54 protein-coding genes, 2 tRNA genes and 1 other RNA gene (1 of these 57 running past the window's edge) are annotated in these 55,472 nt (G+C 68.0%); 39 read left to right on the top strand and 18 right to left on the bottom strand.

What is annotated here, in order from left to right; genetic code table 11:
- A protein-coding gene (locus ATE62_RS16015) for a PilZ domain-containing protein (RefSeq protein ID WP_058810356.1) crosses the window boundary here: on the bottom strand, positions 1-78 show its 5' portion. Its footprint begins 540 nt before the window's first position; 78 of the gene's 618 nt are visible here — the first part of the coding sequence; the start codon lies at positions 76-78; its stop codon lies beyond the left edge, outside the window.
- Between the two features lie 319 nt (positions 79-397).
- Between ATE62_RS16015 and ATE62_RS16010 the strand changes: the two genes are divergently transcribed.
- On the top strand, positions 398-697 hold the full coding sequence (locus tag ATE62_RS16010) for a hypothetical protein (RefSeq protein ID WP_058810355.1): 300 nt from the start codon (positions 398-400) through the stop codon (positions 695-697).
- 228 nt (positions 698-925) lie between these two features.
- A complete protein-coding gene (locus tag ATE62_RS16005) occupies positions 926-1,303 on the top strand; it encodes a hypothetical protein (protein WP_058810354.1) in 378 nt (125 codons plus the stop codon).
- A 116-nt stretch (positions 1,304-1,419) separates the two neighbouring features.
- On the opposite strand, the gene ATE62_RS16000 is transcribed toward ATE62_RS16005, so the two are convergent.
- Positions 1,420-1,504, bottom strand: a tRNA-Leu gene (locus ATE62_RS16000).
- A gap of 102 nt (positions 1,505-1,606) precedes the next feature.
- Here ATE62_RS16000 and ATE62_RS15995 point away from each other — a divergent pair.
- On the top strand, positions 1,607-2,704 hold the full coding sequence (locus ATE62_RS15995; protein ID WP_058810353.1) for an AI-2E family transporter: 1,098 nt from the start codon (positions 1,607-1,609) through the stop codon (positions 2,702-2,704).
- Positions 2,705-2,710: 6 nt separating this feature from the next.
- On the opposite strand, the gene ATE62_RS15990 is transcribed toward ATE62_RS15995, so the two are convergent.
- The 3 genes from ATE62_RS15990 to ATE62_RS15980 all read right to left on the bottom strand — a co-directional run bounded on the left by ATE62_RS15990 (position 2,711) and on the right by ATE62_RS15980 (position 5,581).
- Positions 2,711-3,379, bottom strand: a complete 669-nt coding sequence (locus ATE62_RS15990; protein WP_058810352.1) for a class I SAM-dependent methyltransferase — start codon at positions 3,377-3,379, stop codon at positions 2,711-2,713.
- Positions 3,380-3,443: 64 nt separating this feature from the next.
- The gene (locus ATE62_RS15985) at positions 3,444-4,121 is read right to left on the bottom strand and encodes a helix-turn-helix domain-containing protein (protein WP_058810351.1); all 678 of its coding nucleotides are present in this window, start codon (positions 4,119-4,121) and stop codon (positions 3,444-3,446) included.
- Between the two features lie 5 nt (positions 4,122-4,126).
- The gene (locus ATE62_RS15980) at positions 4,127-5,581 is read right to left on the bottom strand and encodes a coniferyl aldehyde dehydrogenase (protein ID WP_058810350.1); all 1,455 of its coding nucleotides are present in this window, start codon (positions 5,579-5,581) and stop codon (positions 4,127-4,129) included.
- Positions 5,582-5,998: 417 nt separating this feature from the next.
- Here ATE62_RS15980 and ATE62_RS15975 point away from each other — a divergent pair, with 417 nt between their 5' ends.
- The 4 genes from ATE62_RS15975 to ATE62_RS15960 are packed head-to-tail and all read left to right on the top strand — an operon-like array spanning position 5,999 to position 9,246.
- Positions 5,999-6,379 (top strand): hypothetical protein, encoded by a 381-nt coding sequence (locus tag ATE62_RS15975; protein WP_058810349.1) that lies wholly within the window; start codon positions 5,999-6,001, stop codon positions 6,377-6,379.
- 44 nt (positions 6,380-6,423) lie between these two features.
- Entirely contained in the window at positions 6,424-8,010 is a 1,587-nt protein-coding gene (locus ATE62_RS15970; protein WP_058810348.1) for a phage tail sheath family protein, read from the top strand.
- A gap of 18 nt (positions 8,011-8,028) precedes the next feature.
- Entirely contained in the window at positions 8,029-8,562 is a 534-nt protein-coding gene (locus ATE62_RS15965) for a phage tail protein (protein WP_058810347.1), read from the top strand.
- A 9-nt stretch (positions 8,563-8,571) separates the two neighbouring features.
- Positions 8,572-9,246, top strand: coding sequence for a hypothetical protein (locus tag ATE62_RS15960; RefSeq protein WP_058810346.1), 675 nt, complete (start codon positions 8,572-8,574; stop codon positions 9,244-9,246).
- Between the two features lie 715 nt (positions 9,247-9,961).
- Here ATE62_RS15960 and ATE62_RS23375 read toward each other — a convergent pair.
- On the bottom strand, positions 9,962-10,129 hold the full coding sequence (locus ATE62_RS23375) for a hypothetical protein (protein ID WP_156422290.1): 168 nt from the start codon (positions 10,127-10,129) through the stop codon (positions 9,962-9,964).
- Between the two features lie 78 nt (positions 10,130-10,207).
- Between ATE62_RS23375 and ATE62_RS15955 the strand changes: the two genes are divergently transcribed.
- Genes ATE62_RS15955 through ATE62_RS15880 form a run of 16 tightly spaced genes read left to right on the top strand, consistent with a single transcriptional unit; the run spans position 10,208 to position 32,206 of the window.
- Positions 10,208-11,485 (top strand): DUF4255 domain-containing protein, encoded by a 1,278-nt coding sequence (locus ATE62_RS15955; protein ID WP_058809747.1) that lies wholly within the window; start codon positions 10,208-10,210, stop codon positions 11,483-11,485.
- A complete protein-coding gene (locus ATE62_RS15950; RefSeq protein ID WP_058809746.1) occupies positions 11,482-13,377 on the top strand; it encodes an ATP-binding protein in 1,896 nt (631 codons plus the stop codon). The genes ATE62_RS15955 and ATE62_RS15950 overlap by 4 nt, the downstream gene beginning before the upstream one ends.
- Complete coding sequence (locus ATE62_RS15945) at positions 13,374-13,628, top strand: hypothetical protein (protein WP_058809745.1); 255 nt, start codon at positions 13,374-13,376, stop codon at positions 13,626-13,628. The genes ATE62_RS15950 and ATE62_RS15945 overlap by 4 nt, the downstream gene beginning before the upstream one ends.
- The gene (locus ATE62_RS15940; protein ID WP_058809744.1) at positions 13,625-15,154 is read left to right on the top strand and encodes an eCIS core domain-containing protein; all 1,530 of its coding nucleotides are present in this window, start codon (positions 13,625-13,627) and stop codon (positions 15,152-15,154) included. The genes ATE62_RS15945 and ATE62_RS15940 overlap by 4 nt, the downstream gene beginning before the upstream one ends.
- Positions 15,154-15,747: a hypothetical protein gene (locus ATE62_RS15935; protein ID WP_058818558.1), complete on the top strand. Its 594-nt coding sequence runs from the start codon at positions 15,154-15,156 to the stop codon at positions 15,745-15,747. Before ATE62_RS15940 ends, ATE62_RS15935 begins: the two co-directional genes overlap by 1 nt.
- Positions 15,744-17,315: an eCIS core domain-containing protein gene (locus tag ATE62_RS15930; protein WP_058809742.1), complete on the top strand. Its 1,572-nt coding sequence runs from the start codon at positions 15,744-15,746 to the stop codon at positions 17,313-17,315. Before ATE62_RS15935 ends, ATE62_RS15930 begins: the two co-directional genes overlap by 4 nt.
- Entirely contained in the window at positions 17,312-17,965 is a 654-nt protein-coding gene (locus ATE62_RS15925; protein ID WP_058809741.1) for a hypothetical protein, read from the top strand. Before ATE62_RS15930 ends, ATE62_RS15925 begins: the two co-directional genes overlap by 4 nt.
- Positions 17,966-17,980: 15 nt before the next feature.
- Complete coding sequence (locus tag ATE62_RS15920; RefSeq protein ID WP_058809740.1) at positions 17,981-18,286, top strand: hypothetical protein; 306 nt, start codon at positions 17,981-17,983, stop codon at positions 18,284-18,286.
- On the top strand, positions 18,283-19,440 hold the full coding sequence (locus ATE62_RS15915; protein WP_058809739.1) for a hypothetical protein: 1,158 nt from the start codon (positions 18,283-18,285) through the stop codon (positions 19,438-19,440). Before ATE62_RS15920 ends, ATE62_RS15915 begins: the two co-directional genes overlap by 4 nt.
- Positions 19,437-19,958, top strand: coding sequence for a phage baseplate assembly protein V (locus ATE62_RS15910; protein WP_058809738.1), 522 nt, complete (start codon positions 19,437-19,439; stop codon positions 19,956-19,958). Before ATE62_RS15915 ends, ATE62_RS15910 begins: the two co-directional genes overlap by 4 nt.
- Positions 19,955-20,290: a hypothetical protein gene (locus ATE62_RS15905; protein ID WP_058809737.1), complete on the top strand. Its 336-nt coding sequence runs from the start codon at positions 19,955-19,957 to the stop codon at positions 20,288-20,290. The genes ATE62_RS15910 and ATE62_RS15905 overlap by 4 nt, the downstream gene beginning before the upstream one ends.
- Positions 20,287-20,646, top strand: coding sequence for a GPW/gp25 family protein (locus tag ATE62_RS15900; RefSeq protein WP_058809736.1), 360 nt, complete (start codon positions 20,287-20,289; stop codon positions 20,644-20,646). The genes ATE62_RS15905 and ATE62_RS15900 overlap by 4 nt, the downstream gene beginning before the upstream one ends.
- On the top strand, positions 20,643-23,165 hold the full coding sequence (locus ATE62_RS15895) for a baseplate J/gp47 family protein (protein WP_058809735.1): 2,523 nt from the start codon (positions 20,643-20,645) through the stop codon (positions 23,163-23,165). The genes ATE62_RS15900 and ATE62_RS15895 overlap by 4 nt, the downstream gene beginning before the upstream one ends.
- Before the next feature lie 2 nt (positions 23,166-23,167).
- Positions 23,168-26,212, top strand: coding sequence for a putative baseplate assembly protein (locus ATE62_RS15890; RefSeq protein ID WP_058809734.1), 3,045 nt, complete (start codon positions 23,168-23,170; stop codon positions 26,210-26,212).
- The gene (locus ATE62_RS15885; RefSeq protein WP_058809733.1) at positions 26,205-28,484 is read left to right on the top strand and encodes a hypothetical protein; all 2,280 of its coding nucleotides are present in this window, start codon (positions 26,205-26,207) and stop codon (positions 28,482-28,484) included. The genes ATE62_RS15890 and ATE62_RS15885 overlap by 8 nt, the downstream gene beginning before the upstream one ends.
- An 11-nt stretch (positions 28,485-28,495) precedes the next feature.
- Positions 28,496-32,206 carry a DUF6519 domain-containing protein gene (locus tag ATE62_RS15880; RefSeq protein ID WP_058809732.1) on the top strand — a complete coding sequence of 1,237 codons (3,711 nt, stop codon included), beginning with the start codon at positions 28,496-28,498 and terminating at the stop codon, positions 32,204-32,206.
- Between the two features lie 191 nt (positions 32,207-32,397).
- Here the strand turns inward: ATE62_RS15880 and ATE62_RS15875 are convergent, their stop codons facing one another.
- From ATE62_RS15875 to ATE62_RS15860, 4 genes are all read right to left on the bottom strand, one after another.
- Positions 32,398-33,057, bottom strand: a complete 660-nt coding sequence (locus tag ATE62_RS15875) for an FABP family protein (RefSeq protein ID WP_058809731.1) — start codon at positions 33,055-33,057, stop codon at positions 32,398-32,400.
- Positions 33,058-33,086: 29 nt separating this feature from the next.
- Positions 33,087-33,938, bottom strand: a complete 852-nt coding sequence (gene aguB / locus ATE62_RS15870) for an N-carbamoylputrescine amidase (RefSeq protein WP_058809730.1) — start codon at positions 33,936-33,938, stop codon at positions 33,087-33,089.
- Positions 33,939-33,994: 56 nt separating this feature from the next.
- Positions 33,995-34,978 (bottom strand): agmatine deiminase family protein, encoded by a 984-nt coding sequence (locus tag ATE62_RS15865; RefSeq protein WP_058809729.1) that lies wholly within the window; start codon positions 34,976-34,978, stop codon positions 33,995-33,997.
- Between the two features lie 136 nt (positions 34,979-35,114).
- Complete coding sequence (locus ATE62_RS15860; protein ID WP_197411739.1) at positions 35,115-36,800, bottom strand: M28 family metallopeptidase; 1,686 nt, start codon at positions 36,798-36,800, stop codon at positions 35,115-35,117.
- 237 nt (positions 36,801-37,037) lie between these two features.
- On the opposite strand from ATE62_RS15860, the gene ATE62_RS15855 reads away from it, so the two are divergent.
- Entirely contained in the window at positions 37,038-37,868 is an 831-nt protein-coding gene (locus tag ATE62_RS15855) for a 23S rRNA (adenine(2030)-N(6))-methyltransferase RlmJ (RefSeq protein WP_058810111.1), read from the top strand.
- Between the two features lie 135 nt (positions 37,869-38,003).
- On the opposite strand, the gene rpsD is transcribed toward ATE62_RS15855, so the two are convergent.
- Positions 38,004-38,615, bottom strand: a complete 612-nt coding sequence (gene rpsD / locus ATE62_RS15850) for a 30S ribosomal protein S4 (protein ID WP_058810110.1) — start codon at positions 38,613-38,615, stop codon at positions 38,004-38,006.
- Positions 38,616-38,827: 212 nt separating this feature from the next.
- On the opposite strand from rpsD, the gene ATE62_RS15845 reads away from it, so the two are divergent.
- The gene (locus ATE62_RS15845) at positions 38,828-39,145 is read left to right on the top strand and encodes a chorismate mutase (RefSeq protein ID WP_058810109.1); all 318 of its coding nucleotides are present in this window, start codon (positions 38,828-38,830) and stop codon (positions 39,143-39,145) included.
- A gap of 105 nt (positions 39,146-39,250) precedes the next feature.
- On the opposite strand, the gene ATE62_RS15840 is transcribed toward ATE62_RS15845, so the two are convergent.
- Genes ATE62_RS15840 through rpiB form a run of 6 tightly spaced genes read right to left on the bottom strand, consistent with a single transcriptional unit; the run spans position 39,251 to position 42,748 of the window.
- A complete protein-coding gene (locus ATE62_RS15840) occupies positions 39,251-39,526 on the bottom strand; it encodes a hypothetical protein (RefSeq protein WP_058810108.1) in 276 nt (91 codons plus the stop codon).
- Between the two features lie 34 nt (positions 39,527-39,560).
- Positions 39,561-40,304, bottom strand: a complete 744-nt coding sequence (locus tag ATE62_RS15835) for an RNA methyltransferase (RefSeq protein WP_058810107.1) — start codon at positions 40,302-40,304, stop codon at positions 39,561-39,563.
- The gene (gene nrdR / locus ATE62_RS15830; RefSeq protein ID WP_058810106.1) at positions 40,301-40,765 is read right to left on the bottom strand and encodes a transcriptional regulator NrdR; all 465 of its coding nucleotides are present in this window, start codon (positions 40,763-40,765) and stop codon (positions 40,301-40,303) included. The genes ATE62_RS15835 and nrdR overlap by 4 nt, the downstream gene beginning before the upstream one ends.
- 3 nt (positions 40,766-40,768) lie before the next feature.
- Complete coding sequence (locus tag ATE62_RS15825) at positions 40,769-40,987, bottom strand: hypothetical protein (protein WP_058810105.1); 219 nt, start codon at positions 40,985-40,987, stop codon at positions 40,769-40,771.
- A 4-nt stretch (positions 40,988-40,991) separates the two neighbouring features.
- Positions 40,992-42,299, bottom strand: a complete 1,308-nt coding sequence (gene glyA / locus ATE62_RS15820; protein ID WP_058810104.1) for a serine hydroxymethyltransferase — start codon at positions 42,297-42,299, stop codon at positions 40,992-40,994.
- A complete protein-coding gene (rpiB, locus tag ATE62_RS15815) occupies positions 42,296-42,748 on the bottom strand; it encodes a ribose 5-phosphate isomerase B (RefSeq protein ID WP_058810103.1) in 453 nt (150 codons plus the stop codon). Before rpiB ends, glyA begins: the two co-directional genes overlap by 4 nt.
- A 112-nt stretch (positions 42,749-42,860) precedes the next feature.
- Here rpiB and ATE62_RS15810 point away from each other — a divergent pair, with 112 nt between their 5' ends.
- On the top strand, positions 42,861-43,052 hold the full coding sequence (locus ATE62_RS15810; RefSeq protein WP_058810102.1) for a hypothetical protein: 192 nt from the start codon (positions 42,861-42,863) through the stop codon (positions 43,050-43,052).
- The gene (locus tag ATE62_RS15805; RefSeq protein ID WP_058810101.1) at positions 43,049-43,750 is read left to right on the top strand and encodes a DUF3667 domain-containing protein; all 702 of its coding nucleotides are present in this window, start codon (positions 43,049-43,051) and stop codon (positions 43,748-43,750) included. The genes ATE62_RS15810 and ATE62_RS15805 overlap by 4 nt, the downstream gene beginning before the upstream one ends.
- On the opposite strand, the gene ATE62_RS15800 is transcribed toward ATE62_RS15805, so the two are convergent.
- The gene (locus tag ATE62_RS15800; RefSeq protein WP_037510410.1) at positions 43,747-44,403 is read right to left on the bottom strand and encodes an alpha/beta hydrolase; all 657 of its coding nucleotides are present in this window, start codon (positions 44,401-44,403) and stop codon (positions 43,747-43,749) included. The two genes, ATE62_RS15805 and ATE62_RS15800, sit on opposite strands and share 4 nt — an antisense overlap.
- Before the next feature lie 253 nt (positions 44,404-44,656).
- Between ATE62_RS15800 and ATE62_RS15795 the strand changes: the two genes are divergently transcribed.
- The 12 genes from ATE62_RS15795 to ATE62_RS15745 all read left to right on the top strand — a co-directional run bounded on the left by ATE62_RS15795 (position 44,657) and on the right by ATE62_RS15745 (position 55,412).
- Positions 44,657-45,748, top strand: coding sequence for a cysteine desulfurase family protein (locus tag ATE62_RS15795; protein WP_058810100.1), 1,092 nt, complete (start codon positions 44,657-44,659; stop codon positions 45,746-45,748).
- Positions 45,745-46,083, top strand: coding sequence for a 2Fe-2S iron-sulfur cluster-binding protein (locus tag ATE62_RS15790; RefSeq protein WP_156420666.1), 339 nt, complete (start codon positions 45,745-45,747; stop codon positions 46,081-46,083). Before ATE62_RS15795 ends, ATE62_RS15790 begins: the two co-directional genes overlap by 4 nt.
- A complete protein-coding gene (bla, locus tag ATE62_RS15785; protein WP_058810098.1) occupies positions 46,083-46,973 on the top strand; it encodes a class A beta-lactamase in 891 nt (296 codons plus the stop codon). Before ATE62_RS15790 ends, bla begins: the two co-directional genes overlap by 1 nt.
- A gap of 38 nt (positions 46,974-47,011) precedes the next feature.
- An RNA gene (ffs, locus tag ATE62_RS22960) (signal recognition particle sRNA small type) lies at positions 47,012-47,109 on the top strand.
- Between the two features lie 163 nt (positions 47,110-47,272).
- Positions 47,273-48,976: a DNA polymerase III subunit gamma/tau gene (locus ATE62_RS15780; protein WP_082662853.1), complete on the top strand. Its 1,704-nt coding sequence runs from the start codon at positions 47,273-47,275 to the stop codon at positions 48,974-48,976.
- Entirely contained in the window at positions 48,973-49,308 is a 336-nt protein-coding gene (locus ATE62_RS15775; RefSeq protein ID WP_058810097.1) for a YbaB/EbfC family nucleoid-associated protein, read from the top strand. The genes ATE62_RS15780 and ATE62_RS15775 overlap by 4 nt, the downstream gene beginning before the upstream one ends.
- Positions 49,309-49,533: 225 nt before the next feature.
- On the top strand, positions 49,534-51,930 hold the full coding sequence (lon, locus tag ATE62_RS15770) for an endopeptidase La (protein ID WP_058810096.1): 2,397 nt from the start codon (positions 49,534-49,536) through the stop codon (positions 51,928-51,930).
- Between the two features lie 158 nt (positions 51,931-52,088).
- Positions 52,089-52,361, top strand: coding sequence for an HU family DNA-binding protein (locus tag ATE62_RS15765; RefSeq protein ID WP_058810095.1), 273 nt, complete (start codon positions 52,089-52,091; stop codon positions 52,359-52,361).
- A 162-nt stretch (positions 52,362-52,523) separates the two neighbouring features.
- Positions 52,524-52,598: transfer RNA gene (locus ATE62_RS15760), tRNA-Val, on the top strand.
- Positions 52,599-52,672: 74 nt separating this feature from the next.
- Positions 52,673-52,981, top strand: coding sequence for a hypothetical protein (locus ATE62_RS15755; protein ID WP_058810094.1), 309 nt, complete (start codon positions 52,673-52,675; stop codon positions 52,979-52,981).
- Positions 52,982-53,071: 90 nt separating this feature from the next.
- Positions 53,072-53,737, top strand: a complete 666-nt coding sequence (locus ATE62_RS15750; protein WP_058810093.1) for a response regulator transcription factor — start codon at positions 53,072-53,074, stop codon at positions 53,735-53,737.
- A 370-nt stretch (positions 53,738-54,107) separates the two neighbouring features.
- A complete protein-coding gene (locus ATE62_RS15745; protein WP_058810112.1) occupies positions 54,108-55,412 on the top strand; it encodes a sensor histidine kinase in 1,305 nt (434 codons plus the stop codon).
- Positions 55,413-55,472: the final 60 nt, after the last annotated feature.

Raw genomic sequence — 55,472 nt, 5'->3', positions numbered from 1 at the left:
GCGATATCGATCGCCGCCGCGGCGATCGCCTTCCACATCCTGTTCGTCTCCTGGGGGAGAGAAGCGGGGTTCGATCATGCCTTCCTCCTGATTCCAACAGCGCCCAGAAGAGACATAAAGCTGCTAAAATTCATCCACTTGGCTTCTACCCCACCTCCGTCCCGACAACCGCCGTCCTTCCCCGATCCTCTGGCTGGTCCACCGGAATCGTTAAGGAAAAGACAAGGCGCCCGTCAGGGCTTCAGCGCAGAATGCCTTTAGAATATGAATAAACTTCTCACTAAATCGAATTTAATACGGCCAAGTCTGCAGCAAGATCGAAACATTCGGGCGCACATCCTACGCCCGGCCCGCCCGATGCAAACGTGCAACCGCATTTCATCGAAAGGGCAATTATATGGTCGAACCGGTTTCAACATTCTTCGCGCTCAAGGCAGGCCTGGGTCTCGCCGGAAAAATCGCGCTCAAATATCATTATGTCGCAAAGATGGCGGGGCTGAAGGCCTGGCTGGCCCAATATGTCGGCGCGCAGGCGGCCGGCGTATCGGTAGCGGTGCTCGCAAGCGCCTGCACCGCCATCTATTGGGAAAAGTCGGTCAAGGGGAACAGCGACGACGACGCCATCGCCGCCGCGGTCGGAAAGGGCGTGAGCTGGGATATCGCGCGTGCCATCTTCAAATGGCTTTATGCGCCATGACCGCACCTCGCCCGGTGGGCAAGGATCCGCCGGTCATCGCAACATGACCGGAACAGCCCGGGGCGAACATTGCGCGCCGGGCTGTTTCGCCCGCACGCGGCCTCGCGCCAGCATCATTCGCGAGCAACCGGCGCGAGGTCGCAAAAAAAATCGCACGATCGCGCACACCCCCCGATTCACCCACCCGATGAACGGGTGAGGCATCCTGCCTCGTACGGGGAGACAGTCATGAAGATTTTTCGCAAAACCGTGGCCGCGATGGCCTTGGTTGCCATGATCGGGTCGGCGTCGGCGGCTCAGGCTGAGGATTGTTATTCGCTTCGGGCCGAGCGCAGCTTCGCCGACGGGCGTGGCAGCTATCTCGCGGGTCAGAATCCGGGCACGGCATTGGTGGCCGCGGGGTGTATGGTCGCCGCCGCCGACGAATATGACCGGACGGGATACGCCCGCGATGCGGCAGGGACCTTTGCGGTCTGCGGCGCGCTGGGCTGCGCCTTTACCGACGACTATACCAATTGCCTGACGAAGGGCTCCGAGATCATCTGGCTGGCTTTCCGCGTGATCGCAGCGGAAGACCGGATGCGGCGCATCGGATGCCGCTGGTAAGGAGCAGGCTGGTTCGGGACTTTCCGTCGCAACCTCCGGAAAAGATCCGTTTGCCCAATCGGCAGATGTCCGGAACCGGGCGCGGCCGGAATGGGTCTGTTCGAACGAAGTGCCGATGGTGCCCCTGGCCGGACTCGAACCAGCACTCCTTGCGGAACTCGATTTTGAGTCGAGCGCGTCTACCAATTTCACCACAGGGGCCCGTGGAGCAGCGCCGTTGCCACAAAACCCCCGCCCGCGTCCAGCGCGAATGATGACAAAGCAGATGGTTGCGCCGCCGCGCCGCGCCGATAAGGTGGGGGCATGACCGAAAACGCCGACGCGCCCGCCGCTCCCGCCGCCCGATCGCGCAGCAAGGCCCCGCCCGCGCCTGCCTGGTCGCCCGGCCGGATCGCCGTCGCGGCGGTGATCGTCCTCGCGATCGTCGGGGTCACCTGGCTGACGATCACCCTCACGCGCTTCTTCATGCTCGTTTTCGCGGCGGTGGTGCTCGGCGCGATCTTCGATGCGATCGCGAGCTGGCTGTGCCGCAAGACCCGCGTCGGCCGCGGCATCGCACTGGCGCTGTCGGTCGCGGGGATCGTCGCGATTTTCGTCGGCGCCTTCATGCTCTTCGGCTCGCAGCTGGCGCGCGAGGTCGACACGATCCGCGAACAGATCCCGCAGGCGCTGCGCGGGGTCGAGGCCTTCCTCGACCGCTACGGGCTCGGCGAACGCGTGCGCGAACTCGCCGAGGTCGGCGGCGACGACATCTCGCGGCTCGCCTCGCAGGCAGGTGGCTATGCGCTCGCCGCGGGCAGCGGCATCGCCGATTTCGTGCTGGTGTTAGTGGCGGCCATCTTCCTCGCCAGCGATCCCGCGACCTATCGCCGCGGGCTGTTGCTGCTGCTGCCCGAAAAGGCCGAGGCGACCGCGGCGCTCGCGCTCGGCGATGCGGGGCGCGGGCTCAAGGGCTGGATGGTCGGGCAGGCGGTGTCGTCGCTGGTCGTCGCGGCGCTGACCTGGGCGGGGCTCGCGCTGCTCGGCGTACCCGCGGCCGGCGGGCTGGGGCTGATCGCGGGGCTGCTCGACGTCATCCCGATGATCGGGCCGATCATCGCCGGGGTGCCCGCGGTGCTGCTCGCCTTCACCGTCTCGCCCGCGACCGCGCTGTGGACGTTGGTCCTGTTCCTGTTGATCCAGCAATTGCAGGGCAATTTCCTGCAGCCGATGATCCAGAAGCAGGCGGTCGACGTGCCGCCTGCGGTGCTGCTGTTCGCGGTGGTCGCGGCGGGGATATTGTTCGGTTTCCTCGGCGTGTTGCTCGCGGCGCCGCTGACCGTGGTCGTCTATGTGCTGGTCCAGCGCATCTATGTGAAGACATTGCTGGGCAAGGACATCAAGATCGCCGGGCAGGACTAGGCACGGTCAACCTGCTGGCCGCCGCGCGCGGTAGAGCGAGATCGACCCGGTCGGGGTCGCGAGCGCGAAGGGTTCCTCGACATCGGCAAAGCCCGCCGCTTCGAGGATAGCTGGGATGCAGCCCAGCGCATTGGGCTCGGTCAGCTCGAAACCGTCGAGCGCCTGGATCTGCCGGAACAGCAGGCGCATCAGCCGCGTGCGCTGCTCGCCATAGTCGGCGATGACCAGCGTGCCGCCGGGTGCGAGCAGGCGGAGCATGTGCGCCGCGATCGCCTGTTTCACCGCGAGCGGGCATTGGTGGAGCACGAGGCTGGAGACGATGCGGTCGCACGCTGCGACTTCGGCGACGCCTTCGAGATCGTCGCCCATCGCCTCGATCCAATCGATTGTTGCCCCCGCCGCGGCGGCTTTGCGGCGGGCGATGGACAGGACCTTCGGATCGGGATCGACGCCGATGAAGCGGCAGCCGGGATAGCGGCGCGCGAGCGCGAGCAGCAGCGTTCCGGTCCCGCAGCCGATATCGACGATGGACTCGCCGGGGCGCGCATCGACCATCTCGACGAGCGCGCGGCGCCAGCGGCGCTCGCGCGTCATCAGCGCGATCGCGAGGTCATAGGCGCCGGGCAGGTTGATCCTGCCGAGCGCGGGGACGAAGTCGGGCTTGGGTTCGCTCATGCGCGAGCGATAGGCGACGGCGCGGCGCGGGGATTGAACGCAGCGGCTATCGTGTCGGCAGGCGTCAGAACGCCGCGCCGCTGGTGATCCCGAACATCGCCTTCATCGTGCGCGCCAGATGCGCGGCGTCGGCGAACCCCGCGGCATGCGCCGCACCGGTCAGTCCCGCGCCCGCGGCGAGGCGGCGCGCCGCGACGCCGACGCGCCGCCAGAGGACATAACGCTGGAAGGCGATACCGATCTCGGCCGCGAAGAGATGGCGGAAACGACCCGCCGACAGCCCGGCCTCCGCAGCGATGTCGACGAGCCGCACGGCGCCGTCGTGCAGCCGCCGGTCGATCGCCGCGGCGGCGCGCGCGACGCGCGGGTCGAGCGGCGGGGCGATGCTGTGCGCGGCACCGGAGGCCCAGAAACCGGGCACGTCAGGCTCGGACAATATCGGTGCCTCGGTCGCCGCGAGACGATCGCGTAGGACCGCGGGCAAGGACAGGCGGCCGGTCGGCTCGACGAAATAGATGTCGGCGGCTTCGACGGGTTCGAGGCGGTGCGCGACTCCCGGCTCGATCAGCACGCAGCGCCCCGCGGCGATCCGGCAGTCGCCATAGTGGATACGCACCGGCGCGTCCGAGAACACCGCCTGCGCCGCGAAATGGCGGTGCGGCGCGGCGTCGCCGACGGCGCCCCGCCAATGCGCGACGAAATCCTCGACCGCGAGGGTGCCGCGCCAGGCGCGCGCAGCCAAGGCGCCTATTTCTTGAGCTCTTTCGCCAGCGTCTTCGCGGTCGCCTTGCCATAGGGCGGTTTGAAGCCCGCGAGGCCCGCGACGTCGAGCTTGGGCTGGCGATAGACCGCGCGCGCGTGGCTGAACGTCCTGAAACCGTCGAGACCGTGGTAATTGCCCATGCCCGACGGGCCGACGCCACCGAAGGGCAGGTCTTCCATCGCATTGTGGAACAATACGTCGTTGACCGTCACCCCGCCCGAGATGGTGCGGGTGAGGACGCGGTCCTCCTCGCTCTTGTCCTGCCCGAAATAATAGAGGCCGAGCGGGCGGTCGTTCGCGTTCACATAGTCGATCGCGTCGTCGATGCTCTTGTAGGTCTTGACCGGCAGGATCGGGCCGAAGATTTCCTCCTGCATCACCTTCATGTCGTCGGTCGGATTGCGCACGATGTGGAGCGGCATCTTGTGGCCGTTGGCGCTCGCGAAATCCTCACCGCCCGGATTGACCTCGATCACCTCGGCGCCCTTTTCGCGCGCGTCGGCCAAATAGCCCTGCAGCCGGTCGTAATTGCGGACGTTGACGACCGAGGTGTAGTCGTCGTTGGCGAGCAAGGTCGGATAGAGCGCCGCGGCGCCCTTGGTGACGCTGTCGATCACCTCGCCCTCCTGGTCCTCGGCGACGAGCAGATAGTCGGGGGCGAGGCAGATCTGCCCCGCGTTCATCAGCTTGCCGAGCGCGACGCGCTGCCCCGCCTGCTCCTTGTTCGCGCTGCGCCCGATGAAGGTCGGCGACTTGCCGCCGAGTTCGAGCGTCACGGGGACGAGATTATCCGCCGCGGCGCGCATGATATGCTTGCCGACACTCGTCGCGCCGGTGAAGATCATATGGTCGAAGGCGAGCTTCGAGAAGGCGACACCGACCTCGGCGTCGCCGGTGAACACCGCCATCTCGCTCTCGTCGAAATAATCGGGGATCAGCCGCGCCATCAGCGCCGACACATTTTCGGTATATTCGCTCGGCTTGATCATCGCGCGATTGCCCGCGGCGAGGATGCCCGCCATCGGCACAAAGACCATGCCGACGGGGAAGTTCCACGGCGCGACGACGCCGACGACCCCCTTGGGCTGATAGACGACCTCGGCCTTGGCGCCGAGCAGCCCGAGCGGAAAGGTCGGCTTGCGCTTCTCGCCCTTCGACCAGGCGGCCAGATGCTTCTTCGCATGCTTGAGCGCGCTGACCGATGGCATGATGTCGGTCATCAGCGTCTGTTCGCGGCTGCGATGCCCGAAATCCTCGCTCACCGCCTTGGCGAATTCCTCGGCATTGTCGACGAGCAAAGCGATCGCGCGGTCGATGCGGTCGCGGCGCACCGCGAGGCTCTCGGGCATGGCGGCGGTGAAGCTCGCCTTCTGCGCGGCCAGCACTTCGTGCATGCGCGCGGTTTCGCCGGCTAGATCCTGCTTGATCGCGGTGGCCATGACCCGTCTCCCTTATGGTTTGCGGGCGATGTTTGATCATGCGGCGCGGCAGGTTGCAAGATGAAACCGGCTCTTCGCCTCCCATAGGCTGAGTCGATGGCGAAATCGGCTTCCGGCGGCGTGCCAGGCGAGTCCCCGGAATCATTCCGTTTTCGCCCCCGCCGCGTTAACCCCGTTCGATAGGCTTTGCTTAAACTCCGGGGCACAGTGTCTCCCGGTCAAAATCCAAATATCCGTTTAACCAGAATATCGACGAAACGTCATCTTTACTTGGCCGTACTTGTGCGGCGAAGGTTCATTTGGCGTATTCGTCCAATCGGGGCCGGGCCGACTCATGTTAGCCGGGCACCTCAACCAAAAAAATTCCGGTCGCACAAACTTCGTCGCTTGCTCTTCAGCAAAGGGGGTTGTGCAGTCATGCCACAGAAATTTTCATGGTCGTTCAGCGGCGGGACGCCGTCGGGTGCCGGCGCCAATAACGGCGGCAGCGTCGAGGTCGACGCGATCACTTCGGCCGAGGTGACCCTCGCCAAGGCGAGCGCCGATCGCGAACTCGCGCTGCAGATCGACGATGTCGAAAAACTCGCCTTCTTCATCCTGACCTCCTCGCTCAACGACGGGTCGGTCGATGTCTTCGCCGACGACACCGCGACGCGCACCAAGATCACCGGCCCGCTGATCCTCTATGGCGAGGCGATCAAATTATTCGCCGGCGACCTCCAGACGCTCACGCTCAAGAACGCGTCGACCACCGACACCGCCGACATCACGATCCTGATGGGCTTCGAGCTCGACTAATCCATCCGATCCATGCCCCAGGCGGGCAATAAGGGAGTGCCGCCATGCCCGAGACTCTGACCTATCCCGGCGTCTATATTCAGGAAGTGGGATCGGGGGTGCGCACCGTCAGCGGCGTCGCGACCTCGATCGCCGCTTTCGTCGGGCGCGCGCTGCGCGGCCCGGTGAACCAGCCGACGACCTGCTTCAACTATGGCGAGTTCACGCGCCGCTTCGGCGGATTGTGGTCGGCCGGGCCCCTGTCCTATGCCGTCGACGATTTCTACGCCAATGGCGGCGGCCAGTCGGAGATCGTCCGGTTGTTCAAGCCGCTGAGCGCCACCGACAGCGGCATCGCGGTCCTCGACGTGGGGGCGCTCGCGCTGCGCGCGGCGACGCCTGGGGCGTGGGGCAATGCGCTCAAGGGGAGCGTGACGCACCCCGACATCGCCGACCCCGTCGGCGCCGCCAGCGCGGCGGAGAAATATGGGCTGACGGTCGCCGACCTCTTCGACCTGCGCGTCGAGGACAGCGGCACCGGCGCGGTCGAGATCTTCCGCAACCTGACGGTCAAGGCCACCGGCGGCGCGCGGCGTTTCGACCGCGTACTCGCGGCCGAATCGAGCCTCGTCCAGTGCCAGCTCAACCTCGACGGCTCGCCCAAGCTCGGTAGCCGCCCGGCGAACGCTGCGGCCGGCACCGGCCTCAACGGCAACGACGGTGCACCCCTGCTCGACACCGACTTCATCGGCGATGCCGACAAGAAGACCGGCATCTATGCGCTCAAGAAAGCCGACCTCTTCAATCTGCTCTGTATCCCGCCCGACGAGCGCGACGGCACGCTGCCGCGCACGGTCAACGAGAAAGCGGCGCAATTCTGCAAGGCCGAGCGCGCGGTGCTGATCGTCGATCCGCCCGCCGACTGGGACGACAAGCCCGACGAAGCCGCGGCGATCGTCAAGGCGAAGCAGCTGGCGGCGGCGACCTCGGTGTTATCGCTCGCCTTTGCGGATAATGCCGCGCTTTACTTCCCGCGCATCCTGCGCCGCGATCCCAAGCGCGGCGGCCAGCTAGACAGCTTCGTCCCGTGCGGTGCGGTGGCGGGAATCATCGCCCGCACGGATAATGCCCGCGGCGTCTGGAAATCGCCCGCCGGTATGTCGGCGACGATCGCCGGCGCCGAGGGGCTGACGGTCAAGATGACCGACGAGGAGAACGGCCTGCTCAACCCGCTCGGCGTCAACTGCCTGCGCAGCTTCCCCGGCACCGGACTCACCGTCTGGGGCGCGCGCACGCTCAAGGGCTCCGACCAGCTGTCCGACGACTATAAATATCTCTCGGTGCGGCGCCTCGCGCTGATGATCGAGGAAAGCCTCTACCGCGGCACGCAGTGGGTGGTGTTCGAGGGCAATGACGAGCCGCTCTGGGCGCAGATCCGCCTGTCGGTAGGCACCTTCATGCAGCGCCTGTTCAAGCAGGGCGCCTTCGCCGGGACCAGCCCGCGCGACGCCTATTTCGTCAAATGCGACGCCAGCACGACGACGCCGGACGACAAGAACCAAGGGATCGTCAACATCGTCGTCGGTTTCGCGCCGCTGCTGCCCGCGGAGTTCGTCGTCATTTCCATCCAGCAGATCCGCACCGCGGCCTGACCCTAAGGGAGAGCGATCATGGCACCACCTTTCAGCGTCAACCCCGAACGGCGCGACCCGTACAAGACCTACAAGTTCCGCCTGCGCCTGCCCGACGGCGCCTATGTCGCGGGGCTCAGCAAGATGAGCGCGCTCAAGCGCAGCACCGAGGTCGTGAAGTTCCGCGAAGGCGGCGACCCCTCGACCTCGCGCAAGTCGCCCGGCCAGACCGAATATGAGGCGATCACGCTCGAACGCGGCGTCACCCACGACACCACCTTCGAGCAATGGGCGAACAAGGTGTGGAACTTCGGCTCGGGCCTCGGCGCCGAGGTCTCCTTGAAGGATTTCCGCAAGGACCTGGTCCTCGAAATCTACAATGAGGCCGGGCAGCTCGTCCTCGCCTACCGCCTGTTCCGCTGCTGGCCGTCGGAGTTCACCGCCTTTCCCGACCTCGACGCCTCGGCGAGCGCGGTCGCGATCCAGACGCTCAAGCTGGAAAATGAGGGCTGGGAACGCGACTATGATGTCGCCGAACCGAGCGAGCCGAGCTTCACCGAGCCGACGCTGTAGGCCCGCTCCGTGCGCTGGACCGCCCTCGAGCTGATCGAAATCAGCGAAAGCGGCGCGTCGCTGGGCCCCGCCGCCCGGGCACTGCTGTTGCTCGAGGCCGGCGGCTGGCCGCGCGATGCCGCCGCAGCGCTGCCGGTCGGGCAGCGCGACCGCCAGCTGTTCGCGCTGCGCGCCGCGCAATTCGGTCCGCGGATCGAGGTCGCGCAGCGCTGCGCCGCGTGCGGCGAGGATTATGAGTTTGCGCTGACCGCCACCGACCTCGGCCGCGACGGGGCAGGGGAGACGCGCGAGCCCGCCAGTGTCGACGGCGCTACCGTGCGCGCGATTACGGCCGGCGACCTCGCGGCGATCGAAGGGCAGGGCGAAGCCGCCGCCCGCGCCTTGCTCCGCGCCCGCGTTGCGCCCGGCGGCGAGGCCATCGGCGATGCGGCGCTGGACGCAACGCTCGCCGAAATCGATCCCGACGCCGAACTCGCCATCGCCGCCGCCTGCCCCGAATGCGGGGCTGGGGCGGAGATCGCCTTCGACATCGCCGCCTTTTTCTGGGACGAGATTGCGCTGCGCATCCCGCGCCTGCTCCAGCAAGTCGCCGACCTCGCACGCGTCAATCACTGGTCGGAGCGCGACATATTGATGCTGCCCGCGGCACGGCGGCGCTTCTATCTCGCGGCGGCGGGCGCATGACCGGGCTGCTCGCCCGTTTGGCCGCAAGGGCCGCAGGCGCAGCGCCGGTCGCGGCGCCGCGCATCCCGTCGCGCTTCGAGCCTTTGCCCGAGGAACTCGGGCTGCCCGAGCCGGCAATGGCGGCCGCCGAGGGGACTGGGAATGGCGAGGCTGCAGCACCCGCCCAGCCGTCCGGAGTGCAGCCGACGCCTATATCGTCGGCGCCGCTGCCCCCGGCGCCGCCCGCCGCCCCGGCCTCTCCTGCTGCGCCCGCCGCAATCGCTCGGGCGGCTCCGCCGCCGCTCGCTCCGGCCGCACCCGCCGCTACGACACCAGCGATCGCCGCGGCGCGGCTCCCGGCAGTTGCCGTTCAGCGCCGCGAGATGCCCGCTACGCCGCGCGCCACCGAAGGCGCCGCCGCGACTTCGCCCTCAGCTCCCGATGCCGCCGCACGGGCCGCCGCCGTGCATCCCCCAGCGCCGTTACGGATCGAGGTTCCCGGAACCCCCGTTTCCACCCCTGGGTCGCGGCCGTCGGCAACCGCCCCTCTCGTGGCCTCGGCACCCGATCCCGCGCCGCTTCAGCGCGCCGACCCGGCGCTCGAACCCCGGCGCGGAGCACCGGCCCCACGCGCGGCGACCGCCACGCCCGCTCCGGCCTTAGCGCACGAAGATGCGCCGGCGACGACCGCTCGCGCCGATCGGACCACGCCCGCAGCTTCGCCAGTCCCCGCTCATCAACCCGCCGGCGCAGCAGCTTCCACCGTCTTCGCTCCCGAAACCAGCCGCGCCGCGCCGCGCGCGCCCGCGATGCCGCTCCAGCCCGCCGTTTCGCCACCCGCCGCAGCGGCCGCGCCGCCCGTCGTCGAAATCCACATCGGCCACATCGAGGTCCGCGCCGCCACCACACCCGCCGCGCCCGCGCCGCCGCCCGCTTCGGCCGGGCTCTCGCTCGACGCCTTCCTAGCGCAGGGGAATGATCGATGAGCAATTTCCGCTCGCTCGCGGTCGTCACCGCGACGCTCGAACATATCCTCCAGGACGCGGCGAACCAGGCCGTTGCCCAGGCCGACGTGCGCATCGGCGCGCCCGTCGCCAAGCTCGCCGACGACGGCAAGCCGGTGGTCAACCTCTTCCTCTTCCGCGTCCTGCCGAGCACCGCGCACCGCAACGACCATTTCCCGACACGCGAAGGCAGCGGCACCCAGCGCGCGCGCGCGAAGCTCAGCCTCGACCTCCATTATGTGCTCAGCTTCTACGGCGACCCCGCCAAGTTCGAGCCCGAGCGGCTCTTCGGCGCGGTCGCGCTCGCGCTCGAACATGCACCCGGCCTGTCGGTCGCGGCGATCGAAGCGGCAAGCAGCGACACCGCAAACCAGCCCGCGCTGAATGGCGCCGATCTCGCAGGCGAGGGCCGTCCGATCGCGCTCGGCCCCGACCAGCCGACGCTCGAGGACTGGTCGAAGCTCTGGTCGGTCTTCTTCCAGGTCCCCTATGCGCTGTCCGCTTCCTACGTGGTGCGCGGCGTGGCGATCGAGACGCAGGACGATCCCGGTCCGGCGCTGCCCGTGGCGACCCCCGAAATCTATGCCGCGCCGATGGGCCCGCTGCAGATCCGCAGCGCCGGCCCCGCGCCCGGTCAATGGGGTCCGGCGCCGTGGGGCGCGACGCTGCACCTGACCGGCAGCGGCATCGCGCGCTTCGGCAACAGCCTGCGCATCGACGGCGAGGCGTTGCCGCTCGCCGAGGATGCGATCGTCGGCGACGGCCTTGCGCTGATGCTCGACGCCGCCTTGTTCGGCGGCACTGTGCCCAAGGCCGGCGCGCACCAGCTCGAGGTCGTCGCGGCCCCGACCGACGCGTCGATGCCCGAACGCCTCCGCCGTGGCTCGAATGTCGCCGCCTTCGCGATCCTGCCGGTGATGACCAACATCGCCGCCGCGACCGTCGCGGGCAGCGGTCCGGGGCTGCGGTCGGGCACGGTGACCGTCGACATCGACCCGCCGCTGCAGGCCGGCCAGTCGGCGAGCCTGCTACTCAACGCCTTCGGTCCCGGCCAGCTCGGCAATGCCGCGATCGAGGCCGAGGCGCCTGCCGCTTTCCCGGCGAGCCAGCTCGACTTTGCGGTCGTCGACCTCCCCACCGGCGACTATCTCGCGCGCGTCGACGTCGACGGTTTCGCCTCGCAGCCCGAGGTCGGGACCGACCCGACCCAGCCCGAATTCGGCCGCATCACCGGCCCACTGGTCGACCTGTCATGAGCGGAGCCGTGAAATTGCGGCCGCTCGCCGATGCCCTCCCGACCGTCGCCGGCTGGCTCGACGACAAGGAGGGTGCGCCGCCGAAGACGCGCGCCGACGATATCGCCGCGCGCTTCGGGCTCGACGGTTTCGGGCGCAATTTGCTGCTGCTCGGCGCGTGGGCGGCGCTCGATCCCGCCGCGGGGCGGCGCATCGCCGAGCTCCACGGCGACCCGCGCCGCACCGCGCCCTCGCTGGGGCTCGCGCTCGTCAAATTGCCCGGCGCCAACTGGACCGCGCTCGGCGCCGACGATCCGCTGCGCGCCGACGGGCTGATCCGCATCGACGGCGGCGAGGGGCTGGGCTCGGCGCCCTTCGCGCTCGCCGAACCCGTGCTGCTCGCGCTCGTCGACGCGCCCTCGCTCGCCGAGGAGCTCGCACTGCAGGCGCGGCCCGTCGCGGCGCCCGCCGACCTCTCGCCCTCGCGCGCGAAGCTCGCCCAGGCGATCAGGCTGCGCGTCGAGGGCGAACCCGGCATGACGCTCCAGCTGTGCGGCGCCGACCCGCTCGGCAAGGAACAGGCGGCGGCGGCCGCGCTCGCGCCTTCGAAGCGCCCGCTCTACGCGATCAGCGCCGCGATGCTGCCCGCCGCGCCGTCGGACATCGCGCGCCTCGCGCAGCTGTGGCGCCGCGACCTGATCCTCACCGGCGGCGCGCTGTTCGTCGATGCGACGCGTGGCGAGCCCGCGGCGCTCGCGCTCTTCGCCGAGCTGCTGCGCCTGCCGCTGATCGTCGCCGCGCCCGACGCGGTGCTGCTCGGCCAGGCGCCGACGGTGCGCCTCGACATGCCGCGCATGACCGCGAAGGAACAGGTGCCGGTGTGGCGCGACCGCCTCGGCCCCTATGCCAAGAAACTCAACGGCACGATCGAGAAGCTCGCGGGCCATTTCCCCGTGTCGCCCGAACTCGCCGACAGCGTCGCCGCCGAACTCGCGATCCTGGCGCCCGATCCCGCCAAGGCAGCGAAACCGAAGAAGGGCCAGCCGACGCTGGGCGACATCGCCTGGGACGCCGCACGCCGCTTCGCGCGCCCGCGCATGGAGGATCTTGCGCGCCGCATCGACGGCGAGGCGAAGTGGGACGACCTCGTGCTGCCGCCGAACCAGAAGGATGTCCTGAAGGCGATCGTCGCACAGGTGCGCAACCGCGCGACCGTTTACGAAAGCTGGGGTTTCGAAAAGCGCAGCGGCGGGCGCGGGCTCGGGGTCAGCGCGCTTTTCTCGGGCCCCTCGGGCGCGGGCAAGACGCTCGCGGGCGAGACGCTGGGCGCCGCGCTGGGGCTCGACGTCTATCGCATCGACCTGTCGTCGATGGTGTCGAAATGGATCGGCGAGACCGAGAAGAACCTCCGCCGCGTCTTCGACGCCGCCGAGGAAGGCTCGGCGATACTCCAGTTCGACGAGGCCGATGCCTTGTTCGGCAAGCGCGGCGAGATCAACGAGAGCCGCGACCGCCACGCCAATATCGAGGTCAGCTACCTGCTCCAGCGGCTCGAGGAATATCGCGGCCTGTCGATCCTGACGACCAATTTCCGCTCGAACATCGACACCGCCTTCCTCCGCCGCATCCGCTTCATCATCGATTTCGACTTTCCCGGCGTCGCCGAGCGTACCGAGATCTGGCAGCGCATCTTCCCCAAGGACACGCCGAAGGCCGAGCTCGATTTCGCGCGGCTGGCGCAGCTCAACCTCGCGGGCGGCTCGATCCGCAACGTCGCGATGGCCGCGGCCTTCACCGCCGCCGACCGCGGGCAGGACGTCGGCATGGGCCATATCCTCGCCGCGGCCCGCCTCGAATATGAAAAGAGCGGGCGCTCGCTGACGAGCGCCGAGCTCAAGGGCTGGGCGCTATGACCGCCTCGTCGCGCATCCGGCTGACCATCGACAAGCTGACGCTCGTCGGCGTCGCGCCCGGCGACGCGGCGGCGGTGCGGCGGGCCTTGGCGGTGGCACTCGAGTCCCGGCTGGCGGGCACAGACGCCGCGCTGCTCGCGGGCGATCACCCGCGCCTGTCCTTGATGATCGCGCCGGGGCAGGGGCCCGCCGCGCTCGGCCATGCCGCGGGGCAGGCGATCGGCGCGCGGCTGACGGGGGGCGGGCGATGAGCGGGCTGCACGCCACCGCCGCAAAAAGGGCGAGCGCGAAAGCCGCGCCATCGGTGATGCGCAAGAGCGCGCCCCCGTCGCATCACGCCGCGCCGCCGCTTGCGTCGCTTGCCGCGATCCCTGCGACAGCGATGGTGCAGCGTGAGTGTGCGAGCTGCGAACAGGAGGAGCCGAAGGAATCGGCGATCCAGCGCCGGCTGACCGCGACCGCCGCCGCGCCTTTGCCGCAGCGTGCCTGCGCGGCGTGCGAGGCAAAGGACGAGGAAAGCGCAGTCCAGCCGCGGCTCGAGGTCGGACCCGCCGGCGACCGCTACGAGCAGGAGGCCGACAGCATCGCTGCGAAGGTGATGGCGATGCCCGCGCCCGATGCCGAAGCGACACCCGCGGGCGAAAGCGTCCAGCGCGCATGCGGTGCCTGTTCGTCGCCCGAGGAACCGCGCGCGCGGCGTCGAGCCGACCCTGGCGGGAAGAGCGGCGCCACCGTCCGCGCCCGCCGCGATGGCGGCGCGGAGACAATCGCGGCGTCCGACGCCGACCTGACGCGCGGCGGCTCCGAACTGCCCGCCGCGACGCGCGGCTTTTTCGAAAGCCGCATGGGCCGCGACCTCGGCGACGTGCGCATCCACAGCGGCAGCGATTCGGCGGCGCGCAACGCCAGCATCTCGGCGCGCGCCTTCACCTACAAGAACCATGTCTGGCTGGGCGCGGGCGAGAGCGCCGCGCCCAGCTTCACCATGGCGCACGAACTCGCCCATGTGATGCAGCAGACCGCGCCGGGGCCGCTGGGCCCCGGGTCGGCTTCGGTTTCGCGCGCGACGATCCAGCGGCTGCTGCTGCCGCCCGGCAACTGCGACCAGGCCTCGCACGACGCCATGCAACGGCAGGTCAAATTCTGGTGCGACCATCGCCTGGGCCGCGCTTGCAGCGAGGGCGATTCCTGCGGCCGTCTCCGCCAGAAGATCCGGAACAACCAGATGTGCGCCCAGAGCCGGAAGCGGATCAACGATATCTGCTATGCCGGGGGTGACGCCGGCCACCGCATCGCCGAGCGCGACGCGCGGCGGGCGCAGGCGAATTGCATGGCGCTGTTCCGGGCAAAATGCGAACGGCGCACGCGACCGATCCCCGTTCCGGAGCGGCGCACCGTGCCCGAGGAACGCCGGGTGCCGGTGCCGGAAAATAACCGGACGCCGGTGCCGGTTCCGAATACGACGCCCGCCCCGGTTCCGGTCCCGGCGCGCTCGACCTGGGAGATCATCGCCGAATGGGCGCGTCAGGTCGCGAATAGCGGCGAAGATGCTTTCGCGGCGGCCGAACGGCTGCTCGCGGAAAATCCGGGCATGGCCGGCACGATCGTCGCGGCCGGGACGATCGCGATCATCGCGCTTCTCGCCGATGACGCGACGCTGGTGGGCATCGCCGACGATGTCCTCATTCCCATCATCGGCGCGCTCGAATGGGTCGCGGCGCGGGTGCTGATCTTCGGCGCGCCGGCGGCGGCCGCGGCAGCGGCGGGAGGGCGGTGATGGATCGCCGCGACGCCGCCCTTGCCGAGATTGCAGAGGCCTTCGCCGGTCGTGGGCTCGCGCCGGGCGACCCGCTGTTCGCGGTCGCGTCGCCCGAGCTCGATCAGGACCGGTTCTCCGGCTTCGCGCGCCCCGGCGGATGGGCGGATATCCCGTGGCAGGCGCTCTGCGGCAATGCGATCGCGCTGGCGCTCGCGACGCCCGCCGGCTTCGCCTTTCTCCTGCCCGCCGCCATGACCGCCTCGCTGGCGCATTATGCCGAATGCGGCGCGCTGACCTCGATGCTCCTGACCTGCCTGACGCCCGAAGACGCGGGCGATGCCGAAGCCATGGCCGATCTCGAGCGCGATTTCGAGGCGCTCGAACCGGGCTTTCTCGGCGAAGGCGCGGCGGGCGGCCTCTTCGGCGCCGACGATGCCATGCAGCGGGCGTTCGTCCGGCGTGTCGCGCTTTTGTCGGTGCCCGAACGCGCGGCGGTGCGCGCCTGGCTCGTCGCGCTCGACGACCGCCACGGCGCTGACTTCCCGATGTTCGGCCCGCGCGAGGCGCTGGGCCGCTTCTGGGCCGCGCCCGATCGCGGAGGCCAGCCATGACCCGCGCGCGCGCCGCGCGGCGGATCCGCGAGATGCCCGCCGCCGCGCCGGTGGTGCGACGCCGGGCGCTGCCGCCGCGCGAGGCCGCGCCGCTCGTCGCCTCGCTCGCCGCGGTCCCCGCGGTCCAGCGCAAGGATGGCGGCGACGCCGGGCGCGAGACGATCGCCGCCTCGGATACCCAGCTCACCAGCGGCGGGACCACGCTGCCCGCCCCGACGCGGGGCTTCTTCGAGGCGCGTACCGGCCGCGACCTCGGCGAGGTCCGTGTGCACAGCGGCGACGACGCGGCGGCGAAGAGCGCCAGCATCGCGGCGCGTGCCTTCACTTACAAGAACCACATCTGGCTCGGCGCCGGCGAGACGCCCGTGCCCGGCTTCACCATGGCGCACGAGCTCGCGCATGTGATGCAGCAGACCGCGCCCGGCCCGCTCGGTGCGCCGCGGGTTATGCGCCAGGCGCTCGGCGACGTCCGCATCGCCGAGGGCCTGCACGAGGCGAAACAGAGCGAGGAAGCGCGCCGCGCTGCCGCCAAGAAGGCCGCGGAGGAGGCGAAGACCCCCGAAGCCGGCGTCAACATGGCGGGGCGGACGCTGACCGACGGCGACATCGCCAAGGCCGAGGCGGCGTCGGGCGCCAAGTCGCCGACACGCATCACGCCGGCAATCAACGGCGCGACCTTCGTCCTCCACGACACCGCCTCGCTGGTCAGCGACAAGCGCATAGCCGAGGTCGCGGGTTTCGGGCGCCGGTCGTCGGGCGAGGGCGCGGGCGCCTATGCGCCGAAGACGGGGTCGCCGACCGTCGCGCACGACCCGATGTTCGGCCCGCGTCGCCCGACCGCCAGCGAGTTCGAAAAGGGTGAGGACATCATGAAAGAGGCCGACCGCGAGGCCGGCTATCGCGCGATCTGGAAAGCCACCGCGCGCGACGTGCGCGAAAGCGCGCTCGACGGCGTGATGCGCGCGCAGGGTTCGAGCGCCAAGGAAGCCAAGAAGGAGCGCGCCAAGGCGATCAAGTCGCTCGACGCGAGCAAGGGCAAGGTCTTTTCCGCGGCCGCGTGGGCGATGGAAGACATCTGCGACATGCTCACCCCCGCCAACGCCGCCAATATTTCGGCGGACACGGCGAACCCCGCGGCGCTGACCTCGGCCTGCGCCGCGATGGCGGGGCTGACCGCCGCGCGCCGCGGCCGGATCGGCACCCACACCAATATGGAGATCGTCCAGGACGCCGGCTCCGATTGCCTGACCAAGGCGACCAAGAAGAGGCCGCTGGTTCCCCTGGCGCCCTATAGCACCGACCAATATCGCGGCGTCATGGCCGTTTATCTCCGCGCCGCGCTCCAGGCGCGCGTCTTCCCGGAGATCACGACGCATTTCCAGCGCGACAAGACGGCGGGCGACCATTGCGACCCGCGCTGCTTCAATCTCGGCGTCCTCTACGCGCTGATCCAGAACATCATGGGGCATCCGGTGGGCAGCAGCTATGGCATCGCGCCCGCCTATGGCACCGGCGCCGCCCACAATGTCTGGTGGAACGACACCGTGTGCGGGGGAGGCCACCCATGACCAATTTCACCGGCTCTCCGAAGACGATCAAGGGCGCCATCGTCGGCCTCGACATCTTCAACCCGCTCGCCTCGGTGGCGATCTTCCAATATAATCCCGAGCAGATTTCGCGCAGCCTCGCGCCGCAATATTCGGAGGCCGGCGGGGGGAAGGCCGAGGCGCTTCGGCTCGCGGGGCCGCCGACCGAGACGATCAGCGCCAACCTGACGCTCGACCTCATCGACCAGATGGAACGCGGCGATGCCGGGCCGCTCGGGGCGGGGATCACCGGCTATCTCGCCGCGCTCGAGATGCTCGTCTATCCCAAGTCCTTGCTCGTCGCCGCCAACCAGATCCTGCTGCAGATCGGCACGATGGAGGTGATCCCGCCCGCGGCGCCGCTCACCCTCTTCATCTACGGCTGGAAACGCGTCGTGCCGGTGAAGATCGAGAGCCTGTCGATCACCGAGACGATGCACGATTCCGACCTCAACCCGATCCGCGCCGACGTGTCGGTGTCGATGAAGGTGCTCACCTACAACGACCTGTCGGTCACCCACCCCGGCTTCTGGGCCTTCATGGCGCATCAGGTGGTCAAGGAAGTGCTCGCGACCGTCGCCAGCGTCGACAATGTCGGTAAGATGGCCGGCGGCGATGTAGCTTTGTTCTGAAAGGGATAGCGGACGATGTTCACGCTCACCAGCCGTTACGCGAACCAGCCGCAACTGGTGGCCGACCGCGGCGACGGGGTGAGCGTGCGTTATGTCGCGCCGCGGCTGCTGCCCGATCCCGCCGATACGACGGTCGCGACGCAGCATCGCACCACCGACGGTGACCGGCTCGACCTCATCGCTTGGCGTCATCTCGGCGCACCGACCGCCTGGTGGATGGTGGCCGATGCCAACCGCATCGTCGACCCCGCCGCGCTCCCCGGCGGTCCCGGCGACAGCTTCGTCATCCCGCTCCCCGGCACCGGAAAGACGATCGGATGAGCCTGCTCGGCAACCTCCTCGGCGTACGCCTCAACCTGCTGATCGGGCCCAGCCCGGTCGCCTTGCCCGCGCCCGCCGACGTGATGAGCGCGATCGCCGACCTCGAGGTCAAATTGTCGGCGACCGCGCAATCGGGGTTCAAGCTGTCGATCAATACCGGTCGCACCGGCCCCACCGATTTCCTCGAATCGCCGTTGATCATGCACCCGCAATTGCAGCGCGGCTGCCGCGTCATCGTGACGATGATCTTCGACGTGATGCCCTACGTCATCTTCGATGGGCTGGTCACCAAGCGCAGCTATACGCCCGGCACCGGCTCGCAGTCGGGGGTACTGACGCTCTACGGCCGCGACCTCACGATGGAACTCGACAAGGAGGTCAAGCAGACCGAGCATCCCGCCATGGACGAGACGATGATCGCGATGCTGATCGCGGTCTCCTACGCGCAGTTCGGGATGATCCCGATGGCGCTGCCGCCCAAGTTCATCGACCCGCCGATCCCGATCGACCGCGTGCCGATCCAGAACGGCAGCGATTGGCAATATCTGAACTATATGGCGGCGCGCCACGGCTACGAAACCTATATCGATCCCGGCCCGGTCCCCGGCGTCAACACCCTCTATTGGGGCCCGCCGGTCAAGCCAGGCGTGCCGCAGCGCACGCTCACCGTCGACATGGGGCCGGGCTCCGACGCCTATGACGTCACGACGTCCGAGGACGACGAGGTGCTGACCTCGGTCGAGACCACGGTCATCGACCGCATCAGCGGCCAGGAAATCCCCGTCGTCGCGCTCGTCGGCAGCACCCCGCCGCTCGGCGCCATCCCCGAAACCGTCGCGCGCTTCGGCGACACGCGCAAGCAGCCGATCCAGACCTCGGGGCTCAACGCCGCGCAGGCGATGGGCCGCGCACAGGCGCTGGTCGACGAGGGCGCAAAGGAAGCCTTCACCGTGTCGGGCACGATCGACTCCACGCGCTACAACGCCGCGCTCAAGGCGCGCGACATGGTGTTCCTGCGCGGCGCGGGGCTCAGCTACGGCGGGCTCTACAAGGTCGCCGAAGTGCGCCACCTGATCAAGCCGGGCAGCTATCAGCAGCAGTTCAAGCTGGCGCGCGGCGAACGGGGCCCGATGGCCCCGCTGGTGCTGCCATGACCCGGCTCCCCGACGGCAGCCCCGCCTTCTACGGCAAATATCGCGGCACGGTCGAAAACCCCGCCGACGTCCAGGGTCTCGGCCGTATCCAGGTCAGCTGCCCCTCGGTGCTTGGCGACAGCAAGCTCGCCTGGGCGATGCCGTGCCTGCCCGGCGCAGGGCCGAGCGTCGGTTTCTACGCCATCCCGCCGATGGGCGCGAAGGTCTGGGTCGAGTTCGAGGGCGGCAACCCCGACTATCCGATCTGGTCGGGCGGCTTCTGGGATTTGGGCGATACCCCCGCGCCCCCGGGACCCGTGGGTTTCCTGACCAAGGCGTGGAAGGGCGAAAATTTCAGCCTCGAAATCTTCGACATCCCCGGCGCACCGACGCTGGCGCTCGAACTCACCACCGCGATGGGGCCGGCGAAGGTCGAGGCCGACGCCACCGGCCTGACGATCACCCATGGTGCCAGCACCGTGAAGCTCGCGATCGACGGCGTGTCGATCAACGGCGCCAACCTCAAGGTGCTGCCATGACCATCCCGATCGTCACCATGGCCTCGCTCGCCCAATGCCCGCACGCGATCCCCGCGACGCTCATCTCGTCGGCGACCAAGGTGCTCGTCGTCGGCGCGCCGCCGATGGTGATGGGCGACAAGGGGCTCGTCGCCGGCTGCCCCTTCCAGCTGCCGCCGCCGACCCCGTCGCCCTGCGTCACGCTGATGCTCACCGGCGCGTCGAGCAAAGTGCTCGTCGAGGGCAAACCCGTGCTCAAGATGAACCCCGGCGACCTCGGTGTCGCCGCGACACAGGCGCCGCAGGGCCCGGTGATCTGGGCCAACGTCCAGGCGAAGGTGCTCGCGACATGACCCATTTCGGCTTCCCCTATCGCATCGGCGCGAACGGCATGACCGCGGGGGCGGGGCATGAGGCGCATATCAGGGAGATGATCGAGCAATTGCTGTTCACGCGCCGCGGCGAGCGCGTCAACCGCCCCGATTTCGGCGCCGGCGTCAACGAACTCGTCTTTTCCGAAAACGCCCCCGAACTCGCAGCCGCGGCGCAGCATATGGTGATGGCAGCGCTCCAGCAGTGGCTGTCGGCCGCGATCGAGGTCCGCGGGGTCGAAACGAAAGCGCAGGACAGCCTGCTCTCGATCACCGTCCGCTACCGCCCGCTCGACGAGGCGCGCGAGCGGCTCGTCACCGTGGAGCGCGTGTTTTGACCGGGGCGCTGCAATATTGCGGCACCGAGCGCCGCCGCCAGCGCGTCGCCGAGGCCGCGATCGACACCGGCGGCGGCGTGCTGCTCAACGGCATCGACTATCTCGAGGTGGTCGACCGCGACGCGCCAACCAAGGAATTGCGCCAGCGGCTGCTGACGCTCGCGTTCCTCCGCGACGACGGCGTGCTCGCCGCCGGGGTTCCGTTGCTCGACCCCGACAATTTCCGCATCGACGGCGGCACGCGCGTCACCGGTATCCGCGTCACCGATGTCGCCGCCGGGCCGGTGCCGCACAGCTTGACGCTCACCGTCGACGCCGCGGGCGATTATTCGCCCTACCGGCTGTCGGTGCGGCTCGGCGCGGTCAACGACGCGATCCCGCCCTTCCTCGACCCGATGCTCGCCGCGCTCGATTTCAGCTTCAAGGCCGAATGCCCCTCGGCGTTCGACTGCGCCGCGCCCGACGGCCCCGGGACCGCACGCCCCTTCGGCCCGCCGATCGACTATCTCGCCAAGGACTACGACAGCTTCCGCCAGCTGATGCTCGACCGCATGGCGGTCAGCCTGCCGGGCTGGACCGAACGCAGCCCCGCCGACCTCGGGGTCACGCTCGTCGAGGCGCTCGCTTATGCCGCCGACCGCACCAGCTGGTTTCAGGACGCGGTGGGGACCGAGGCCTTTTTCGGGCGCGCGCGGCTCCGCCAGTCGGTGCTGCGCCACGCGCGGCTGCTCGGCTACAGCGCGTCGGAGGGCTGCAACGCGCGCGTCGCGGTCGCGGTCGCCGCGGGGCTCGACGTCGAGCGGGGCCCGCTCGCCGATGCGATCCTGCCACGCGGGACGCGGTTGCTGACACGTCCGCCCGACCTCACCGCGCCCTTGGCCACCGTCCAGCCGCGCGACCCCGAAATCTTCGAGGACCTGATCGGTACGGGCGCCATCACCTTCGAAACATTGCACGACCTCCGTTCGCTCCGCGTGGCGCGCAACGCGATGGTGCTGCATGATTGGGGCGATGCGGCCTGCTGCCTGCCCGCGGGCGCGACCGCGGCGCACCTCGTCGGCACGCGCGCCGCGCTCGGGGTCGCCAAGGGCGACCTCATCCTCTTCGAACAGCTCATCCCCTTCGGTGGCGAGGCGGGCGATCCGCCCGATCCCGCGCATCGCCAGCTCGTCCGCCTGTCGGCCGATCCCGTCGACGTCGAAGACGCCGTGATGGCCGAGGATCTGGTGCGCATCGAATGGCACGCCGACGACGCGCTCGCCTTTCCGCTCAACCTCGCAGCGGGCGGCGCGGTCGCGCGCGGCAATATATTGCTCGCCGACGAGGGGCGCAGCGTCGATTATGGCCTGAAGCCCGAGCAGGCCTTCGAGGATGCCATCGCGGTCGGCGATGACTTGCGCACCGGGCTGCTCCCCGACGACGGTCCCGGCGCGCTCAAGCGTTTCCGCCTGCGCGGCGAGGCGATCGTCCACGCGGTGCCGTACGACCCCGCCGCCGCCGCGACCGAGCCCGCGCGCGCGACGCTCGCGCCCGCCGGCGCGCCGCTGGCTGAGGTGCGCATCGACGGCGACGGCCATATCTGGCGCGCCGCGCCCGACCTGCTCGCCGCCGATCCTTTCACCACCGAATTCTGCATCGAGGCGTCGGACCAGGTCCACTACGCCCGCTTTGGCGATGGGGCCGGGGGGCGCCGCCCGACCGAGGGTGCCGCGCTCACTGCGCGCATCCGCCACGGCGGCGGCCGCCGCGGCAATATCGGCACCGACGCCATCGCGCATGTGGTCACGTCGGACGGCGCCGGAATCGCGAGCCTTCGCAACCCCTTGCCCGCCACCGGCGGCCGCGACCGCGAACCCGTCGCCGCGATCCGCGTCGCCGCGCCGCGGCACTTTCGTAAACTTCGCCGCGCCGTCACTCCCGCCGACTATGTCACCGCGGCGGAGGCCTATGGCGACGTCCAGCGCGCCTATGCCGAACGCCGCTGGACGGGCAGCTGGAACACCGTCTTCCTTGCGATCGACCGCCGCGGCGGCGGCGCAGTCGACGAGACGTTCGAAAATGCGCTGCGCGGCCATCTAGCGACCTATCGCCTGGCGGGACACGACGTCGAAATCGTCGCCCCGCGCTATGTCCCGCTCGACATCCGCCTCTTCGTCTGCGTCTGCCCCGACCATTATGCCGGCGACGTCGAGCGCGACCTCTTCGACATCTTCTCGGCCAAGACGATGCGCGACGGGCGCCCGGGCTTCTTCCATCCCGACTTCTTCAGCTTCGGCGACAATATCCTGCTCTCGCCGATTATCGCGCGCGCGATGCAGGTCGCCGGCGTGCAGTGGATCGGCACGCGCGACGGCGCGGGTGCGGTCAAGGGCCGCTTCGGGCGGCTCGACCAGCCCGACCTCGACTTTGCCGACGACGCCGAAATCCCGATCGCCCCCAACGAGGTCGCACGGCTCGACAATGATCCGACCTATCCCGATTTCGGGCGCATCGCTTTCCTGATGGCGGGAGGCCGCTGACCATGGCGCACAAAACACCCGCGAATATCTGCGGCGGGGTCGACCGCGACGAAAAGCGTCCCGACAACCGCCCGGGCCTCGCCGCGATCGCCTATCGCATCGGCACCCATCCCGAGTTCATGGACCGCATGGAGTGGCGCTTGCCGCGCCAGACGGTCGTCGACCCCGAAACCAAGGCCGAACTCCACCCGCTCGCGGCGCTGCGCGCCCGCGAGGTGAGCGACCCGACCATTGCGCTGCTCGACGGCTTCGCCGCGACGCTCGACGTGCTGAGCTTCTACAGCGAGCGCGTCGCGAACGAGGCTTATCTCGGCACCGCGACCCAGCGGCGCTCGCTCGTCGAAATGGCGCGAATGATCGGCTACGAGCCCGCGCCCGGGGTCGCGGCATCGGTGTCGCTGTCCTTCACCGTCGAGGCGTCGGACGATCCCTATCGCGCGGTCGAGATCCCGATCGGCGTGCAGGCCATGTCGGTGCCGACACGCAAGGGTGAACTGCCGCAGGTGTTCGAGACCGTCGAGCCGATCGTCGCTCGCGCCGAATGGAATGCGATGCCCGCGCGCACGCTCTACCAGCAGCCGCTCGCGCTGTTCCACGACGCCGCCAACGCGAACCACCCCGACAATGGTGCGATCTATCTCTTCGACCTCGACAATAGTTTCGACAAGGATGCGCTCGACCCGGGCGACCGCGCGACCTTGCGCGAGTTCACGAGCGTGGATCAGCTTGCACTCTATTACCCCCTCGACGGCGATACCGATCTTGCTGAGGAGCTGGCAGGGCGGATCGCAGCGCATGCGCTGAACGACGAGGTCGAACCGCTGCTGCGTGCGTTGCCGGTCAACGAAATCTATTTGCGCGGTACCGGCCTGGGCCTGAAGCCCGGCCAGCGCATCGTCGTCGTCGGCGTCATTCCCGTTCTCGGCGGCAAGCCCAAGGTCGCCGCCTCGACATTGCACGTCGTCAGCGCGACCGACGACCGCGATTTCGGCGTCACGCGCCTCGTCGCGCGCAAGGGCGGGGGTCTGCCCGACAGCGTGAAGGGCGCGCCGAAACGCCGCTCGCCGCGCTTCAAGCGCATCGCGATGCCCACCGTGCGGCTCGCCTTCACCAGCGCGACGGTCAGCAGCTACGTCCGCCAGGCGGTGTGGACGGGGCCCGCGCTGACCGCGCTCGTCCGCAGCCAGTCCTGGTCGCGCGTCAAGCTGATGCATCTCATTCGCCGCGTGAAGGATATCGACGCCCCAGAGACATCGGAGGCGATCCCCGGCCTCTATGTCCTGCGCGACGATTGCGGCTTCTTCGGCAACGCCGCGCCGAAATATGGCGCGCTTCCGCGGGGTCATGGCCATGGCGCCAACGATTGGGACGGCAGCAGCGGCGTGACGATCTGGACCGACAGCCAGAACACGCAGCTGACCGGCGCGCACGCGTTCCTGGAACGCGAGGTCAAGGAGATCGTCCCCGACGGCTGGGCGGCGATCGAGACCCCCGAGGGCGAGGCGATGGTCTTCCGCGTCGCCGCCGCCGCGACCCAGTCGCGCGCCGACTTCGCGCTGACAGGCAAGGCGAGCGGGCTGATCTTCCGCCATCCCGACGGCAGTGACGTCGATGTGCCGACGGCCAGCGAGTCCTCGCCGCTCAACGATTTCAAGTTCCGCACCGCGCATATCTTCGCCGCCAGCGCGCCGCTGCCGCTCGCGGGCACGCCGATCCGCGAGGATGTCGAGGCAGGCGCCGATGCGATCGACCTCGATGCGCTCTATCTCGATCTCGTCGACGGCCAGACGATCTCGATCGCCGGCGACCGCAGCGACGCCGACGGGCTCGCGTCGAGCGAGACTTTGACGGTCAGCGATGTCGTCCACATCGGCGGCTTCACCCGCCTGCTGCTCAAGAGCGGCCCCGAATACAGCTATCGCCGCCCGAGCGTCACCGTGAACGCCAACATGGCCGCGGCGACGCACGGCGAGGCCTATGAGGAACAGCTCGGTTCGGGCGATGCCGCGCAGATTTTCCAGCGCTTCAAGCTCACCAAGGCGCCGCTCACCTATGTCAGCGCCGAAACCCCGACCGGCCGCGCCTCGTCGCTCTCGATCCGCGTCGATGGGCTGCTGTGGCACGAGGTGCCGACGCTCTACGACGCCGGCCCCGACGACCGCGTCTATGCCGTGCGCGGCGAGGACGACGGCAGCAGCTGGGTGCAGTTCGGCGATGGGCTGCGCGGCAGCCGCCTGCCGACCGGCCAGCTCAACATCATCGCCAGCTACCGCGCGGGTATCGGCCTCGCGGGCGAGGTCGCCGACGAGGCGATCATCCAGCTGAAGACCCGTCCGCTCGGCATCCGATCGGTGGTGAACCCCAGCCGCGCGAGCGGCAGCGCGCCGCCCGAGAGCCTCGCCGATATCCGCACCGCCGCGCCGCGCGACGTCAAGACGCTCGGGCGCATCGTGTCGCTGATCGACTATCGCGACTATGCCGCGAATTTCGCCGGGGTGGGCAAGGCGCTCGCGGCCGAGCTCTGGTCGGGCGACCGGCGCATCGTGCTCGTCAGCATCACCGGGACCAGCGACACCATTCTCGAACGCAATTCCCCGCTGATCGACAATCTCCAGGCCTCTTCCGACGGTGCGCGCGACCGCTCGCACCTGATGGTCGTGCTCCCCGCGGCGCGGCGCTTCTTCCAGCTCGCGGCGCGATTGTTCCACCATCCCGACCATCGCGCCGAGGATGTCGAACTCGCCGCGCGCGCGCATCTCCTCGACGTCTTCGGCTTCGCCCGCCGCAATATCGGCCAGGTGGTGAGTGCCGCCGAGGTCATCGCCGCGCTGCAGGCGGTGCCCGGCGTCGTCGGGGTCGACCTCGACCTGCTCGCGCTCGTCGATGACGGCGCCGAGCCCGATCCGTCGGCCAGCCTCGCCACCGTGCTCCCCGCGGCGCAGGCGCGGCTGCTGCCGCCCGAGGAGGATGACGATTATGCCGCCGCCGAGCTGCTCACCATCTTCGATGCCGGCATCGCGCTGACCGTGGAGGCCGCCCGTGCATGACCGCCCGCCCGTCCCGCTGATCGAGCTGCTGCCGCAGCATCTGCGCAACCGCGACGCCGAAGGGGGCAGGGCGCTCGAAGCGCTGATGGGCCTGCTCGGCGAAGAACTAGGCATAGTCGAGCGCGACCTCGACCAGCTCTACGATAATTTCTTCATCGAAAGCTGCGAGCCCTGGGTCATCCCCTATATCGGCGCGCTGATCGGCGCGCGCCCGATGCGCAGCTTCGGCGCGGGCGAAGTCGGGCTGCGCAGCTACGTCGCCAACACATTGGGCTATCGCCAGGCCAAGGGCACCGCCGCCGCGATCGAACAGATCGCGCGCGACGTCACCGGCTGGCCCGTCGTCGCGGTCGAATTTTTCCAGCGGCTGATCTGGAGCCAGCACGTCAACCATGTCCGCCCCGGCGCGCTCGGCACCGCGTCGATCCGCGATGCCGAGGCCGCGCGCCTGTCGGCGGGCGCGTTCAGCGACGCGTGCCACAGCGCCGCGGCGGGCCCCGTCGACACGGCTTCGGGGCGTTACGCCATCCCGCACGTCGGGCTCTTCGTCTGGCGGCTCGACGCTTATCCGCTGGGTTTCCTCTCGAACGCGCCCGCGGGCTACACCGGCGGGATCGTCCCGCGGACTTCGGCGATCGGGCCCGGCTTCCGCCATTTCGACCCGCTCGGCGCCGACCGCGCGTTGTTCAACCAGCCCAAGGCCGACCGCTCGATCATGGGGCGCGTCGACATGCGCATGGTCCCCGCGCCGCTCGATCGCCGGCTGCTCCACCGCGACCTCAATCGCCTGCGTGACGGCGCGCCGGGCGGCGGGCGCTGGTTCGACGAGGTGCCCGTGCTGCGCCTCCGCCTCGGCGGCGCCGAAGTGCCGCCCGAGCGGCTGCACAGCTGCAACCTCGCGACGCGCACCGTCGGCGGCAACCCGACATGGCGCCGCCCGCAGCAGGCGGGGCATATCCTCTTCGACCCCGAACTCGGCCGCCTCGCGCTGCACGCGAGCGATGAAGGCAAGCCCGTCGAGGCGAGCTGCGCCTTCGCCGCGCCCTTCGCGCTCGGCGGCGGGCCCTACGACCGCGCCGCGAGCTTCGCCGCCTGGCACGACACGCTCTTCGTCGATGGCGCCCCCGCGCCGTGGGTGATCGGCGTCTCGGCGCGCAGCGAGGAGCAGACGAACGACGTGCTGCAGGGCGGCGTGGTCGTCGCCTCGCTCGCCGAGGCGATCCTGCGCTGGAACGCCGCCGCGGCCACCGGCACGCGCGGGCTGATCGTGATGCTCGACAATGCGAGCTATGCCGAGGACCTCAGCGACGCCGCGCATATATTGCGCATCCCCGCCGAGGCGCGGCTCGCGATCGTCGCCGCCGCCTGGCCCGCGGTCGAGCGCGCGGGCGGGGTGATTGCGCGCGATCTGGACGCGCTGTCGCTCGCGCACCGCCGCCCGCACATCCGCGGCGACCTCAGGGTTCGCGCGATCCAACCCGGCACCGAGGAGGAGGCGGGCAGCCTGATCCTCGACGGGCTGCTGGTCGAGGGCGAGGTCGCCATCATGGCCGGCACGCTCGGCAATCTGTCGCTCCACCACTGTACGATCGGCGCCTCGGCGGTGGGGCTCAGCAAGGGCGTGCGCGTGATCTCGCAAAACGGCGGCCTTGCCGTGACCGTCGACCATTGCATCACCGGTCCGCTCGCGCTCGGCACCGCGGGCGGCGGGCTCGCGATCCGCGATTCGATCGTCGGCGAGGACCGCGACCTCCAGGCCGATCCCGACCTGCTGCCGCTCGTCATCGACGCGCCGGTCGCCGATGTCGATATCGCGCGCAGCACGATCTTCGGTCGCGCGAGCATCCGCTCGATCGAGGCCGAGAACAGCCTGCTGATCGGCACGACGCGCGCTGCGCAGCGCCAGCGCGGCTGCGTGCGCTTCTGCTACGCGCCGCTGACCTCGCGCGTCCCGCGCCGCTATCGCTGCCAGCCCGACCTCGCGATCGCCGAGGCCGAACAGGCGATAGCGCCGACGCCGCTGTCCGACCCCGAGCGGCAGCGCATCGCGCGCAGCATGGTCCCGATCTTCACCGCCAGCGCCTTTCCCGCCAGCGCCTTCGGCCAGCTCGCGCTCGCCTGCCCGGGCGCGGTCGCGGCGGGCGCGTTCGGCGGCGCCGAAATGGGCGCGGGCTTCGCGGCGGGCACGCCGTTCCGCCGCGCGAACCTGACCGACATGCTCGACGAATATCTGCCGTTCGGATTGGTGGCGGCGCCCCTGTTCCAGACCTGAGGACAAAGACGATGACTGGCGATTTCACCCGCGACACCTTCCGCCCCGACAAGGGCTATAGCGCCGTCCGGATGCAGCAGGGGCGGCTGTTCACCGACGCCGACTGGAACGAGGAGGGCGATATCGGCCGCAGCGCGCTGCGCACGACGACGCGATCGGTGATCGGCGCCAGCGGCTTTCCCGAGGATGCGCCCGGCTTTGCGATCCTCGCCGGGGCGGGCGGCCAGACGCTGCTGATCGGCGGCGGCCAGGCCTACCTCGACGGCATCGGCATATCGCATACAGCGCCCGTCCGCCTGAGCTTGCTTCGCCACCAGGGGAGCGGTGCGAACACGCGCTGGCGCGTCGAGTCCGGCACGCGCGTCGCGGAGGGCGACTATCTGGTGCTCGTCGGCAATACGCCGGCGCAGGCGGTGCGCGTCGCGACCCTGTTCGACGATGTCGAGGGCCGTCAGGTCTTTCAGGCGTCCGGTGCGATCTCGGCCGCCAACGACGCGCAGGTCGACCGCTATCGCAGCGCCGAGAGCCAGCCCTTCCTGCCCGGCGACAATCTCCCCACCGTCGCGGGCGACTATCTCGCCTATCTCGACCTGTGGGAGCGGCCGATCACCGCCGCCGACGACCCGCTGATCCGCGAGACCGCGTTCGGCGGCCCAGACACCGCGATCCGCGACCAGCTCGTCTGGCAGGTCAAATTCGCGCGCACCGCCGATCTGGTCGCTGCGGGCGCGGTGACCGCACCGGTCAGCTGCGCCAGCTTCGCGCCCGGCTGGTCACCCTTCGGCCCCGCCGCGACGGGCGCGATGCGCGCGCGCGCCAATCCCGCGGCCGCGGCCGTCGACCCCTGCGCGCTGCCCGCGACCGGCGGTTATCGCAGCCTCGAAAACCATCTCTACCGCGTCGAGATCCACAATGGCGGCCCCGCCGGCGGGCGCTGGAAATGGTCGCGCGACAATGGCGGCGGCGCGGCGCGCTATGCCGATATCGACAATGGCGCGCTGATCCTCGACAGCCTCGGCCCCGACGAGCCGAGCGCGCTCAAGAAGGACGACTGGGTCGAGATCCTCGACGAGGCGCGGCGGCTGAAGGGCCTGCCGGGCTTCTTCGCGCGCATATCGGACATCAACGGTACCCGCGTCAGCCTCGGCGAAGTGCGCCACCCCGACACGCTCGCCGCGCTGACCAACGGCAGCGCGCCCGACCTGACCGTCCTCCCGAAAAAGGGCATCGTGCGGCGCTGGGAGGGCGGGCTGCCCATCACCATCGTCCCCGATGTCTGGGTGCCGGTCGAGCAGGGGATCGAGGTCGAGTTCCGCGCCGGGCGCATGGCGACTGGCGACCATTGGCAGATTCCCGCGCGCTCGCTCGCCGCGACGATCGAGTGGCCGTCTAAGGACGCGATCGGCAAACCCGCGGCGCTCCCCGCCAAGGGCATCGCGCATCATTATGCCGCGCTCGCGCTGGTGACGCGCAACGGAAACGGGATATGGACCGTCGCCAGCGACTGCCGCAACCTCTTCCCGCCGCTCACCGCGCTGCGCAGCTTCCTCTATCTCGGCGGCGACGGGCAGGAAGCGATGCCCAACCCGCTCGCCCCCGCGACGCGCGTGCCGCTCGCCTCGCCGCTGCGCGTCGGGGTGATCCGCGGCAAGACGCCGCTGCCTGGGCTCGCCGTCGAGTTCGAGATCATCGCCGGCGACGGGCGGCTCGGCCCGGTGGTCGACAATGTCAAGAAACGCATCGCGCTGACCGATGCCGACGGCGTCGCGCGGATCGACTGGTCGCTCGACGCGGCGACGCCGACCCAGCGCGTCGTCGCGCGGCTGCTCAACGCCGCGGGCCAGCCGACGCATCTGCCGATCCAGTTCAACGCCAATCTCAGCACCGCGGCGGCGACCTCGTTCGACCCCGCGAACACGCCGTTGCTGGCCGGCGAGAACACGGTGCAGGGCGCGATCGAGAAGCTAGCGGGGCAGACGCAGATCGGCTGCTCGACCTACATCGTTACCGAGGGCAGCGACTGGGCCGAGATACTGAAATCGATAAGGGACGGCGAGGATGCCGCGATCTGCTTCCAGCGCGGCACCTATGAGACCGACATCCCCGTCGAAATCTCGAACAAGGGGCATCTGACGCTCCACGGCGCGGGCGAGGGAACGCACGTCATCGCCCGGCGCGCCGAATGCGCCTTGTTGTTCAAGGGGTGCGCCAGCGTCACGATCCGCGACATGGCGGTTTCGGCGCCCGACGGGTCGGGGGCGCTCGACGATTTCGAATCGCGCCACGGCCCGGTGACGATCCTCGATTGCCCGACGGTCGAGGTGACGGGACTGACGCTGCGCTGCGGCGGCGGCGTGGCGGCCGAACGCACCGGGCTCGCGATCCGCGGATCGAACGAAAAGCCGCTCGATTCGGTGCATGTGACGCACAACCGGCTGTCGATCGGCCTGGCGCAGGACGGCATCCTCGTCACCGATGCGGTGCATATCCTGATCGCCGACAACGAACTGGCGGTGGTGCCCGGCAAGGCGGGGTTGCGGCCGGGGCGGCTGCTCGAGGACAAGGACTGGCGCAAGCGTGTCGTCGATCTGCTCGTCGCGCGACCGCGCGAGGTCGAGGCCAGGGGCGGCGGCAATCGCGAATTTCGCGCCGGGAACATCACCGCGACCTTCGAGTCGCCGATGCCGCAGGAGGAATGGAATCTGTTGTTCGACGCCGATCCGCCGCGCGCCGACGAAATCCGGACGATCGCGGGGATGCAGGGCTATATCAAGCGCGTCAGCGACGTCGTCGTCGCCGACCCCGATCGCGCGCCGACGTACAAGCGCGCGCTTCGCACCATGGGCGGCCGGATCGGCGATGCGCGCATGGCGGCGGTCGATCCCGAAGTGAAGCGATCGCTGGTGCTGATCGGCGAGCCGAGCGCTCGCACCGAGCGCGAACAGCCGAGTGCGGGCGACGGCCAGGTCTCCCTCAAATCGGGAGCCTATGCGGTCGAGTTCGGCTCGCCGGTCAGCCAGTCGGACTGGAGCAAGGCGATGAAGCAGGTGCGGCCGCGCGACATCACCAGCGCCGCCGATCTGATCGGCCACGCACGCCGGATTGCCGCGCGCATGGCGGCGGATGACGAGATTCGCGAAAGATTGCCCAGCGCCCAGCGCTGGTTCGATCGCTTCACCAGCCGCTTGCCGAGCTATGCCCGGCAGGCGATCACCTGCGGCGGCCTGACGCTGACCACGGTGCAGATTCGCGGAAACAAGGCTTTCGGTTTTGTGCGAGGCGTTCATGTCGGCGCCAGCGGACATAACCCGGAAACGGGCCGTGCGGATATCGTCCGAGCGGGCAATGTCACGATCGCCGACAACCACCTGTCGCTGCGCAAACCGGCTGCGGACGTCTATGTCCCGATGGCGCTGTTCGTCGGCAATGTCGACACGCTGCGCATCCAGCGCAACACGCTGGACTGGGCGGGACAGGCGAGCGACGACCTGTTCAATCACGGCATTCGCGTATGGGGCGATATCGGCCATTATCTAAAGATATCGGACAATCGCATTGCAATCGCGCGCATCGGCATCGCGGTCCAGCCGATCATGGAATTCGACCGGCAACAGCTGTTCCGCTATCTTTGGGTGGCGTCCGACAATCTTTCCGAAGCCTCTTTTCCGGCCAATGTGATCAAGGCGCCGCGATTCATGATAAAGCGCGACAATCGTCCGTGAAAATGGTCTGGAAAACACGATTTTTATTGCATTTCATGGGAAAATCGGTCAATGTTACGACGGCCTCGATGAAAAAACTAGGCAGGATGATCCGGTGCCATGAAAGGGTCGAGTCCCTTTCGGGGTCTTGGGGCGAGTCCACAGGGGCTCGCCCTTAACCGTTTCAGGGGACGCGCTTTTCTCGGAGCTTTCTAGGCAGTCGTCGAACCTGAACGACCGCGCACGATCTTCGCCCAAGGGTTGAGGTCGGGCTCGCCGATCCTGACCAGCCTGTTGCGGTCGCGGTGGAGGAAGGGCGCGTCGCGGCCTTTCACGACCAATGTGGTGTCGGAGACATAGCTCCACGATCCGTCGTCGTGGAAATCGATCGTCAGCTGATAGGCGTCGGTGCGAAAGGCGAGGTCGAGGAAGCGCGTCGAGCAGATGCCATATTCGGTCTCGCCGCGGCCGGCCTCGACGACCAGCCGTTTCGCATCGGCCTCGGCATGGCCCGAAGCCATCGCGATCTGCCCGCGCGGGATCGCCAGCGTCTGCAGGATCAGCCCGGTCGCGGGCTCGTACAGCCAGTAACCGACCTGGTCGTGGAAGCTGATATCCTCCTCGCGCGTGTTGACATGCTGGTGATAGCGCAGGCCATAGAAGAGCTGCGGACCGTTGGCCTGCGGATCGATCGGCTGCATCTCGATCCGCTCATAATATTGCCGCGTCTCGGGGCCGTCGGCCTTGGGGTTGATATCGACCCCGCGCTCGCCCTCCCAGATGCCGGCAAGCCGCGCGAGCGGGCCGAGATTGGCGAGCGTCTCGGGGTCGACGTCTTCGGGCTCGGTGAAAATATCTTCGGGTAATTCCATGGCTTGCCCCTAAAGCCTCAGGTGACGTCTCAAATATCCTCGACCAGCCGGCCATAGAGATGTGGACGACGATCGCGGAAAAAGCCCATGCCCGCGCGATGCTTCGCCGCGCGGTCCAGGTCGATCGTTTCGACCAGCACGCCGCTCTCGCTCGCGCCGAACTCCTGTGTCAAATCGCCCCATTCGTCGCTGATGAAGCTGTGGCCATAGAAGTTCGCGTCGCCCTCGGCGCCGATACGGTTTGCGGCGACCACGGGCATGCAGTTCGACACCGCATGCCCCTGCATCGCGCGGCGCCACATGCGGCTGGTGTCGAGTTCGGCGTCATAGGGTTCGCTGCCGATCGCGGTCGGATAGAAGAGTACCTCGGCGCCCATCAGCGCCATCGCGCGCGCGCATTCGGGATACCATTGGTCCCAGCACACCCCAACGCCGATCCGCGCGCCGAAGACGTCCCAGGCCTTGAATCCGGTGTTGCCGGGCCGGAAATAATATTTCTCTTCATAGCCCGGGCCGTCGGGGATGTGCGATTTGCGGTAGGTCCCCATGATGCCGCCGTCGGGGCCGATCATCGCCAGCGTATTGTAATAATGATGCCCGTCGCGCTCGAAAAAGCTCGTCGGGATCGCGACCTTCAGCTTGGCGGCGAGCGCCTGCATTGCCTGCACGCTCGGATGCTCGCTCGTCGGCCGTGCGGTGGCGAACAGCGCCTCATCCTCAACCTGGCAGAAATAGGGGCCTTCGAAGAGTTCGGGGGGCAGGATCACCTGCGCGCCCTTCGCCGCGGCCTCCTCGACGAGCGCCGCGACGGCGTCGATATTGGGCTGGACCGGGCCGGGCAGGGCAAGCTGGAGCGCGGCGACGGAGAGAGTGCGGGTCATTCGGGGTTCCGTGATAAGCTTATTCGAGCCGAATATAAGAGGCGTCGCGCGCGATGCTAGGCCGGAAGCTGCTGGCTCGAGCAATGGAAGCTGCCGCCCCCCGCGATGATGCCGAGCGCAGGCACGCCGACCGCGCGCCGCCCGGGGAAGAGCGCCGCGAGCGCCTCGACCGCCGCGGCGTCGTTGGGGGCGCCATAGGTCGGCACGACCACTATGCTGTTGCCGATATAGAAGTTCATATAGCTCGCCGCCGCGACCTCGCCATCGATCTCGACGCGGCCGGGCGAGGGAAGATCGACGATCTCGACCCCGCCGAACGCTTCGGTCCGCGCGCGCGCGTCGGCGTAGATCGCCGCATTGGGATCGTCGTCGCCCGCCGCGACCGGGATCGCCAGCCGCCCTTCGCCGACGAAGCGCGCGAGATTGTCGACATGGCCGTCGGTATGGTCGCCGACCAGCCCGTTGCCGAGCCACAGCAGCCGCTCGATCCCGAGCGACTCCCGCAGCCGCGCCGCGATATCTTCGCGCGTCAGCGACGGGTTGCGATTGACGTTGAGCAGGCATTCCTCGGTCGTGACGCAGAGGCCGGTGCCGTCGACGTCGATCCCGCCGCCCTCGAGCACCCAGCCCAGGTGCTGCGTCGGCAGGCTCGCGTGTGCAGCGAGAATAGCGCCAATCTCGCGGTCGCCGGGCATCACGAACTTGTTGCCCCACCAGTTGAAGTCGAAATTGCGCGCCTCGCGCCGGGTGCCCGTGCCGACGATGATCGGGCCCGTGTCGCGCAGCCAGATATCGCCGAAGGGAGCGACGAACAGCTGCACGCCCGCATCGACGAGCGCCTCGGCGATATCGGCATTGTCATGGTCGCGAACGAGGAGATGCACGGTCTCGCCGCGTCCGCCGTCGTGGACGGCATTGGCAAAGGCCGCGACGTCGCGCCGCGCGGCGTCGATCTGGCCCGACCATTCCTCGGCCATATGCGGGAAGCCGATCCAGACGGCGTCGTGCGGGGCCCATTCGGCGGGCATGCGCAATGTCATCGCGTGCTAGTCCCTTGCGTCGATGCCGGCGGCATCGGTCGTATCGTCCAAAACGCAGCAATCCAGAACGGCCCGCGCCGTTCTGGATTGCCGGAACGTGATGCTCCCCGCAACCGCGGAGGAGCGATTGCCGCCTTTATTTCCCGGCGCGCGACTTGTCGCGGGCGGCGCGGAATTCGTCGCCCTCGACCCAGTTCGGCCAGGCATCGGTCATCGCCAGCATGCGGCCCGCGGCGTAATAAAGGCGCAGGTCCGACATCATGCCGTCCCAGTTGGTGATCGCCTCATATTCGTCGCCTGGCGCATGATAGCGGTTCTTTTCATAGTCTTCGGCCGCCTTCTTGCCGGCCTCGACCCCGCCCTCGACCAGCTCGTCGCCGCTGCCGAAGTTGAACATCGGCACGCCCAGCTTGGCGAAGCTGAAATGGTCGGAGCGGTAATAGAAGCCCTTCTCGGGCGTCGGTTCCTGCTTGACCGTGCGGCCCTCCAGCTTGGCGAGCTTGGCGACATAGGCGTCGAGCTGCGACTTGCCGCCGCCGACGACGACGATGTCCTTCGCCGGGCCGATCGCGTTCAAGGCGTCCATGTTGACCCCGCCGACGGTCTGCGCGAGCGGGAAGATCGGGTTTTCGGCGTAATATTTCGACCCTAGCAGCCCCGATTCCTCGGCGGTGACCGCGAGGAAGACGATGCTGCGGTCGGGCGCGCCGGCGGTCTTGAACGCCTGTGCCAGCGTCACCAGGCCCGCGATGCCGCTCGCATTGTCGACCGCGCCGTTGCAGATGTCGTCGCCCGCGACCGGGGTGCAGCGGCCGAGATGGTCCCAATGGCCGGTGTAGAGCACATATTCGTCGGGACGCTTGGCGCCCGGCAGCACGCCGATGACGTTGCGCGACATCTTCTTGGCGATCTCGTTGTCGAAGCTGAAATTCGCCTTCACGCCGGTCAGCGCCACGGGCTTGAAGCCCTTGACCTTCGCCGCGTCGCGCAGCTTGTCGAAATCCTGCCCCGCGCTCGCGAAGAGCTCCTTGGCCTTGGGCAGCTGGATCCAGCCGTTGGCGACGGTCTGGCTCGCGCCGCCGTCCTTGCTTTCGGCGAGGTACTGCGTGCCGGTGTTGCTGCTCTCGACGACGTTCCAGCCATAAGCGGCGGGTTCGGTGTCGTGGACGATCAACACCGCGGCGGCGCCCTGCCGCGCGGCTTCCTCATATTTATACGACCAGCGGCCGTAATAGGTCATCGCGCGGCCGTTGAATTCGCCCTTGGTCTCGGGGGTCTGCCAGTCGGGGTCGTTGACGAGGACGACGACGGTCTTCCCCTTCACATCGAGCCCGGCATAGTCGTTCCAGCCCTTTTCGGGGGCGTTGATGCCGTAACCGACGAAGACGACGTCGCTGTCCTTGATTTCGGTCTTCGGCGCCACGCGCCAGCTGAACGCGACATAATCCTTGGCATATTGCGCGGTCACCGGCGTCTTGCCGCCGGTGAAGCTCAGCGGCGTCGCGTTTTTCGCGGTGATCTCGACCAGCGGGACGTCCTGCGTCCATTGGCCGTTATTGCCCGGCTGCAGGCCCGCTTCCTGATATTTCTTGATGATATAGGCGACGGTCTTTTCCTCGCCCGGCGTCCCCGGCGCGCGGCCTTCATAGGCGTCCGACGACAGCTCCTTGGTCACCTCCTGCAACGTCTTCAGCGACAGTTCGGGGATCTGGACGTCGGGAATCGCGGCGGCGGCGGCATCGCTCGCCGCCTTGTCGCCACCGCACGCGGCAAGCGACAGCAGAACCGCGACGGCCGCGGCAGATCGGGGGGAACGCAGCATGATATGTCCTTGAATGGTTTCGTTTGCGACGAGCGGGCTTGTGCCAGCGGGGGCGGGGGGATGCAAGGGCGGGGGTAGCCATTGCCATGTTGAACGTCGGCTCGGGGCGGCCTCTCGGAATGCTTTGAAGCTTTCCGCCCGACTCTGTACGGGCACCGGATTACTTGCTTCCATCGCCGCGCTCGGCTCCGCGCCCAGCCGTTCGATAAAGGCAGATCGCCGGGATTTTGAATTACGATGAATTATCGCCATAGCTTTCATGCCGGCAACAGCGCCGATGTCGTAAAGCACAGCCTGCTGATCGCTCTCGTGCGGGCCTTGCAGCAAAAGCCGGGCGCGCTGACCCTGATCGACACCCATGCCGGTTGCGGGCTGTACGACCTTGGCGGCGAGGAGGCGCGGCGCACCGGCGAGGCTACGCAGGGCGTGCTGCGCGCCTTTGCCGACACCAACCCCTTGTTGGACGACTACCGCGCCGCCGTACAGGCCGTGAACGCCGGGGCCGAGCCGCGACTCTACCCCGGATCGCCGCGATTTCTGGCGCAGCTTCTGCGTTCGCAGGATTTTCTGATCCTGAACGAGAAACATCCCGAAGACGCCCATGCCCTGCGCGGCGCGATGCGCGATACATCCGCTGCCGTGCATCAGCGCGACGCCTACGAGCTTTGGCTGGCGCTGCTGCCGCCCCGCACCGCGCGCGGCGTGGTCGTCGTCGACCCGCCGTACGAGCAGACCGATGAGCGCGCGCGCATCACCGCCACCCTCGCCGCCGCGCGCCGCAAATGGGCGCATGGCGTGACGGTGGTCTGGTATCCGCTGAAAGACCGCGCCACGCATGTGAGGTGGAAGGCGCAGCTACGCAGGCTCGGCATCCCGAAGTTTCTGGTGGTCGAGCATTGGCTGTACGATGGCGATCAGCCCGACATCTATAACGGCGCGGGCCTTTTTATCGTCAACCCGCCCTACGCCTTCACGCAGGCGCTGCCGCCTCTGCTGGAAGCCCTGCGCGCGGCGCTGGCACCGGAAGGGCATAAGGGAAAGATCATGACCGATTGGCTGGGCGATTGATAGGAATCGCCGCGCTTCGGACGATTGCGCTCGGTTGCCGTTGGCATCGCCCCGGATATCCGTGGCTTGCCGCGAAACGAAAAAGGGCGGCCCGCCTCCGGACCGCCCCTTTGTTTCCGGCGATGAACCGCCGGATCAGCGCGAATAGAATTCGACGACCAGATTCGGTTCCATCTTCACCGGGTACGGCACTTCGTCGAGCGTCGGGACACGGACATAGGTCGTCTTGGTGCCGTCGACCGCCAGATATTCGGGCAGGTCGCGCTCGGGCAGGCTCTGCGCTTCGGCGACCAGCGCCATTTCCTGCGCCTTCTTGCCGAGGGTGATTTCGTCGCCCGGCTTCACGAGGCGGCTCGCGATGTTGCACTTCACGCCGTTCACATAGACGTGGCCGTGGCTGACCAGCTGGCGCGCCGAGAAGATCGTCGGGGTGAACTTCGAGCGGTAGACGACCGCGTCGAGGCGGCGCTCGAGCAGGCCGATCAGGTTCTGGCCGGTGTCGCCCTTCATGCGCGAGGCCTCAAAGTAGTTCTTCTTGAACTGCTTCTCGGTGATGTCGCCGTAATAGCCCTTCAGCTTCTGCTTCGCGCGGAGCTGGATGCCGAAGTCCGACACCTTGCCCTTGCGGCGCTGGCCGTGCTGGCCGGGGCCATATTCGCGGCGATTGACCGGGCTCTTCGGGCGACCCCAGATGTTCTCGCCCATCCGGCGGTCGAGTTTATACTTGGCGCTCTGGCGCTTCGACATTGTCGTCTCCAATATGCTGTGTGCCGAAGGATTTCGGCGGATTCCCGGGTCGCACCATAGGAGCTGTGTCCTATGCGACCGCCGCTTCACCGGGGTGCGGGGTCCATTGCGAAGGCGCGCGGTTAGACGGCGAGGGCGGTAAAGTCAAGCGCCGCCGCGCTTGCCCGACGCGGCGGCTCGACAGCGGGAAAAAAGCCGCTAAAGCCGCGCGCATGACCGCTGCCAAATCGCCCGATGCCTGCGAAACGATGATCGACGTCCGTGCCGGGGTCGACGAAGTCGACCGCGCACTCGTCGCGCTGCTCGTCCGCCGCTTCGGCTATATGGATGCCGCCGCGCGTATCAAGACCGACCGGAGTGTCGTGCGCGACGAGGCGCGCAAGGCCCAGGTGCTCGACAATGTCGCGCGCGAAGGCGCGGCAGCGGGGCTCGAGCCCGACCGGCTGCGTGCGATCTGGAACGAACTGGTCGAACAGTCGATCGCCTATGAAATGATCCGCTGGGACGGGATTCGCGCGAAGTCGGCCTGAGCCGCGCCGACCGCCGTGTCGGCCGCGCCGGTTTTCCGACGGACAAGAAAAAGGCGGCCAGGCGAAACGCCGGCCGCCTCGATGCCTGAAACCGGGTCGCCGGTATCAGTTGTTGCCGCCGAGCGGCGACGCCCCGACGTCGATATTCTGCTTGTAGCTCTGATCCACCACGTCGAGCGTTTCGTTGCCGTTGCGTTGGCCGTCCCACTGTTCCTGCGTCTTGCAAACGCGGCGGCCGATCGTGCTGCCGGTCATCTTGGTGGTCTTGCAAATCTTCTTGGGCTTTTCGGGCTTCGCCGGCTGCGTGGTCGTCACGCCGTCCGCCGGCGGGGTTTCGGCGGCCGCGGCGGCAAGGGCCAGCGACAGGAAGAGTGTCATCATGGAAAGGTAACTCCTGAAACGATTTGACGGCTGCTTATCGTTTTTTCGTCGTCCGGCCAAGAGCCGTTATGATGCCGCGCATCATCCTGATATCATTATACGACCATCCCGTCTTGGTGAGCGCGGTGCGCAGCGTGCGCAGCGTCATCGTCCGGCGGTCGGGCGGGAAAAAATAGCCGGTCGCATCGAGATCGCGGACCAGATGGTCGATGAGCCCTTCGAGCTCGCCATGCTCCGCGGGGGGATCGAGCGGGACCTCGGGCGGGCTCGCCAGCGCTTCGCCCTTCGACCATTCATAGGCGAGCAGGATCACCGCCTGCGCCAGGTTGAGCGACCCGAATTCGGGGTTGATCGGCACGGTGACGATGCTGTGCGCCAGCGCGACGTCGTCGGTCTCCAGCCCCGATCGCTCGGCCCCGAAGACATAGGCCGAGCGGCCCGCGCTCGCGCGAACCTGCCTTGCCGCGGCTTCGGGGGTCAGCACCGGCTTGGTCACCCCGCGCTTGCGCACCGTGGTCGCATAGATGTGCGTGCAGTCGGCGGTCGCCTCGGCCAGGCTGTCGAAGACCCGCGCTTCGGCGAGAACGCTATCGGCGCCCGACGCCGCGGGTCCGGCGTCGGGATTGGGCCAGCCGTCGCGCGGACTCACGAGGCGCATCTCGGTCAGCCCGAAGTTGAGCATCGCGCGCGCCGCCTTGCCGATATTCTCGCCGAGTTGCGGGCGGACGAGGACGACGACGGGCGGCGGGGCGGCGGCAGGGGGCGTGTCCTGGCTCACCCCTTGTGCGCCGCCTCGTTGATCGTCGAGGCGAATTCCTCGAAATCCTTGGCTTCGGTGAACTCGCGATAGACGCTGGCGAAGCGGATATAGGCGACGCTGTCGAAACCCTTCAGCGCCTCCATCACCATCGCGCCGATCTGCGCCGCCTTCACCTCATTCTCGCCCGAGGTTTCGAGCTGGCGCTGGATGCCCGAGACGAGCCGCTCGATCCGCGCGCCGTCGATCGGGCGCTTGCGGCACGCGATCTGGACGCTGCGCATCAGTTTTTCGCGGTCGAAGGGCTCGCGCCCGCCGTCGGCCTTGAGCACTGCGACTTCGCGCAGCTGGATGCGCTCGAAGGTGGTGAAGCGCGCGCCGCAATCCTCGCATTGCCGCCGCCGCCGGATCGCCGCGCCGTCCTCGGTCGGACGGCTGTCCTTCACCTGGCTGTCTTCATGGCCGCAATAGGGACAACGCATCGGTCAGCGACGCACCCGGCTGAAAAGCGCGACGCCGGCGCCGACGAGCAGGCCGACGGGCCAGCTGACGACGGGCAGCACCGCGCCGATCACCGCGCCGACGGCGCCGCCGGTCAGCACCGGCCGCGTCGATGGGTGCGCCATGCCCTGCTTGCCCATCGCCTTGACCTCTTCGATCGTCAGCTCGACCAAAGTCGGTTCTTCGGGGTGCTGCCGTGCCATCGCCTTATCCCTGATAGATGGGGAAACGTTCGCACAGCGCGCGAACCCGTTTCCGCACATCGGCCTCGACGTCGGCATCGCCATGCTCGCCCTTGTCGCGCAGCGCTTCGAGCACGTCGGCGACCATGTCGCCGATGTCCTCGAACTCGGCGATGCCGAAGCCGCGCGTCGTGCCGGCGGGCGAGCCGACGCGGATGCCGCTGGTCTTGACCGGCGGCAGCGGGTCGAAGGGCACGCCATTCTTGTTGCAGGTGATCGCGCTGCGCTCCAATGCCTCATCGGCGTCGCGGCCGGTAATGCCGAGCGGACGCAGGTCGATCAGCGCGAGATGCGTGTCGGTGCCGCCCGCGACGACGTCGGCGCCGCGTGCCTTCAGCCGGTTCGCCAGCGCCTGCGCATTGGCGATCGTCGCCTTGGCATAATCCTTGAACTCGGGGCGCAAAGCTTCGCCGAACGCGACCGCCTTGGCGGCGATGACGTGCATCAGCGGGCCGCCCTGCAACCCGGGGAACACCGCCGAATTGATGCGCTTCGCGATCGCTTCGTCATTGGTCAGGATCATCCCGCCGCGCGGGCCGCGCAGCGTCTTGTGCGTCGTCGTGGTGACGACATGCGCATGCTCCATCGGCGAGGGATGCGCACCGCCGGCGACGAGGCCGGCAAAATGCGCCATGTCGACCATCAGCAGCGCGCCGACGTCGTCGGCGATGGCGCGGAAACGCGCGAAATCGAGCGTGCGCGGATAGGCCGAGCCGCCCGCGATGATGAGGGCAGGCCGATGTTCCTTCGCCAGCGCCTCGACCTGGTCGAAATCGACGAGATGGTCGTCGGGGCGCACGCCGTACTGCACCGCGTTGAACCATTTGCCCGACATGGCGGGCGGCGCGCCGTGGGTCAGGTGGCCGCCGGCGTCGAGGCTCATGCCGAGGATCGTCGCGCCCGGCTTGGTCAGCGCCAGCATCACCGCGCCGTTCGCCTGCGCGCCCGAGTGCGGCTGGACGTTGGCGAAATTGCAGTCGAACAATTTCTTGGCGCGGTCGATCGCGAGCGTCTCGACCTCGTCCGACGGGGCGCAGCCCTGGTAATAGCGGCGGCCCGGATAGCCCTCGGCATATTTGTTGGTGAAGACAGAGCCCTGCGCCTCGAGCACCGCCTTCGAGACGATGTTTTCCGACGCGATCAGCTCGATCTGATAGCGTTCGCGCTCCATCTCATGCTTCATCGCCGCCGCGACCGCGGGGTCGGTGGTGCCGACGCCGTCGGTGAAATAGCCGGCCGATTTGATGGGCTTGTCGAGCGTTTCTGTGGTCATCGGCTGGTCTCCAGTTGGGGAGGGTTGGAAAGCTTGTCGACGCGGCGCGCATGGCGGTCGCCGGCGAAATCGGTGGTGAGGAAGGCGGTCAGGCACGCCTTGGCCATGTCGATGCCGGTCAGTCGCGCGCCCATCGCGATGACATTGGCGTCGTTATGCTGGCGCGACAGGCTGGCCGACAGCGGCTCGCCGACGAGCGCGCAGCGGCAGCCGGGGTTGCGGTTGACCGAGATCGAGATGCCGATCCCCGACCCGCAGAGCGCGACGCCCTTTTCGGCGCGGCCGCTCGCGACGGCGTCCGCCAGGCGATAGCCGTAATCGGGATAATCGACGCTGTCGGGGCCGTTCGTGCCGAGATCCTCGACCTCATGCCCCTGCTCGCGCAGCCAGCCCGCAAGCTGGGCTTTCAGCTCGTAAGCGGCATGGTCGGCGGCGATGGCGATGCGCATGATGCGGCTCCCGCAGGGCTGGAGGGAATCGATGAGCGGCCTTTAGGCGAAGGCGCGCGGATTGGCCATAAGCGAGGTGGCAAATTTGTGACGCCGGCGATAAAGCCGCCCTATGTCCGACACGATCATGTCCATCCTCATGCTGACCGGCGTCGTCCTGACCGGGGGCGCTATCTATGTGTTCCGCATGGGCGACAGGCGCCGCGCGCTGCTGATGCTCGTCGCCGCGCTGGTAATGTTCGCCAATGTCGCGATCTGGCTGATCCCTGTAAAGGATGCCCCCGCGAGCACTGCTGCCGGATGAGCGGCGACTGCGTTCACCGCGAGGTCGGGCGCTATTGCCCCGATTGCGGCAAGGATTTGCTGCCCGAACCGATCACCCGCCGCACGGTGATGGACGAACTCGTCGAGAATTGGTGGGAAAAGGGTGTCCTCCACACGCTGGTCGGGCTGTTCCTGCAGCCGGGCGTGATGATCCGCCGCTATATCGAGAGCGACCGCGACATATTGGTCAAGGTGGTGCCTTATATCGCGGTGGCGCTGACGCTGAACGTTGCGCTACGCGCGCGCTTCATGCCCGGGAGCATGACCACCGACCTGTCGGTGATCGAGACGCTGCAGAAGGAGCCGCTGGTCATGCCGCTGCTCTCGGCGCTGATTTCCGCGCTGGTGCTCAATTTCATCTTCTACCGCGGGTCGTCCGCCGGGCTGTTCGGCACGATGGTGATGCGGCTCTACGTCCTCGCACAGGCGGTCATCCTGGGCCTCGCCGCCGATCTCACGATGGAGCTGTTTCTCGTCGACCGCAGCGTGGCGCGCAATCTCGCACGCCTCGCGGTCGGCCTCGGCTACACGATCTTCGCGGTGCGGCAATTCTATGCCGGCGAGGGGCGCGGCGGATGGATCCGCGCGGTCGCCGCCGTCATAAGCGGCGAACTCGCGCTGATCCTCCTCGTCTTCATGCCCGCCGCGATGATCGAGGGCGCCGGCCTCCTCGATTAGCGAATCGGCGAATCGGGCGCGAGCCGCATATCCAGATAGTTATCGAGCGACTTCATCAACTGGTCGAGCTCATGCTCGAAGAAATGGTTCGCGCGCGGGATCTCGTCGTGATGGATGGTGATGCCCTTTTGCGTGCGCAATTTGTCGACCAGCTTCTGCACCGCCGACGGCGGCACGATCTCGTCCTGCCCGCCGGCGACGATGATGCCCGACGAGGGGCAGGGGGCGAGGAAGCTGAAGTCGTACATGTTCGCCGGCGGCGCGACCGACAGGAAGCCGCGGATCTCGGGGCGGCGCATGAGGAGCTGCATGCCGATCCACGCGCCGAAGCTGAAGCCCGCGATCCACGTGGTCTGCGCCTCGGGATGGATCGACTGCACCCAGTCGAGCGCCGAGGCGGCGTCGCTGAGTTCGCCGATGCCATTGTCGAAAGTGCCCTGGCTGCGGCCGACGCCGCGGAAGTTGAAGCGCAGCACCGCGAAACCGCGCGCCACGAAGCTCTTGTACATCGCCTGGGTGATGCGGTCGTTCATCGTGCCGCCGCCCTGCGGATGCGGGTGCAGGATCAGCGCTACCGGCGCGCGCGGGCGCGGCGGGGGCGAGAAACGGCCTTCGATACGGCCTTCGGGGCCGGGGAAAATCACGTCGGGCATGGGCGCACCTTTATGTTTCTGGGGCTTGCCACCGATTCGCCGGACGGCGGGGTGGCGGAGCGAAGACGGCGCCTATATAGAAAATAGGTCTCAACATGCAACTTTTGCGAATCGTTCGCAACAAGGGTCTTCGAGTCTCGGCCAACCTCTCTCCGTTCGTGTCGAGCGAAGTCGAGACACGCGAAGGCACGCGCTTCTCATATGTGTCTCGACTACGCTCGACACTAACGGGATTAGCAGGCAAATGCCGCCCATGATCTACCTCGATTACCAAGCCACGACGCCGCTCGCTCCCGAGGCGCGCGAAGCGATGCTGCGTTGGCTGGAAGGACCGGGGCAGGGCGACGGTTTCGCCAACCCGTCGAGCACGCACAAGGCCGGCCGTGCCGCCGCCGCGGCGGTCGAGGTCGCGCGCGATCGGGTCGCGGCGCTGCTGCCGAAGGACGGGCGGGTCTTCTTCACCTCGGGCGCGACCGAGGCGCTCAACTGGGCGCTGCTCCGCGGCGCCGAGGTCATGCCCGGCGGCGTCGCGGGGCTCAGCATCGAGCATGCCGCGTCGCTGCAATGCCTCGAACGGCTGAACGCCGCGATCCTGCCGGTCGATGGCGAGGGACTGGCTTTGCCGCCTGACGCCGACCTGATCCCCGAGGGCGGCATCGTCGCGACGATGCTGGTGAACAACGAGGTCGGCACGATCCAGCCGGTCGCCGACTTCGCCGCCGCCGCGCATGCGAAGAACAGCCTGCTGCTCTGCGACGCGGTGCAGGGCTATGGCCGCGTCGCGATCCCCGACGGCCCCGACCTCATCGCGATCTCGGCGCACAAGATCCATGGGCCCAAGGGCATCGGTGCGCTCTGGATCAGCGACGGCGTCGACCTGCCGCCGCTGATGTTCGGCGGGGCGCAGGAACAGGGCATGCGCTCGGGCACCGTCTCGCCCGCGCTCTGCGCCGGCTTCGGTGCCGCGGCGGCGCTGGCGGCCGAGCGCGCGGATGCCGACGCGGCCCATGTCGAGCAGCTCTGGTCGATCGCGCGCGATATGCTCCCCGAATGGACGATCAACGGCTCCGCCGCGCAGCGCTACCACGGCAATCTCAACATCCGCCGCGAGGGCGTCAACGGCCTCCGCCTGATGTCCGACGCGCGCGATGTCGCTTTCTCGCTCGGCAGCGCGTGCGGCAGCGGGTCGGGCAAGGTCAGCCATGTGCTGCGCGCGATGGGGGTGAGCGAAGCCGACGCGCGCGCCTCGATCCGCCTCGGCTGGGGCCGCTACACCAGCGAGCAGGCGTTGCGCGACGGGCTGAACGCGATCAAACATGCTGCGCGGCTCCAGGGGGTTAACTGATGCGCGTCACCTTCATCCACGCCGACGGCAAGGGACGCACCGAGGCCGAGGCTGAGCCTGGCAGCATCCTGCTCGACGTCGCGCAGGCAAATCTGATGCCGCTCGAAGGGACGTGCGAGGGGCAGATGGCCTGCTCGACCTGCCACGTCATCGTCGACAAGCAGGATTTCGACCGCCTCCCCGAGGCGAGCGAGATGGAGGAGGACATGCTCGACCTCGCCGCGGGCGCGCGCCGCACCAGCCGCCTGTCGTGCCAGATCGTCCTCACCCCCAACCTCGACGGCCTGACCGTCCACATCCCTGCCGAAAGCCGCAACATGCAGGGGCCGCGCTGATGAAGAAGCTTCTCGCGGCCGCCACCGCACTGCTGCTCGCCTCCTGCTCGTCGGTCCCGCCCGAACCCGGCGGCGACACCTTCACCTTCAGCGACGGCCTGCGCGATATCGAGGAGCGCGCCGGTGGCCGGCTCGGCTTTGCGGTGGTCGACCAAAAGGGGCGGCTGATCCTCGGCAGCAACGACAACGACCGCTTCGCGATGTGCTCGACCTTCAAATTGCTGCTCGCGGGTCAGGTTCTCCGCGGCGCCACGAAGGGCGGCCCGTCGCTGCGCACCCCGCTGCCCTTTACCAAGGCCGATATCGTCTTCCACTCGCCCTATACCGAGGCCAATCTCGCGGCGGGCGAACTGCGCCTCGGCTTCGCCGCCGAGCAGATCGTCAAGGTCAGCGACAATGCCGCCGCGAACCTGATCCTCAAGGCGACCGGCGGCCCCGAGGCCTTCACCCGCCGCATGCGCGAAATGGGCGACGAGGTGACCCGGCTCGACCGTTTCGAGACGATCCTCAACGAAAATGCCGTCGGCGATCCGCGCGATACCACCACGCCGCAGGCCATGGCGAAGAGCGCGGCGAAGATCGTCTATGGCGATTACCTCGACCCGGCGCACCGCCAGTCGCTGCGCCAGTGGATGGTCGACAGCCAGACGGGGCTGGGCCGGATTCGTGCGGGCCTGCCCGCGGGCTGGGTCGCGGGCGACAAGACCGGCAGCTGCGGCAATGCCTATAACGACGTCGCCTTCGTCGAACTGCCCGACGGCGGCAAATATATCGTCGCCGTCTATCTCGACCGGCCGAAGGTCGAGGGGGCCGCCGCCAACGCGATCATCGCCGAGGTGACGCGCGCGATCGCCGAGGATCTGCCCAAGGTGCCGACACTGCGCCGATAGCGGCGCTTGATTTTCGCTGCACCCGCCGCCATATGCGCCGCGGGAGTCGGGCGGACGTGGTCTTCGCCAACCCGGTCAGGTCCGGAAGGAAGCAGCCGCAACGAATTCGCCGCGGGTCGTTCCGGCTCCCACCCTCACGCCATCGCCGATAAAGCCTCGTCACCCCGGACTTGATCCGGGGTCCCGCTTTTCGGGTGGTGCCGAGCGGGACCCCGGATCAAGTCCGGGGTGACGGATATGGGATCGCGGCGTCCGCATTCCCCTTCGACAAGCGTGCTGCCGCCCCCTAAGACAAGCCTATGAGCGATTCCGCCGACGACGAACCGACGATGCTGGGCATGGACCTGCCGGAGACGCCCGCGCCTTCGGCTTCCTCCGGGCCCTACCGCGTCCTCGCGCGCAAATATCGCCCGCAGACCTTCGCCGAACTGATCGGGCAGGATGCGATGGTCAAGACGCTGGGCAATGCCATCGCGCGCGACCGGCTGGCGCATGCGTTCCTGATGACCGGGGTGCGCGGGGTCGGCAAGACGTCGACCGCGCGCCTTATAGCGAAAGCACTCAACTGCATCGGGCCCGACGGGCAGGGCGGGCCGACGATCGATCCGTGCGGCATTTGCGAGCCGTGCCGCGCGATCACCGAGGGGCGCCATATCGACGTGATCGAGATGGACGCCGCGTCGAACACCGGCGTCGACGACGTGCGCGAGATCATCGAGGCGGTGCGCTACGCCGCGGTATCGGCGCGCTATAAAATCTACATCATCGACGAAGTCCATATGTTGTCGCGCAACGCGTTCAATGCGCTGTTGAAGACGCTCGAAGAACCACCGCCGCACGTCAAATTCCTGTTCGCGACCACCGAAGTGAACAAGGTCCCTGTGACGGTGCTGTCGCGCTGCCAGCGCTTCGACCTCCGCCGCATCACCCCCGACATGCTCTTCGCGCATTTCAGCTCGATCCTGCAAAAGGAAGGCGTCGAGGCAGAGGCTCCCGCGATCTGGCTGATCGCCAACGCCGCCGAGGGGTCGGTGCGCGACGGGCTGTCGATCCTCGACCAGGCGATCGCGCACGCCGATCTCGACGGCGGCGGCAAGGTCAGCGCCGACCAGGTGCGCGTGATGCTCGGCCTCTCGGACCGCTCGTCGATCGCCAACCTGATGGCGACGATCCTCGAGGGCGACGCGGGCGGCGCGATCGACCTCGCGCGCGGGCAATATGCGCTGGGCATCGAGCCCGTCGCGATGGTGCGCGGGCTGATGGACCTGACGCATGCGATCACGCTGGCGAAGGTCTCGCGCCACGAGGATCCCGCGCTGGCGCAAGCCGACCGCGAACGCATCGTCGACTGGGCGCAGAAGCTCGGTTTCGCGCCGCTCAACCGCCTCTGGCAATTGCTGCTCAAGGGGCATGACGAGGTGCTGCGCGCGAACAATCCGCTCGAGCATCTCGAAATGCTGCTGCTCCGCGTGATCTACGCCGCGGCGATGCCCGATCCGGGCGAGCTCGCGAAATTGCTCGAAACCGGCCATTTCCCGACCGCGCCGCTGCCCGCGCCCGCCTCGCCGGCGCAGAATGCGACCGCCACTGCGCCCGAGCCTGTGACGATGGAAACCGAGGTGCCCGCATCGGCGCTGACCGTGGCGCAAATCCACCAGCTGCTCGAAAGCACCGGAAATCATCGGCTTGCGGTCGACGTTTACGATCATTTGCGAATCCTCACGCTCGAACCCGGGATCATCGAGTTCGCCGCGGCGCCCGCGCTCGCCGACGGCTTCGCGCGCGACCTCGGCGAGGCACTGCTGAGTGCCACCGGCAGCCGCTGGCAAGTCCGCAGCGCCGCGGGCGAGGGGCGGCCGAGCCTCGGCCAGATCCGCAATGCCAGCCTGGCCGACAACGACCAGCGCATCCGCGAACTGCCGGTGGTGAAAGCCGCTTTCGCGGCTTTTCCCGACGCGAGGCTTGTCGAGGACGACGACAATCGCCATAGGTCGAACCCATGAAATCGATCGAAGAAATGATGAAGGCGGCGCAGGAAGCCGCCGCCACCGTCCAGGCCCAGATGCAGGAGGCGCAGGCGAAGCTCGACAGCGTCGAGGTCGAAGGCGTGTCGGGCGGCGGGCTCGTCCGCATCACCGCGACCGCGAAGGGCCGGATCAAGGCGATCGCCATCGACGACAGCCTGATGGTCCCCTCCGACAAGCAGATGCTCGAGGATCTGCTCGCCGCGGCGTTCAACGACGCACGCGAAAAGGCCGATGCCGCGAGCAACGAGGAAATGGGCAAGATGACCAGCGGCCTGCCGCTGCCGCCGGGGTTCAAGCTGCCCTTCTGAACTCTCTTTTATCGTCATCCCGGCGAAGGCCGGGATCTCGCCGGTGCGTTGTATCGAGAGGTCGAGATCCCGGCCTTCGCCGGGATGACGTGATATAGGGATTGCACCATTGCCTTCCCGTTCACCGCAGCGACATTGAATGCGGCGCAAGTTACGCCATATTAGCGGAGACACGCCTATAAGAAGGACGGCGCGCCGACTGCGGGCGCCGCTCCAGGAGCCATGATGAGCCAGACTTTTCCCCTGTTGCCGCTGCGCGACATCGTTGTTTTTCCCCATATGATCGTGCCGCTGTTCGTCGGCCGCGATCGCTCGGTCGCCGCGCTCGAAGTCGCGATGGAAGCCGACAAGGAGATTTTCCTCGTCGCCCAGCTCGACCCGGGCGAGGACGATCCGCAGCGCGACGACCTTTACGATGTCGGCGTGATCGCCACCGTGCTCCAACTGCTGAAGCTGCCCGACGGCACCGTCCGCGTGCTCGTCGAGGGCAAGGAGCGCGCCAAGCTGCTCGCGCTCGAAAATGACGACAAGGCGGTGCTCGCGCGCGTGACGCCGATCGCCGATACCGAGGACGACAGCGTCGACACCGCCGCGCTGATGCGCTCGGTCGTCGACCAGTTCGAAAATTACGCCAAGCTCAACAAGAAGATGCCCGCCGAAACCGCGGTTCAGCTGTCGCAGATCGAGGACGCCTCGCGCCTCGCCGATTCGGTCGCGGGCAATCTCAATATCAAGGTCTCGGACAAGCAGGCGCTGCTCGTCGAGGGCCAGCCCGCCAAGCGTCTCGAAATGGTCTTCGCCTTCATGGAGGGCGAGCTCGGCGTGCTGCAGGTCGAAAAGAAGATCCGCGGCCGCGTGAAGCGCCAGATGGAAAAGAGCCAGCGCGAATATTATCTCAACGAGCAGCTGAAGGCGATCCAGCGCGAACTCGGCAACGACAATGGCGAGGGCGGCGACGACCTCGCCGAGCTTGCGGCGAAGATCGAGGGCATGAAAATGTCCAAGGAGGCCAAGGCCAAGGCGCAGGGCGAGCTCAAGAAGCTGCGCGCGATGGCGCCGATGTCGGCCGAGGCCACCGTCGTGCGCAACTATCTCGACACGCTGATCGGCCTGCCCTGGGGCAAGAAGTCGAAGCTCAAGAAGGATATCGCCAAGGCGCAGTCGGTCCTCGACGACGACCATTATGCGCTCGAAAAGGTCAAGGACCGCATCGTCGAATATCTCGCGGTGCAGGCGCGCACCAACAAGCTGAAGGGCCCGATCCTCTGCCTCGTCGGCCCCCCGGGCGTCGGCAAGACCTCGCTCGGCCGCAGCATCGCCAAGGCGACGGGCCGTGAGTTCGTCCGCCAGTCGCTGGGCGGCGTGCGCGACGAGGCCGAGATCCGCGGCCACCGCCGCACGTACATCGGCTCGCTGCCGGGCAAGATCGTGACCAACCTCAAAAAGGCCGGCACGATGAACCCGCTGTTCCTGCTCGACGAGATCGACAAGCTGGGCCAGGATTTCCGCGGCGACCCGGCCTCGGCCTTGCTCGAAGTGCTCGACCCCGAGCAGAATGCGAAGTTCCAAGACCATTATCTGGAAATCGACGTCGACCTGTCGGACATCATGTTCGTGACGACGGCGAACTCGCTGAACCTGCCGCAGCCCTTGCTCGACCGCATGGAGATCATCCGGCTCGAAGGCTATACCGAGGACGAGAAGGTCGAGATCGCCAAGCGCCACCTCGTCGCCAAGCAGGTCGAGGCGCATGGCCTGAAGGCCGGCGAGTTCGAGCTCACCGAAGAGGGGCTCCGCGACCTCATCCGCTATTACACGCGCGAGGCGGGCGTGCGCACGCTCGAGCGCGAAATCGCCAAGCTCGCGCGCAAGGCGCTCCGCCGCATCCTCGAAGGCAAAACGGAGAGCGTCACGATCACGCCCGAAAACCTGTCGGACTTCTCGGGCGTGCGGAAGTTCAAGCACGGCATCAGCGACCTCGAGGATCAGATCGGCGCGGTCACCGGCCTCGCCTGGACCGAGGTTGGCGGCGAGCTGCTGACGATCGAGGCGGTCACCGCCTCGGGCAAGGGCCAGGTGCGCACCACCGGCAAGCTCGGCGAAGTCATGACCGAATCGGTGCAGGCGGCCTTGTCCTTCGTGAAGGCGCGCGCGCCCTCCTATGGCATCAAGCCGAGCCTGTTCGCGCGCAAGGACATCCACATCCACCTGCCCGAGGGCGCGGTACCCAAGGACGGCCCGTCGGCGGGCGTCGGCATGGTCACCGCGATGATCTCGACCCTCACCGGCATCGCGGTGCGCAAGGATGTCGCGATGACCGGCGAGGTGACGCTGCGCGGCCGCGTGCTCGCGATCGGCGGCCTCAAGGAAAAGCTGCTCGCGGCGCTGCGCGGCGGGATCAAGACCGTGCTGATTCCTGAGGAAAATGAAAAGGATCTGGTCGAGATCCCGAAGAATATCACCGAGGGTTTGCGCATCGTTCCGGTCAGCCACGTCGACCAGGTGCTCGCCGAAGCGCTCGTCGCGCCGGTCGAACCGATCGAGTGGACCGAGGCCGACGATCTGGCGGCATCGCCGCCGATCGCGACCGCGACCGACCCCGAAAGTGCGATTCGACATTAACCGCGGTTCAGCCAAGCTGTTTTTCGTCGCAAAAACGTCATTTTCATCGGTTTTTGCCCCTTTTTTGCTTTGACAAGCGGGGGGCAAAGGTCGTTAGTGGCGCCCCATGGCAACGGCCATGAATCATTCATTCAACAAAAAGCAGGGGTTCCTTAGGCATGAACAAACAAGACCTGATCGCCGCAGTTGCTGACTCGAGCGGCCTGAACAAGGGTGACGCGAGCAAGGCAGTGGAAGCTGTTTTCGTAGCGATCACGGATTCGCTTAAGAAGGGCGGCGAAGTCCGTCTCGTCGGCTTCGGCACCTTCGCCGTCAGCAAGCGCAAGGCCTCGACCGGCCGCAACCCGCGCACCGGCGAAACGATGACCATCGCGGCGTCGAACCAGCCGAAGTTCAAGGCCGGCAAGGCCCTCAAGGACGCCGTCAACTAAGTTGGCCGGCACCTTTTGGTGAAAAACATCTCGGGTCGCGGCGCAAGCTGCGGCCCGATTTGTTTATGGGCTGCGATCGGCAAAATCGGCGTTGCAATCGCCGCCGCAGCGGCTATGGACGTCCGGCTTTCGGACGCGGCGCCCGCCGCTCCAGTCCGGGACGGGCGCGTAGCTCAGCGGTAGAGCACACCCTTCACACGGGTGGGGTCACAGGTTCAATCCCTGTCGCGCCCACCATGGTTGGCCAGCCTAACCATGGATGACCGGACCATTCATCGCCTATTCAATGCGTTCGCATTAGGAATCCGGCCATGTTCCGCATTCTCACTCTCTCACTGGCCTCGGCCCTGCTGATCGCCGCCGGCGTGCCCGCCGAGGCGCGCGGCGACCGCGACCAGGATCATCTCCGCGACGCCGCGGCGCAGGGCAAGGTCGTCCCGCTCGGCAAGCTGATCGCCGACGTCAAGTCGCGCCCGCCGTACAGCGACATGACCTTCCTCGGCGGCGCGCAGTTCGATCCGCAGCGCATGATCTATACGCTGAAGTTCATGGACGGCAGCCAGGTCGTCGTCGTCTATGTCGACGCACGCTCGGGCCGCATCGTCGGGCGCAAGCCCTGAGATCTTACGACATTTGCGATCACTCGCCCGAGTGGTACAGATGAACAAAGCGACCGGGCCGACCCGGCTCGCGCTAGGAAAGGCGCCTGAATGCGAATCTTGATTGTCGAAGACGAGCCCACGCTGGGACCGCAGCTCAAGGCGACGCTGGAGGGTGCGGGTTACGCCGTCGATCTCGCAACCGACGGCGAGGACGGGCATTTCCTCGGCTCGACCGAAAATTACGACGCCGCGATCCTCGACCTCGGCCTGCCCGAGATCGACGGGCTCACCGTGCTCGACCGCTGGCGCCGCGAAAAGCGCAATTTTCCCGTGCTGGTGCTCACCGCGCGCGACAGCTGGTCCGACAAGGTGGCGGGGCTCGATGCCGGCGCCGACGATTATCTCGCCAAGCCGTTCCAGACCGAGGAACTGATCGCCCGCCTCCGCGCGCTGATCCGCCGCGCCGCGGGCAATGCGTCGAGCGAGCTGATCGCGGGCAAGGTGCGCCTCGACACGCGCTCGGGCCGCGTCACGCTCGACGGCGAGCCGGTCAAGCTGACCGCGCAGGAGTATAAATTGCTGTCCTACCTGCTCCACCACAAGGGCAAGGTCGTGTCGCGCACCGAGCTGATCGAGCATATCTACGACCAGGATTTCGACCGCGATTCGAACACGATCGAGGTGTTCGTGACGCGCATCCGCAAGAAGCTCGGCGCCGACATCATCACCACCATCCGCGGTCTCGGCTACCAGCTCGACGACCCGCAGGGCTGAGGGGCCATACCCGGCTACAGCGCCGTCGAGGTTTGAAGCAAAATGGCCCAGTGCGAGGAGAGAAGGCGCAGGAATATGTCAATATTTCAAGACTTCTCGACGAAGCAATGGGCCATTTTGATCAAATCCCTTCGGGACGCCCAAACGGCTTCCATCTCGGGCCGAAAGCCGCTTGGAAAGGCAACCAGCCTTCCTGGCGCGTCTTTCGGCCCGATATGTTCGCCATTTGGGCGCCTCGACGGCGCTGTAGCCGGGTATGGACCCTAGGATGGCCGAGGCAGATCTTGCCTCGAAGGTCGCGGTCGATCCGGACCCGGCGGCCAAATCGCAGGCGCTGACGAGCCGGATCACCGGCTCGCTCGCGCGGCGCATGATCGCGATCGCGACGATCTGGATCTCGGTGCTGCTCCTCGGCGGCGGCTTCGCGCTCGACCGCGTGCTCACCGGCGCGATCACGCGCAACTTCGATTCGAGCCTCGAATATGTGCTGATCGCGATGATCCGCTCGTCCGAAATCGGCCCCGACGGCGAGGTGCGGCTGATCGACCCGCTCGGCGACCAGCGCTTCCTCGAACCTTACAGCGGCCTCTATTGGCAGATCAGCGGCGGCAGCCAGGAGCCCTATCGCTCGCGCTCCCTGTGGGAACGCACGCTGAAGGCGCCGACCCCGCATGTCGACAACGCGCTCCACATCTACGACAGCGCGCAATTCCCCGAAGAGCAGCTGCGCGTGCTCGAACGCAACGTCATCCTGCCGGGCAGCAAGGTCAACTGGCGCTTCCAGATCGCCCAGTCGCGCGAAGCGCTCGACCTCCAGATCCGCGCGGTGCGCGCGACCTTGATCCCCAGCCTCGCGCTGCTCGGGCTCGGGCTGATCCTGCTCGCGGCGCTCCAGACCTTCTACGGCTTGTGGCCGCTCCGCCATATCCGCCGCGCGATCGCCGCGATGCGCGGCGGCCAGCACCGCCGCGTCGTCGCGCCGCTGCCGCTCGAGGTGCAGCCGATGGTCGACGAACTCAACGCATTGCTCGCGCACAACGAGAAGCAGGCCGAGGAAGCGCGCCTCCACGCCGGCAACCTCGCGCATGCGCTCAAGACCCCGCTCACCGTGCTCGTCAACAGCGCGACGAGCGATACATCCGAACTCGCCGAGACGGTGCGGCGCGAGGCGGCGACGATGCAGCGCCAGGTCGACCACCACCTCGCCCGCGCGCGCGCGGTCGGGCGGCGCGGCGCGGCGCAGGCGCGCGCCAACGTCCGCGACAGCGTCGACAGCGTGTCGCGCGCGGTGGCGCTGCTCTATCCCGAAACGCGGCTCGATGCATCGGGCGACAAGGGCGTCGTCGCGCGCGTCGAGCGCCAGGACCTCGACGAACTGATCGGCAACCTGCTCGAAAACGCCGCCAAATATGGCGGCGGCAGCGTCTTCGTCACCGTTCAGCGCGACGGCGGCATGGCCGAAATCCTCGTCGAGGACGATGGCCCCGGCATCTCCCCGGTCGACCGCGTGCGCATCTTCGACCGCGGGGTCCGGCTCGACAGCGGCAAGCCGGGCACGGGGCTGGGTCTCGCGATCGTGCGCGACGTCGCCGAAATCTACGGCGGCAGCATCGCGCTCGAAGAGAGCGAGGATCTGGGCGGGCTGCTGGTGCGGCTCAGGTTGCCGGCGGGGTAGGGGTAGTGGCGGCTCTGGGGTGGGGAGCGGACGTTCCTAATCCTCCCTGCGGCGTAGCCG

It is taken from the genome of Sphingopyxis sp. HIX (genome assembly GCF_001468285.1).
GTDB lineage: Bacteria > Pseudomonadota > Alphaproteobacteria > Sphingomonadales > Sphingomonadaceae > Sphingopyxis.
Note: the sequence above shows the minus strand (reverse complement) of the source record. Positions and strands in the feature narration are given on the sequence as shown.

Excerpts from the sequence above, each read along its gene's own strand:
- glyA (WP_058810104.1), bottom strand. The coding sequence starts at position 42,299 with ATGACCACAGAAACGCTCGACAAGCCCATCAAATCGGCCGGCTATTTC.
- ATE62_RS15765 (WP_058810095.1), top strand. The coding sequence starts at position 52,089 with ATGAACAAACAAGACCTGATCGCCGCAGTTGCTGACTCGAGCGGCCTG.
- ATE62_RS15860 (WP_197411739.1), bottom strand. The coding sequence starts at position 36,800 with ATGCTGCGTTCCCCCCGATCTGCCGCGGCCGTCGCGGTTCTGCTGTCG.
- ATE62_RS15775 (WP_058810097.1), top strand. The coding sequence starts at position 48,973 with ATGAAATCGATCGAAGAAATGATGAAGGCGGCGCAGGAAGCCGCCGCC.
- ATE62_RS15955 (WP_058809747.1), top strand. The coding sequence starts at position 10,208 with ATGAGCAATTTCCGCTCGCTCGCGGTCGTCACCGCGACGCTCGAACAT.
- ATE62_RS15840 (WP_058810108.1), bottom strand. The coding sequence starts at position 39,526 with ATGATGACACTCTTCCTGTCGCTGGCCCTTGCCGCCGCGGCCGCCGAA.
- ATE62_RS15920 (WP_058809740.1), top strand. The coding sequence starts at position 17,981 with ATGTTCACGCTCACCAGCCGTTACGCGAACCAGCCGCAACTGGTGGCC.
- ATE62_RS15745 (WP_058810112.1), top strand. The coding sequence starts at position 54,108 with ATGATCGCGATCGCGACGATCTGGATCTCGGTGCTGCTCCTCGGCGGC.
- ATE62_RS15810 (WP_058810102.1), top strand. The coding sequence starts at position 42,861 with ATGTCCGACACGATCATGTCCATCCTCATGCTGACCGGCGTCGTCCTG.
- ATE62_RS16010 (WP_058810355.1), top strand. The coding sequence starts at position 398 with ATGGTCGAACCGGTTTCAACATTCTTCGCGCTCAAGGCAGGCCTGGGT.
- ATE62_RS16005 (WP_058810354.1), top strand. The coding sequence starts at position 926 with ATGAAGATTTTTCGCAAAACCGTGGCCGCGATGGCCTTGGTTGCCATG.
- lon (WP_058810096.1), top strand. The coding sequence starts at position 49,534 with ATGAGCCAGACTTTTCCCCTGTTGCCGCTGCGCGACATCGTTGTTTTT.
- ATE62_RS15915 (WP_058809739.1), top strand. The coding sequence starts at position 18,283 with ATGAGCCTGCTCGGCAACCTCCTCGGCGTACGCCTCAACCTGCTGATC.
- ATE62_RS15925 (WP_058809741.1), top strand. The coding sequence starts at position 17,312 with ATGACCAATTTCACCGGCTCTCCGAAGACGATCAAGGGCGCCATCGTC.
- ATE62_RS15855 (WP_058810111.1), top strand. The coding sequence starts at position 37,038 with ATGAATTATCGCCATAGCTTTCATGCCGGCAACAGCGCCGATGTCGTA.
- ATE62_RS15930 (WP_058809742.1), top strand. The coding sequence starts at position 15,744 with ATGACCCGCGCGCGCGCCGCGCGGCGGATCCGCGAGATGCCCGCCGCC.
- ATE62_RS15845 (WP_058810109.1), top strand. The coding sequence starts at position 38,828 with ATGACCGCTGCCAAATCGCCCGATGCCTGCGAAACGATGATCGACGTC.
- nrdR (WP_058810106.1), bottom strand. The coding sequence starts at position 40,765 with ATGCGTTGTCCCTATTGCGGCCATGAAGACAGCCAGGTGAAGGACAGC.
- aguB (WP_058809730.1), bottom strand. The coding sequence starts at position 33,938 with ATGACCCGCACTCTCTCCGTCGCCGCGCTCCAGCTTGCCCTGCCCGGC.
- ATE62_RS15990 (WP_058810352.1), bottom strand. The coding sequence starts at position 3,379 with ATGAGCGAACCCAAGCCCGACTTCGTCCCCGCGCTCGGCAGGATCAAC.
- rpsD (WP_058810110.1), bottom strand. The coding sequence starts at position 38,615 with ATGTCGAAGCGCCAGAGCGCCAAGTATAAACTCGACCGCCGGATGGGC.
- ATE62_RS15875 (WP_058809731.1), bottom strand. The coding sequence starts at position 33,057 with ATGGAATTACCCGAAGATATTTTCACCGAGCCCGAAGACGTCGACCCC.
- ATE62_RS15780 (WP_082662853.1), top strand. The coding sequence starts at position 47,273 with ATGAGCGATTCCGCCGACGACGAACCGACGATGCTGGGCATGGACCTG.
- ATE62_RS15800 (WP_037510410.1), bottom strand. The coding sequence starts at position 44,403 with ATGCCCGACGTGATTTTCCCCGGCCCCGAAGGCCGTATCGAAGGCCGT.
- rpiB (WP_058810103.1), bottom strand. The coding sequence starts at position 42,748 with ATGCGCATCGCCATCGCCGCCGACCATGCCGCTTACGAGCTGAAAGCC.
- ATE62_RS15935 (WP_058818558.1), top strand. The coding sequence starts at position 15,154 with ATGGATCGCCGCGACGCCGCCCTTGCCGAGATTGCAGAGGCCTTCGCC.
- ATE62_RS15825 (WP_058810105.1), bottom strand. The coding sequence starts at position 40,987 with ATGGCACGGCAGCACCCCGAAGAACCGACTTTGGTCGAGCTGACGATC.
- ATE62_RS15795 (WP_058810100.1), top strand. The coding sequence starts at position 44,657 with ATGATCTACCTCGATTACCAAGCCACGACGCCGCTCGCTCCCGAGGCG.
- ATE62_RS15805 (WP_058810101.1), top strand. The coding sequence starts at position 43,049 with ATGAGCGGCGACTGCGTTCACCGCGAGGTCGGGCGCTATTGCCCCGAT.
- ATE62_RS15950 (WP_058809746.1), top strand. The coding sequence starts at position 11,482 with ATGAGCGGAGCCGTGAAATTGCGGCCGCTCGCCGATGCCCTCCCGACC.
- ATE62_RS15900 (WP_058809736.1), top strand. The coding sequence starts at position 20,287 with ATGACCCATTTCGGCTTCCCCTATCGCATCGGCGCGAACGGCATGACC.
- ATE62_RS15975 (WP_058810349.1), top strand. The coding sequence starts at position 5,999 with ATGCCACAGAAATTTTCATGGTCGTTCAGCGGCGGGACGCCGTCGGGT.
- ATE62_RS15940 (WP_058809744.1), top strand. The coding sequence starts at position 13,625 with ATGAGCGGGCTGCACGCCACCGCCGCAAAAAGGGCGAGCGCGAAAGCC.
- ATE62_RS15970 (WP_058810348.1), top strand. The coding sequence starts at position 6,424 with ATGCCCGAGACTCTGACCTATCCCGGCGTCTATATTCAGGAAGTGGGA.
- ATE62_RS15905 (WP_058809737.1), top strand. The coding sequence starts at position 19,955 with ATGACCATCCCGATCGTCACCATGGCCTCGCTCGCCCAATGCCCGCAC.
- ATE62_RS15880 (WP_058809732.1), top strand. The coding sequence starts at position 28,496 with ATGACTGGCGATTTCACCCGCGACACCTTCCGCCCCGACAAGGGCTAT.
- ATE62_RS15750 (WP_058810093.1), top strand. The coding sequence starts at position 53,072 with ATGCGAATCTTGATTGTCGAAGACGAGCCCACGCTGGGACCGCAGCTC.
- ATE62_RS15965 (WP_058810347.1), top strand. The coding sequence starts at position 8,029 with ATGGCACCACCTTTCAGCGTCAACCCCGAACGGCGCGACCCGTACAAG.
- ATE62_RS15910 (WP_058809738.1), top strand. The coding sequence starts at position 19,437 with ATGACCCGGCTCCCCGACGGCAGCCCCGCCTTCTACGGCAAATATCGC.
- ATE62_RS15890 (WP_058809734.1), top strand. The coding sequence starts at position 23,168 with ATGGCGCACAAAACACCCGCGAATATCTGCGGCGGGGTCGACCGCGAC.
- bla (WP_058810098.1), top strand. The coding sequence starts at position 46,083 with ATGAAGAAGCTTCTCGCGGCCGCCACCGCACTGCTGCTCGCCTCCTGC.
- ATE62_RS15865 (WP_058809729.1), bottom strand. The coding sequence starts at position 34,978 with ATGACATTGCGCATGCCCGCCGAATGGGCCCCGCACGACGCCGTCTGG.
- ATE62_RS15980 (WP_058810350.1), bottom strand. The coding sequence starts at position 5,581 with ATGGCCACCGCGATCAAGCAGGATCTAGCCGGCGAAACCGCGCGCATG.
- ATE62_RS15945 (WP_058809745.1), top strand. The coding sequence starts at position 13,374 with ATGACCGCCTCGTCGCGCATCCGGCTGACCATCGACAAGCTGACGCTC.
- ATE62_RS15995 (WP_058810353.1), top strand. The coding sequence starts at position 1,607 with ATGACCGAAAACGCCGACGCGCCCGCCGCTCCCGCCGCCCGATCGCGC.
- ATE62_RS15755 (WP_058810094.1), top strand. The coding sequence starts at position 52,673 with ATGTTCCGCATTCTCACTCTCTCACTGGCCTCGGCCCTGCTGATCGCC.